The organism is Klebsiella sp. CB_Kp196 (assembly GCF_040061575.1).
Taxonomy (GTDB): Bacteria; Pseudomonadota; Gammaproteobacteria; order Enterobacterales; family Enterobacteriaceae; genus Klebsiella; species Klebsiella michiganensis.
In genome coordinates, this window is record NZ_JBEAFH010000082.1 from 229,973 (window position 1) to 287,280 (window position 57,308).

A 57,308-nucleotide genomic window follows, 5' to 3' on the forward strand; every position below is an offset into this window, starting at 1 on the left:
GCTGTGCGCCTGTCAGGCGCTGGAGTTCCATCGCCCGCTGCGTGCCGCCGTGGGCAGCGAGGCGACGCTGGAGAGAGTGCGTCAGGCGGTGCCGTTCCGGGATAAAGATACGCTGCTCTACCCCGATATACATGCGCTACGCGCCCTGATTAATCAGGGCGAACTCAGCGCGATGCTGCAGGCATTGTGCGAAGAGGAGTGACAACAGGCGCCGCAGGAGGAACCTGCGGCGTGATTAAAGGGGAATCAGCGTGATGCGGGCCAGACGCGCGCCCGGAGAGTCCTGGATAACCAGCGCCACCGCTTCATCCACCAGTAGACTGTCGTAATGTTCCAGTAAATAGCGTTGGTCGCCGATGCTCACCCGCAACGCGGGCCCGGCATTAAACAATATCCGCAGTCCGCCCTGATGCGACCACGTCCCCGCCCCGCACCAGCTCACCGTCGCCCGCAGAGCGGCTTCCCGGTAAATCACATTAAAATCCAGCAGCGGGCCGCCGACAATCTCACAGGATACGCCGCTCGCGCCGTTAAACCCCAGCGCCTGGAAAGGCGCAATCAATGCGCTGCGCTGCCCATCGATTGTCAGGTACATCCCGCTGCCTTCCAGCACGCTGATATTGCGCAGGTAGCCGGGAAATGCGGAGAACGGACCAGGCTGGCGAATGGTCGCCAGGGATATACGCCAGTCATATTCCCCCGCTTCCGGATAGCGGGCCACTTCGCGCGTCACGCCCTGGCCGTTTTTCCAGGGCATTTCCGTATACAACCCGGCAGGGAGCAGACGGATCATTTGCGCATGCTCCCTTCCAGGCGGTAACGCGGACCGGGATAGACCAGGCGCACGCTGGTGACGATTTTCTTCTCCTGACGGCCGGTCCACGTCCGACGATTGACCAGCAGACAAGGCGTATGTTCATCAATTTCCAGGTAAACACACTCGGCCCGCGTGACGTTGACCGCTTCAATAACGTGTTCGCCTTCAACAATCGGCGCAATTGAGGAGAGATAGGCGTTCGGCGTGATACGTGTAAAATCCTGCTGCAGGTAGTCCGGCACAACCTGCATATTCACCAGTCGGTCTTCCAGCATAACCGGTACGCCATTTTCATAATGGCAAATCAGCGAATGGTACAGACCGCAACCCTGCTGCATGCCAAAGCTGAACGCCTGCTGGGCATCGGCTTCGATTTCCGTCAGTCTGAAGACTCTGGCGTGGTGGCGATGGCCACGGCTGGCGATTTCGTCAGCGATATTGTTAATGTCCAGCAGCGCCGACTGGCCGCGAATTTCGGCGACAAAAGTACCGACCCCCTGCATCCGCACCAGCAAGCCCTCCGCGGTCAGCTCTCGCAACGCGCGGTTAATCGTCATTCTGCTATAGCCAAACAGCGTGACCAGCTCGCTTTCAGAAGGAACACGATAATTCGCGGGCCATGCCCCGCTGTGGATCTTGGTTTTGATCATGGCCTTTACCCTTTCATAAAAGGGGGCGGGATGTTCAAGTAACTCATCCATGGAATCCGAATTTGACAGGTCGTTACGCGCCATTAACCATTCCTCATATGCTGACGTTGTCAGTTTACTCTATGACCTGTTAGATGTATATATATGTACATGTATATACATTAGCACTGATAATAAGGTGGTAAAATGGCAGTCTGGTTGGCAGAAAAAGCGCTGTTGCCTGATGGCTGGGCAAATAATGTCGGCATAACCGTGTCCGAAGAAGGCATCATAACCGCGCTGGAAAAGAACGCAGCGCCGAATCCGCAGGCGACGCGCATCAAAGGGGTCGTCGTGCCGGGTATGCCGAACCTGCACTCCCATGCCTTCCAGCGGGCGATGGCCGGGTTAACGGAGGTGGCGGGAAATCCGTCGGATAGCTTCTGGACCTGGCGGGATCTGATGTACAGGCTGGTAGATAAAATTACGCCAGAACAGCTGGAAACCATCGCCAGCTATCTGTACATCGAAATGCTCAAAGCCGGGTACACCTCGGTCGCCGAATTCCACTATCTGCATCACAGCAGCAGCGGCGCGCCTTATGAAGAGCGGACGGAATTAGCGCTGCGTATCGCCAGCGCGGCGAAACATACCGGCATCGGCCTGACGCTGCTGCCCGTCCTGTACAGTTACGCCGGGTTTGGCGCGCAGCCGCCCTCCGTTGGACAGCGCCGCTTTATCAACGATAGCGACAGCTATCTGACAATGTACGAGTCGCTCACATCGCGGCTGGCCGGCGAGCCAATGCAGCGTACCGGTCTGTGCTTCCACTCATTACGGGCCGTTACGCCGGAGCAGATTGGCGCCATTCTGGCCTGCCATCCTGGCCAGCAGCCGATTCATATTCATATTGCTGAACAGCAAAAAGAGGTGGATGACTGCCTGGCCTGGTCCGGCGAGCGCCCGGTGGAGTGGCTGTACAACCATCTCCCCGTGGATTCGCGCTGGTGCCTGATCCACGCCACTCATCTGACGCCTCCGGAAACGATGAAGATCGCCACATCCGGTGCGGTGGCCGGCCTGTGCCTGACCACCGAAGCCAATCTCGGCGATGGCATATTCCCTGGCCCACAATATCTGGAGCATAACGGCGTCTGGGGAATTGGTTCCGACAGCCACATTAGCGTCAGCGTCAGCGAGGATTTACGCTGGTTCGAATACGGGCAGCGCCTGATAGCCCAGCGCCGCAACCGGCTCATCGTCCCAGGCGAGCCTCACGTCGGCAACGTTCTGTATCAAGGGGCGCTACGAGGCGGCGCCAGAGCGCTGGGCCAAAACATTGGCCAGCTAAGCGTAGGATATCGGGCCGATCTGGTCGTATTGGATAGCCAGAATCCCTTTATCGCCAGCGCAGAAGACCAGATGCTGCTCAACCGCTGGATCTTCGCCTGCTCATCTAATCCCATTACCGCGGTGATGACTGGCGGACGCTGGGTGATTGAGGATGGGCATCACCATAAAGAAGAATCTGTCTCTCAGGCATTTATTCAGGTGATGAAAGATCTTGCAGCCTGATATCGAAAAAAGCGGTTCACCGACGGTGAACCGCTTTGTTTTCGGAGGTATTCAAAGTAAAAGCCTCAGGCGATTCACTGAATCCAATAAGCCAGCCCCGCGGCGAAGAGCATTGAAAGCAGGACCGATGCCAGGCCAGGCAGCAGAAAAGGGTGATCGATAATATGTCGGCCCAGTCTGGTGGAGCCGGTATCATCCAGCTCTACCGCCGCCAGCAGCGTCGGATAGTTTGGCAGAATAAAAAGAGAAGCCGTTGCCGGGAAGCAGGCAACCAAAATAGCCGGGGCAACGCCCATACTCAGCGCGGCGGGGAATAAAATTTTTGTGGAGGCCGCCTGAGAATACAAGAAGCATGAGGCCGCCATAATAATAATGGCCAGCATCATGGGCGAATCCAGCAAGTGTGACGAGACCGCGCTTTGCAACCACTGTTGATTACTGTCCATAAAGGTTGAACCCAGCCAGGCGACGCCGAGAATACAGATGCAGGAGGTCATCCCGGTTTTAAATACCGAGCCGGACGGGACCTTGTGTACGTTAACCCGGCAGCACACCACAATCAGCAGCGCAACCCCCATCATCACCCCTACCCGCGCCTGTCCGCTGCTCATGACCGGATGGGCAATCAGCCCGAGTTTCGGACTGGTGACAATCGCATAAACCAGCACCACAACCAGCCCGACGATAAAAATCAGCACCGAACGACCGGCGCAGGGCGGGATCGCCCGCGCAGTCCTTGCCTGCACCTGAACCGGATTGTCATTGAGCCGATCCTGCTGGCGGATCCTGTCCCAGCACAGGTAAAAAACGGAGGTGACCAGCAGCGCCAGAAAGGTGGACGGGATTGATACCGCAATAAGCTCAATATAGCCCCAGCCAGAATGACCCTTTTCCAGAATCCCCGAGAAGAAAATCACCGCCGCAGAAATGGGCGACGCCACAATGCCCAGCAAAGAGGCGCCGACCGAAAGAGCAAGCGCCCGGGTGGGTTTTATATTGTTCTCTTTCGCCACGCCGACAATAACCGGCATACAGGCAAAAGAGACCTGCCCGGTGCTGGCCATCATGGTTAATAGCCAGGTGGAAAGCGGCGCGGTGATGACTAACAATCGCGGATAGCGGCGCAGCAGGCGCTCGGTGAGGTCAACAAGGTATTCAATACCGCCGGCCTCCTGCATGGCGGCAATCGCCACGATCACCACCATGATAAATACGATAACCAGCATCGGCATATCACCCGGCGTGGCGCCGAGCGCGCTGAGGACAATCACGCCGGCGCCGCCGGCAAACCCCACGCCGATCCCCCCGACCCGCATGCCGATGTACAGAAACAGCAGCACCACCAGAAACTGAACCAATATCATACATTGCCTCCACGGCTCCCTGTCCGGCATTAACCCTTTACATGATTAAATGGCCTGCAAGTCCTGGCCGCCGGGCAAACGCGCTCTCACCCTGTTTTTGGATACAAAACGATAACTTATCGCGCTACCGCGGCATCGCTGCGCACGCTATTTATCAGGCATCCGATCTGCTCAATCTCGACTTCCACCCTGTCCCCGGGCTGCATAAAGAGCGGCGGGGTACGTTTTTTTCCGATACCTCCGGGCGTGCCGGTCAGAATGACATCCCCCGGAGAGAGCGCGCTGAAGGTGCTGATATACGCAATGAGTTCGGCAATTGAATACAACATGCTGCCCGTATTATCCTGCTGCACCGTCTGGCCATTCAGTCGGGTGGTAATATTCAGATTTTGCGGGTCGGGGATAGCGTCCGCGGTCACCAGCCAGGGGCCGAAGCCGCCCGTCGCTGGCCAGTTTTTGCCGCCGGTAAAGCAGGCATGCTGCCAGTCGCGCACGGAGCCATCCATATAGCAGCTGTAGCCGGCAACATAATGCAGCGCCTCCTGCTCTGGTATATTGCGTCCTCCACGGCCCATCACCAGCGCCATTTCGCCTTCATAGTCAAACTCATTGCTGCGTTCCGGCTTGAGGAGCGGTGCCAGATGCCCGGTCTGTGAATCCGCAAAGCGGATGAATAGCACTGGGTTAGAGGGCTTCTCGTCACCAGCAGCGTTTTTATCGCGATAATTCACGCCAGCGCAGATAATTTTTTTCGGTTCAGTAATGACCGGCAGGAAAGCGATCTCGTCGAAAGAATAGTTCGCCTGTTTCGCAGACGGCGGCAGAGTATCAACAAGATGAAGATGCGGTATAAATTCCAGCAAGCTGCCATATTGAGGAAACCGCGCCTGCAGATCGATGACGCCGTCAGCGGTCGCCAGGCCATATTTGTTTTTATCATTAACGCGAAAGCTTAATAGTTTCATAAATCACCCAGCAATATACAGAGGTGAAAGCCCCGACGTTATGATGAAGAGCAGCAAAAAATACCGGGGCGAAGTAACCGATGATCCGCAATACAGTAAGCGATATCTCTGCATTGCGGATTAACAACAGACGCAGAATAAATTAACCGACGCGGCCCAGCTCAGCGGCGCGCATGGCGTCGTGGATCTCTTTTTCAGCGCCATTTTCGAGCGGCAGCAGCGGAGAGCGAACGGTGGCATGTTCAAGGATCCCGCGCGCAACCAGAGCATGTTTAAGGGCCACGGTACCTTCCATGTGCGAACCGCGGTGGTAGACGCTTTTGGTCACCGGCAGCAGTCGGTCGTGCAGCTCACGCGCTTTAACGTAATCGCCCGCTTTACCCGCCTTAATCATTTCAATTAACGGCTCAGGCGCGATATTGCCGTAGCCGACCAGGAAGCCATCCACATCAAAGGCGGTATGCAGCAGATATTCATCGTGGCAGCTTAAGATTTGCAGATCCGGACGCTCGCGGCGAATAACCGGAATTTCGGTATCCCAGCGGCGCATATTACGTACGCCATTCTTCATGGCAAATACGCCCGGCTGCGCGGAGATATCCAGCAGCGTTTTCAGGTTGTAGGTGGCTTTAGTGACATCCGGATACTGGAAAAGAATCAGCGGCAGGCCGCTTTCTTCGTACACCACGCGGTAGCGATCCTGAGGCGCGCCATCCTGATAGCCAAAGCGCAGCCAGCCGTGGGAAGGATAGAGCAAACCGGCGGATGCGCCGGCGGCAACGGCGCGCTTCGCCTCCAGCGCAGCCACTTCCGTCCCTTCCCCGGTGATGCCGGCAATAATCGGAAGCTTATCATCCACGGACTTCACAAACGCGCGGATCACATTCGCCTGCTCTTCCTGGGTTAGAAAAGTCCCCTCCCCTGCGTGTCCCAGCACCACCAGACCTTTCACCCCGTCGATGCTGCCCAGCCAGCTGCCGAGGCGCTGAATGGCATCATAGTCTACGCGTCCATCGCGAGTGAAGGGTGTAACCGGAGCCGGAGTCAAACCTCTCAGATCGATGTTAATCATAAATATCCCCTTGATGAGTAAGCATTTGTTTACGGTTAAGCGATTCTTTGAAACGGAAGTGAAATCGTTTCTGCAATCGTTTTCACGACGTTGACATTGAACCTCAAAAATAAAACCGTCAACGCCATGTTGGTTAAAAATGCAACGCAGATCACAAACTAAACCGCGATCTGCATCCGGGATGAGATCCGTTATACAAAATTCAACCCTCCCCGCTTTCTCCTGGAAAGTCGGGGGAGGATCGCAGGGGGATTATTTACGTGGAGACGCGGTAGACTTACGGGGAATAAGGGAAGGCGTGGTAATCCGAATATTATTATTTATCTCTGGATTCAATAACATATCAACCGCATTGCTGGCGATATGCTCCAGCGGCGTTCTGACCGAGGTCAGCGCCACGGGCAGTCTGCTCACCAGGGGAATATCATTGTAGCCGACCAGGGAGAGATCTTCGCCAATCACCAGCCCCTGCTGGTGCGCGGCCGCGAGGACGCCGATCGCCAGCTCGTCATTGACGGCAAATAGCGCGCTCGGGCGATGAGGCTGGCTGAGAATTTTCATTCCCTGCTGCTCCCCCGAGGCGATATTAAAATCTGAATGACAGCACCATTCCGCTTCGATCCTGAGCCCGGCTTCCTGCATTGCCCGCTCAAAACCCTTACGCCGGTTGCGCGCGTTGGAGGCAAAATCAGGGCCGCCAATCAGGCCAATATCGCGGTGGCCTAAATCAATCAGGTGTCGGGTAGCCAGATAGCCGCCAAGCTCATCGTCCCCGACCGATGAGGGGCTAAAACCGTCGGTACGCAGCGCCAGAACGTGGGGCACATCCCGTTCACGCAGGGTTTGCGGCAAAGGATCGTCCAGCCGGCAGGTGGACATGATCAACCCATCCACGCGACGATCCAGCAGCGATTCCACGGCGTTTTTCTCCTGATCCTTGCTATCACCGCAGGTCGCAACGATCGCGAAATAGCCTCGCCTGGCCGCCGCCCTGGCTATCTCTTCGAAAAGCATCGCCGTAACGGCATCGGTCAGCCTCGGCACCAGGACGCCAAGCGTTCCGGTATCGCCCCGGCGCAGGCTGGAAGCAACATAGTCCCGACGGTAGCCCAGCTCACGGGCCACCTGGCGAATTTTCTCTGCCGAGGCGCTGCGTGAAGTGGGTAACCGTTCATCGAGTACGCGCGAAACGGTCGAGACGCTCACGCCCGCAGCGCGAGCAACATCCCGCATTGTCGCCAGCTTTTTTTCCGGCAAATCGTTCAGTTCACTTTCTTGATCCATCTGCTGCTCCAACTCATCAATGCGGGTAAAAATCCGTGTTGCCCGTTCAACGGATACCATCGTGCAAACCGTGGGGTTAAAGGATCTTACGTCAAACCTCGCCCGGACAAAAGGAATGGTGCTTCACTTTGCCGGGTTCATTCGGCTGGTCGTTAATTCACATTTCTTATCCATTTTGCTTTGCATTCGCCGCTTCGCCTTTTTGCGCGTGAGTTTTTTCAGATTGTGAACTGCTCGACATTTATACAACAGGCGTAATTGACTTAGCGGCGAATCCAGCAAAGGATTAGCTGCAAGTGAAATCGATTGCAGTAACGTTATCATAAACACATCAGGACAGCATTATATGCAGCACGTCGATGAATAAGGGTTCGTTGCCCTGTGGTTATTCAGAACCTTACGTGTATGCCCCAGACAACGTTTAACAGGGTAATACTATGTCAACTCAGGCCATTGCTTCAGATTACGCCGTTGCCAGCGGAACGGCGTCCACGCCAGACGCGCTGCTGGCAAGGCTGGAACGCCTCCCCATCACCCGACGGCTGAAAGCGATCCGCGTTATCGTCGGCTTATCGACGTTTTTCGATGCCTATACCATTATTGCAATCGCATTTGCGCTCCCCCAGCTTACCCAGGAGTGGGGTCTCACGCCGACGTTTGTCGGTCTTATTATTGCGGCCAGCTACGTGGGCCAGCTGTGCGGCGCCCTGTTTTTCGGCTCGCTGGCGGAAAAAATAGGCCGTATCGGCGTATTGCGTATCACCATCATCATGTTCGTACTCATGGATGTGGCCTGCCTTTTTGCCTGGAACGGCTGGTCAATTCTTGTTATTCGCTTTTTACAGGGGGTGGGTATCGGTGCGGAAGTCCCCGTTGCCAGCGCCTATATCAATGAATTTGTCGGTGCCAAAAAGCGCGGGCGTTTCTTTTTGTTGTATGAAGTGATTTTCCCTATCGGCATGATGTTTGCCGGATTGGTGGGGTATTTTCTGGTGCCCATCTATGGCTGGAAGGTCATGTTTTTAATTGGCTTAGTCCCCTCCGCGCTGACCGTTCCCCTGCGCTGGCTGATGCCGGAATCACCGCGCTGGTTGACAGCAAAAGGGAGGCTGAAGGAAGCGGACAGCATCGTATCGACGCTGGAATCAGAGGTCATCAGGCGCGGGATGACGTTGCCCGAACCGGAAATAAAAGCCCCCGCGGTGCAAAAAGCGGCTCCGGAAGGGGTTAAAGCCCTCTTTGGCGGTATCTATAAATCCCGCACCTTTATGCTCTGGGGACTGTGGCTGACGGTTTATAGCGTCAACAACGGAATGATCACCTGGTTTCCAACCCTCTACAAAACCTGGTTTAACCTCTCCCTCGATACCAGTCTGGCCTACGGCTGGATCACCTCTTCCTGCGGCGTCGTGGCTTCGGTGATCTGCGCCTTGATGATCGACCGCGTCGGGCGCAAGCGCTGGTACACATGGGCCTTTTTACTGGCCGTCGTTCCGCTGATTACGCTCTCCGTTCTGGGCGCGAAATCCGCCGTTGAAATTCTGATTCTGGGCAGCCTGACCTACGCCATTCTGCAGACCATCGCTTTCTCGCTTTATCTGTACGCGGCAGAGCTTTACCCCACCCGACTGCGCGCTATCGGCACCGCGTATTCCAGCGCATGGCTCCGGGCGGGGTCATCCATCGGCCCACTGATGGTCGGTTTTATCGTCAGCGGCTTCGGGATCCGCTTTGTGTTTATCACTTTCGCGGTCATTGCGCTGATTGGTGGCTTAATTACCTGGCTTTTTGCCATTGAAACCAAAGGAAAATCGTTAGAAGAGCTGTCGCCATAGACGGCTGTGGCTCCAGGAAACACGGAGCCACCTCTGACGGGAGGTCGGCGCAGCCGGCTGATTCAGCTGCGCCTTACCGGGAATTATTCATAGACCTGGATCATTAACAGGCGGTAAAAACATGAACAAACTCATCCACAGCGGCACGATGCTGCTGGCTTTACTACACCCTTTACAGACGCTGGCCAACGAGACGCTTTTTTCTCCCACCGCAAAAAACATGACCGGAGAATGGGGAGGCGTGCGTACGGATCTGCGCCGTCATGGTTATGATTTTACGCTGGAATATAGCGCAATGACGGCCACGAATATCTCCGGCGGTTACGATCGCGATAAAACCCTGCGCTACAGCGACCAGTATATTCTCGGCGTAAATATGGATCTGGAAAAGATTTTAGGTATTCACGACGGTGAATTTAAAGCGTCGGTGAATAATCGTAACGGGCGAGATCTGACTCAGGATCGCCTTCAGGATCCGCGCGCGCCGGTAATAGGGTCCGGTGTTCAGAGCAACTACGGTCGGGGGCAAACATGGCACGCGACGCAGTTTTGGTTCAAAAAAACCGGGTGGGATAAAAAGCTGGATCTCAAGGTGGGCCTGATGCCGCCGGGAGAGGATTTTGATAACAACGGCTGCTTTTTTCAAAACCTGTCGCTGTGCGGCTCTTTAGCCGGCCACGGCAGCGGCGTCTGGTATAACACCCCCATAGGCCAGTGGGGCGGCCGTATTAAATACAGCCCTGCCCCGGCGCTTTACGTCCAGGCCGGCGCGTTTCAGTACAATCCTGCCTACGCCACCCGCCACGGAAGCTTCCAGCTGGATGGTACCGGGCATCTGGGGTACATGTACCTTTTTGAACTGGGATATCGACCTACTCTCGGCGCGGCAAAACTCCCCGGCATCTGGAAACTCGGGGGATGGTATAACACGGCGGACGCCAATGATGTGCTGGATGATGACAATGGCGATCCCTATGTGCTCACGCACCAGGACGCCCGGCGACACGACGGCCGCTACGGAGGTTATCTCTATATCGTCCAGCAGCTGACCTACTCGAGCAGCCAGCGCCAACGTGGCCTTAGCCTTTTCGGGCATCTGGCAATGAATGATAAAGATACGGCGACAATGGACTATCAGATTCAGGCCGGCGCCATTTATCAAGGCCCTTTCGCCAGCCGTCCGCAGGACTTTATCAGCTTCGGCGTCAGTAAAATGCACGCCAACGACAGAGTCGCCCGTCGGGCGCAGCTCCTGAACCAGATGCGGGGGATCGATGATTATGATAACCCTCTGTATGTTCCGGTTCGCAGAGCCGAGTATGCCGCAGAGCTGCATTATAGCTTTCGCGCGACGCCATGGCTGACCGTGCGCCCTAACCTGCAGCTGCTCGTTCATCCGGGAGGAAGCGAAGAGATTAAAAACGCCTGGGTGCTCGGCAATCAGGTGACCGTCAAATTCTGATAAAACGGACCGCTACCGTCAGGTCTGACCCAGTGCGTGTGATCATTACCCATGGGCGCCCTTTCCTGCGGTTCTGAACCCCCCTGATCCCGGCATAGCCTTCCTGCTATGCCGGGTATTTCAACTACCGCTTGATTAACGCAAATACGCCCCAGCCAAAGTATTCGCGCGTATAAGTCGTATGGCGTTTTGGCGCCATCGTCAGCTCCGCCCGGACTTCTGGCACAAACTCATCATCGGTGTTTTCCTCTAACCAACGGCGCATGGTGAGCCATTTCGCCGCTTCGTAGCGGTCCCAACCTTCCTGGTCCGCCAGCACCATTTCGACGAGGTCATAGCCAAGCGCATCGTAAGAGGAGACCAGATCGGCAAGCGTCAGAAAGTCGGCGAGCGAAGAGGCGCCACAGGCCTGTGCTATCTCTTCCGTTGCCGGTACCTGGCGCCAGTACGGTTCGCCGATCAGCAGCATACCGCCGGGCTTGAGGCTTTTGCTCAGCAGCTCGATAGTCCCGGCGACGCCGCCGGCGATCCAGGTCGCGCCCACGCAGGCGGCGATGTCGCATTTTTCCTCGGCCACATAACCGGCGGCGTCCTGGTGAATAAACGTCACGCGGTCGGCAACGCCGAGCTCTTCTGCCCGCAGCTTAGCCTGCTCGCTGAACAGCGCGCTCATGTCGACGCCGATGCCGCGAATGCCGTGATCGCGCGCCCAGGTACAGAGCATCTCCCCCGACCCGCTGCCAAGATCGAGTATCCGGGTTCCGGCCTTCATTCGCAGCACCCGGCCAAGGGCGGCGTATTTTTCCGGCGTAAACGGGTTATGGATGCGATGAGCGCTTTCACTAATGGTGAAAATACGTGGGATATCCAATGGTTGAATTCCTTTTATGGGTTTTGCGGAAAGAGAATCGGGAACGTTTTTTTCGGCCAGCAGCGCGTACAGCTTGCCGGTAAAGGTTTCGCTGACCGGCCATTCCGCCTCATCCGGGCGAGTAATGGTGGTCAAACCCGCCGTGCGCAGCAGGTCGAGATAAGCATCATCATGCCAGGCGGTCATCCGGCTGCCGAAGCGCGTCACCTTGCCGCTCTCTTCAATCGCCATAAACCGCGTGGAGCTGGTTTGCGCCGCCGGATCCCAGGCGTGCTCCGTCAGCAGCAGGTGCGGAACATCAAGAAACAGCCCCTGCGGACAGCGCTGCCAGCCGGGATCGGCCATTCCCTGACGTTTAACTTCAGCATAGGTATGAACCTCGATGAGCAGCTTTCCCCACGGAACCTGCCACTGCGCGCAGCGATGAACCAGCGAGCGGGCCTCAGCCGCGCTGAACACGTTCAGTTCACCGAAGGTCATCATAATGAAATCAAACTGGGTTTCCGGCGCGTACTCGCGAACGTCCTGCTGGTGATAGGTAATATCCAGCCCGGCCGCCTGCGCCTGCTGCCGGGCCCAGGCGATCGACGCCGGCGAAAAATCCACGCCCGTACAGTAAAAGCCGCGCTCCGCCAGCAGGCGGGTGTAAAAGCCCGGCCCGCAGCCGAGGTCCAGAATGCGCGCGCCGGCGGGTAGCTGTCCGGCAATCCACGCGACCTGTTGTTCGATAACCGCCCGCCTGCGGCTGGCCCAGTCGTGCTCCTGCGACAGATGGTTCTCCAGCATACGCTGGCTAAAAGCCGGTTCATCCCAGGGGATTTTGCGCTCCCGGGATGACAACGCGATATGCCTGGAACCTGTAATAATCGTGCCAATAGTCATCATCATCTCCTTATTGATTACTCGCACCAGTGCTCGGGTTTCATTAACGCCCGGGCGCACTGTATCTGGCCCGTTCGTCCCAGCGGCTGAGACGAAATCGGCTGCAGCATCCAGCAGGCTTTATGCGCCTCGGGAATCGGATAAGGCGCCGGATAGCCTTTATCTCCCGCGCATGGCTCAAACCCGTGCCTGGGGTAGTAAGCGGCGTGGCCCAGAACAAATACCATCTGGCTTCCCATTGCTTTCAACTGCTCAATGCCGTGCCGGATAAGCTCTCCGCCAACGCCCGCGCCCTGGTATTCCGGCACCACCGCCAGGGGAGCAAGGATGTGCATCATCGGCGAGTCCGGCTCCCCTTTGAACGTCGCCCGGGTGAAAAAAATATGCCCAACCGCCTCTCCGTTATGCCTGGCCAGCAGCGATAGCGTCGGGCAGGCGCTCTCATCGTTGAGCAAATCGGCCACCAGCCTGGCCTCTTTGCTGTAGCCGAAAGCCCGGGTTTCGACGTCGAGAATGTCATCGGTATCGCCTTCAGAGGCGACATGAAAAGTGAAGCTGTGGTTTGTCATCAGAGGCTCCTTAGCGATTGTCCAGCTGTGCGCGGACGTTATTCAGCCCGGTGGTATTGATGCGGTAGGGCTGTCCGTTGACGGACTTAATCAGCTTTTTGGTTTTGAGTTTTTTGAAAACGGCGAGCGTGCAGTCGCTGAGCAGGAGCCCTTCGCGGCTGTAGCATTCAACAGAGGTGACGCGGCCTGATGCATCGCGGATGTGCGCGATCCGGCCACCTTTAGCGAGAACGTGTAAGGTACGTTGTTCCTGACGGGATAGATTCATACTGAAGAAACCTGTTAATCATCATGCGTAAAAACGAGCCAACACCCGCAGGTGTTCGCGTAAGGTTTAAGCGCAGCGATAACCAGTCCGGCCTGAAAAGGTCGGGAAGCTGATTATCTGATGATGACATTCTCCAGCATCAAAGCCTCGGTGAGAGTTGAAAAGGTATTTACCAGCGGAATGATAACACGTAGTTTTTATATGGAAATCGTAATAATCAAAAAGTGTGATCTGCTGCGAGTCCGTACGCGCTCCGGCCAGCATCAATGACCGCCTCCGTTCTTCTGGTCGATAGGTTTGGCACATTGGTTAACCATTTCGCAACACGACGCTACCCGCCGCGCACTGACCCTATGCCCATGAAGAATTCCACTTCCCCGGTTCTGAGTAATCTCTTGAAGTACATGAAAAATGCTTAACACTAACGCCAGCAGAATCAGCCCGCGCCCCGTGGCGGTTTATCAATGCCGCCCTGTTTAACGTTTCCTCCCCTCCGCGCATCTCCGTCACATTTTGGTTTACCAATTTACCATTCATGGTTGACATGTTCGACCAATTGGAGGAATTTATACGCCATATCGTCTGGTTTCCCCTCCGTTACGATGGTTGACCGGAACCGACGCTACCATCAAAGCAGCGGCCTGAAGCAGGTCAATAACGTGAAAGAGGTTAAGCATGGAACAGACATGGCGCTGGTATGGCCCTAACGATCCGGTCACTTTAGCTGACGTCCGTCAGGCGGGCGCGACCGGAGTGGTTACCGCCCTGCACCATATTCCGAACGGTGAAGTGTGGACGGTTGACGAAATCCTCAAGCGTAAAGCCATCGTGGAAGCCGCCGGGCTGGTATGGTCGGTGGTCGAAAGCGTACCGATTCACGAAGAGATCAAAACCCATACCGGCAACTACGCCAAGTGGATCGCTAACTACCAGCAGAGCCTGCGCAATCTGGCCCAATGCGGCATCCGTACCGTGTGCTACAACTTTATGCCGGTCCTCGACTGGACCCGTACCGACCTGGAATACGTCCTGCCGGATGGCTCCAAAGCCCTGCGTTTCGATCAAATTGAATTCGCCGCCTTTGAACTGCATATCCTCAAGCGTCCGGGCGCGGAAGCGGACTACACCGCCGAAGAGGTCGCTCAGGCGAATCAGCGTTTCGCCGCCATGAGCGATGAAGATAAAGCGCGCCTGACCCGCAACATTATCGCCGGTCTGCCGGGCGCGGAAGAGGGATATACCCTCGACCAGTTCCGCCAGCACCTTGCCACCTATAAAGATATTGATAAAGCCGCGCTGCGCGAGAATTTCGCCGTCTTCCTGAAAGCGATTATCCCCGTCGCCGAAGAGGTTGGCGTACGTATGGCGGTACACCCGGACGATCCGCCGCGCCCGATTCTCGGCCTGCCGCGTATCGTCTCGACCATTGAAGATATGCAGTGGATGGTCGACACGGTGAACAGCATGGCTAACGGCTTTACCATGTGCACCGGCTCCTACGGGGTCCGCGCCGACAACGATCTGGTGGATATGATTAAGCAGTTCGGCCCGCGCATTTACTTCACCCATCTGCGCTCTACGCTGCGCGAAGAGAACCCGAAAACGTTCCACGAAGCCGCTCACCTGCACGGCGACGTGGACATGTACGAAGTGGTGAAAGCGATTGTTGAAGAAGAGTACCGCCGTAAAGCGGAAGGCAAAGAGGATCTTATCCCTATGCGTCCTGACCACGGCCACCAGATGCTCGACGATCTGAAAAAGAAAACCAACCCCGGCTATTCCGCGATTGGTCGCCTGAAAGGGCTGGCTGAAGTTCGCGGCGTCGAGCTGGCGATTCAGCGCGCTTTTTTTAGCCGCTAATTCCTGACTGGCGGGGCCGACGTCCCGCCTTTACCTCTTCGGCCGCCTTTTGCGGCCCACTCTGGAGTTTGCTATGACTGCAACCATTGCCGACAGCAACCTGCCGGTGACGCGCCCCGCGTGGGATCGTTCTCGCCTGGAATCCCGCATCGTTCACCTGGGCTGCGGCGCATTTCACCGCGCGCATCAGGCGCTTTATACCCATCATCTGCTGGAAACCAGCGACAGCGACTGGGGCATCTGCGAAGTCAACCTGATGCCGGGCAACGATCGCGTTCTGATTGAACAGCTGAAAAATCAGCAGCTGCTCTACACGGTGGCGGAAAAAGGCGCTGACAGCACCGCGCTGAAAATTATCGGTTCGATGAAAGAGGCGCTGCATCCGGAAATCGACGGCTGTGACGGCATTCTGCGCGCCATGACGCGTCCGCACACGGCAATCGTCTCCCTGACGGTCACTGAAAAAGGCTACTGCACCGATGCGGCCAGCGGCCAGCTCGATCTCAACAACCCGCTGATTCAACACGACCTCGCCAACCCGACGACGCCGAAATCCGCCATAGGCTATATCGTCGAAGCGCTGCGCCTGCGCCGTGAGCAGGGGCTTGAGGCCTTTACGGTGATGTCCTGCGATAACGTCCGCGAGAATGGCCACGTGGCGAAAGTGGCGGTGCTTGGCCTGGCCCAGGCGCGCGACCCGCTGCTGGCGGCGTGGATTGAAGCCCATGCCACCTTCCCGTGCACCATGGTTGACCGCATCGTACCCGCGGCGACGCCGGAAACGCTGCAGGAGATTGCCGACCAGCTTGGGGTCTACGATCCGTGCGCCATCGCCTGCGAACCGTTCCGCCAGTGGGTGATTGAAGATAGCTTCGTCAGCGGCCGCCCGGCGTGGGATAAAGTCGGCGCGCAGTTTGTTGAAGACGTCGTGCCGTTTGAAATGATGAAGCTGCGGATGCTCAACGGCAGCCACTCCTTCCTGGCGTATCTTGGCTATCTCGGCGGCTATGAAACCATCGCCGATACCATGACCAACCCGGCCTATCGCGAAGCGGCTTTCGCCCTGATGATGCAGGAGCAGGCGCCGACGCTCTTCATGCCGGAAGGCACCGATCTCCAGGCCTACGCCACGCTGCTGATTGCCCGTTTCAGCAACCCGTCGCTGCGCCATCGTACCTGGCAGATCGCCATGGACGGTAGCCAGAAGCTGCCGCAGCGCCTGCTGGATCCCATCCGTCTGCATCTGCAAAACGGCAGCAGCTGGCGCCATCTGGCGCTCGGCGTGGCGGGCTGGATGCGCTATACCCAGGGCATCGACGAGCGGGGGCAGCCTATTGATGTCGTCGACCCGCTGCTGGCGGAGATCCAACAGATCAACCAGCGTTTTCAGGGTGCAGAACGCGTCGCCGCGCTGCTGGCGTTAAGCGGAATTTTTGCCCACGATCTGCCGGACAATAGCGATTTTATTGCGGCGGTGACGCAGGCTTACCACGCGCTGTGCGAACGCGGCGCCCGCGAGTGCGTTGCGGCGCTCGGCGGCGGCCTGTAACGCTCTGTCCTGCCATGGGTCAACTGCACACCAATGTGGTTGACCCGTTTTCCCACTCTCCGCGCACGGGGAGGTGCCAACCCCCTGGCCAGATGCTATAGTCAGCCACCGGGCTATCGCATCTCACAACATAACATCATGAAATCACAAACTTCTCAGCACAGACCCTATCAGGAAGTCGGCGCGTTGATCCGCAATCTGATCGTCCAGACGCCCTATAACCCCGGCGATCGCTTACCGCCGGAACGTGAAATCGCCGAGATGCTGGACGTGACCCGCACCGTGGTCCGCGAGGCGCTGATCATGCTGGAGATTAAAGGGCTGGTCGAAGTGCGCCGCGGCGCCGGGATCTACGTGCTCGATAACGCCGTCGGAGAAGGCGCGGCGGAGAGCGCGGACATCAATCATTGCAATGATGCCGGTCCGTTTGAACTGCTGCAGGCCCGCCAGCTGCTGGAGAGCAATATCGCCGAATTTGCCGCCCTGCAGGCAACCCGGGAAGATATCATCAAAATGCGCCAGGCTTTGCAGCTGGAAGAGCGCGAGTTGGCCAGCAGCGCGCCGGGCGGCTCCGAAAGCGGCGATATGCAGTTTCATCTGGCCATTGCCGAAGCGACCCACAACAGTATGCTGGTCGAGCTGTTCAGGCAGTCATGGCAGTGGCGGGAAAATAACCCCATGTGGATCCAGCTGCACCGCCATCTCGGCGATACCCACTACCGTCAGGAGTGGCTGGTGGATCACAAACGGATCCTCGCCGCCTTAATCAAAAAAGACGCCCGGGCGGCCAAGCTTGCCATGTGGCAGCATCTGGAAAACGTCAAACGCCGCCTGCTGGAGTTCTCCAACGTCGATGATATCTACTTCGACGGCTACCTGTTCGACTCCTGGCCGCTGGACAACGCTGACGCCTGATCCCTGCCGCTGGCGCACGGATAGCGGCCGTCCGCGCGCCTTCTGTGCCGCAGCGCAAAAGTTGATAATGATTCTCATCTTTATTGTCGCCCTGCCCGCGCAGTGATAAGGTGACGTCATCCGATGACGCCCTCTCCGGTGCCGAAAACCGCATGAACAAGACAACTACGCAGAACGAACCCGCCCGCCAGGCGCTGAGGAAAACCTTCTCCGTCAGCGAGTTTATGGCGTTTGGTGAACGATACGGTATCGACTACCGCTTCCCGCAGCTGCTGCAAAAGCCGGAGCCTCCGCACGCCAGCCCGGTGCTGCGGGGAGAAGTGGAAGAGTTGACCCTGCCCTGCGGCATGTGCGTCACCCATTCTGATGTTCACGTATTGCAGCCTTATGAGACCACCTCCCGCCACAGTAGCCCGCTCTATATGTTGGTGGTGCTGGAAGGCTGCGTCGCGCTGACCCTCAACGGGGAGCAGCACCTGGTGCGTTCCGGGATGGCCTTCACCTCGCGCCTTAGCGAACATCAGGCCATGCGCGCCCGCCACGATGCCGACAGCCGGCTCCGTACGCTCTCCCTCGGACTCTACCCGGACGGCACCTGGCGCGATGGCCTGCTCGATTCATTGATGCGCGAGTGGGAAAGGTGCCAGACGCCAACGCTTATCTGGCAGATACCGGGTTTTCTGCTGAGCGGACTGCAGTACGCGCAGCAGAGCGCGCTGAGTCGCGTGTCCCGACAGCTGATGCTGGAAGGGCTTATCCTGCAGCTGTTCGGCCATGGGCTGAGCGTCTGTCAGGATGAAAGCGCGAAGCACGTCGCCCCGGCGGGCGGCGAACAGCAGCGGCTGGAGAGAGTTCGCCGCCTGCTGGAGCAGGCGCCGGAAAACGACTACACCCTCAATGAGCTGGCCCAGCGGGCGGCGATGAGCTCCAGCAGCTTGCGCAGTAAGTTTCGCCAGGCCTACGGCTGTTCGGTTTTTGACTACCTGCGCGATTGCCGCCTGGCGCGGGCAAGAAGCTATCTGCTGGAGGGCTATAGCGTGCAGCAGGCGGCCTGGATGTCGGGCTACCAGCACGCCACCAACTTCTCTACCGCTTTTCGTCGGCGCTACGGCATCTCGCCCTGCGATGTGCAAAAGCCGGGCTAATCCATTTTTCCCCTTTTTGCGAAAAATAGTCAGCGGCTTTGGCAGCGCGCATACGTATCCTGGCATTGCGCATAGCTATAGACAGCATCAAAAAGGTAATAATTCTTATTAACAATTAGAAATGCCTTTGGAGATGTTCATGTTTGCGAAAACTCGCCTGGCGCTACTGGTAGGATGGGTGACCGGCGGCGTCGCCTTCCCGCTGCTGGCCCAGGAAACAACAAAAAACGAAACCATCGTGGTCACTTCGCAGATGCAGAGCGGCGCGACCAAAATTGCCACCCCGGATATAGAGACCCCGCAATCGGTGTCTATTATCACGCGCGAGCAGTTTGAAGAACAGGGCGCGATCAGCGTCCGCCAGGCCGTGAGCTATACCCCCGGGGTATACAGCAACCAGATTGGTGCCTCCAACCGCTTTGACTATATCGTCCTGCGCGGCTTCTCCGACGGCAGCCTGGATAACGTCTATCTCGACGGCCTGAAAATGATGGGCGATACCAACTCGCACAGCTCGCTGGTGGTCGATCCGTGGTTCCTGGAAAATATCGAAGTGGTGCGCGGCCCGGCCTCAGTGCTGTACGGCCGCTCTTCGCCCGGCGGCATCGTCGCCCTCACCTCGCGTAAACCCTCATTCGATCCCGGCGGGGAAATTAAGCTGTTTGCCGGGAATAACAACCAGCGCGGGGCGGCGTTTGACGTTACCGGGGCGCTGGACGATAACGATCGCGTGGCGGCGCGCTTAAGCGGCATGACCCGCTATGCAGACTCGCAGTTTGATACCTTAAAAGAGCAGCGCTACGCGATTATGCCCAGCCTGACCTGGCGCATCACCGACCAGACGCGCCTTGATTTAATGGCCTATCTGCATCGCGACCCGGAGGGCGGCAGCCACTCGGGCCTCCCCTATGAAGGTACCGTGGTGCCGCACTACGGCAAGAAAATCGCTAACACCTTCTTCGAGGGAGAAGATGACTACGACAAGTACGATCGCCGCGAAAATATGGTCGGCTACAACTTCGAGCATCTGTTTGATAACGGCTGGTCGGTGCGGCAGAAGCTGCGCTACCTGCATACCAAAGTCGAGCTGAATCAGGTTTATGCCGCGGGCTGGCTGAACGAAACCGAGCTGAACCGCGGCTATTCCGGCTCGGACGAAAAGATGAACGCCATCACCCTCGATAACCAGCTCGACGGCAGCGTCGATACCTGGGCCGTTAACCATCGCCTGCTGATAGGGATCGACTATCAGGACCGCAGCAACGACACCACCGGCTATTATGGCGCATTCCCGGCCATCGACGCCTTTAATCCGGTCTACGGCGCGAAGCCGGATTACATCACCATGTACAGCCGCGAGAAGCACAAGCTGCGCCAGACCGGCTACTATTTACAGGATCAAATGTCCTGGGAGCGCTGGCGTTTGACCCTCGGCGGGCGCTACGACCAGGTCAGCGTCTCCAACATCGATAAGCTTAATCAAACGCGCAGCGATCTGGATAAGAACAACTTCAGCACCCGCGCCGCGCTGCTGTATCTGTTCGATAACGGGTTTGCCCCGTACATCAGCTACTCCACCGCCTTTACGCCCACCAGCTTCGCCGACGAAAACGGCAACGTGCTGGATCCGATGAAAGGCAAGCAGTGGGAAGCCGGGCTGAAGTATGAGCCGGAAGGAATGAACAGCCAGTTCAGCGCCTCGGTATTCCGCATCAATCAGACCAATATCGCCACCAAAGAAGAGCCGACCGATCCGTATCGTTCGATTGGTGAAATTGAGTCGAAAGGGGTGGAGCTGGAGGCGATAAGCCAGCTAACGGATAGCTTCCGCCTGCAGGCCGCCTATACCTACACCGACATTCGCTATAAGAAAAGCAGCCCGGAAGAGCAAGGCAAGCGTGCCGTTTACGCACCGCGCAATCAGGCCAGCGCCTGGCTGAGCTATGATGTGAAAAGCGGCCCGCTGGATGGCCTGACGCTGGGTTCCGGCGTGCGCTACGTCAACGGCATTACCAGCGACCGCCTGAATACGCACACTCTGCCGTCCTATACGCTGGTGGATATGGCGATCGGCTATGACCTGTCGAAGGTGGGAATTAAAGGCCTCAGCGCCCAGCTGAACGTGAATAACCTGACCGACAAGAGCTACGTTGCCGCCTGTAACTCGCTCTCTTACTGCTACTTTGGCGCAGAGCGCAGTATCGTCGGCAGCGTCTCCTGGAAGTTCTGATCGCGCTAAAAAAGCCCGGAGTGTTGCGCTCCGGGCTGCGGGTTACTCTTCCGCTTTATGGGCCCACGCGGGCATGGCCGTTAAGTAGCGCATCGCCCGCTTGCGCGCTTCCGCGGGGCCGACCTTCTGCCAGGAATCGAGGAACTCGGCCAGGCCGGAGACGGCGTCCTCCCAGGATTTAAGCTTCCCCTCGCTATCGCAGCACCAGGCGCAGTACTCTTCGCTTGCGCTTTTCGCCTCCCCGGCGGACATTGGCATTCCACAGGCCTGACAAAACCGTTCTTGCTGTGACATAGAGCGCTCCTTTCTTGCGGATTGAGCATAAAAAATACCGCGTTTTTCGTCCAATAACGTCCTGCCAGCTCAAATAACCGTAAATTACCCGTGGTTATTATAGCCACAGCCTGGCTTGTGCCCGGCTTCCTGAACGCGTTCGACTACACTAAACAGGGACAGATGTTTGATGCCGCTGCGTCTGCCGGGAGCTTCTATAAACGGCAGGCCCAGCCGAGCCGGACGCATTCACTGCTAAAACAGTTTACGACAGGACGCAACCATGCAACTTAACGACCCTACCCTTTTTCGCCAGCAGGCGTTGATTAACGGACGCTGGCGCGACGCCAGCAGCAAAGAGACCCTCGCGGTCACGAACCCCGCCAACGGCCAGCAGCTGGGCAGCGTGCCCAAAATGGGCGCCGCAGAAACCCGCGAGGCTATCGATGCCGCCGCCGGCGCGCTGCCCGCATGGCGCGCCCTTACCGCCAAAGAACGCTCCGCTATCCTGCGCCGCTGGTTTGAGCTGATGATGGAGCATCAGGACGATTTGGCGCGCCTGATGACGCTGGAACAGGGTAAACCGCTGGCGGAAGCAAAAGGTGAAATCAGCTACGCCGCCTCCTTTATCGAGTGGTTTGCCGAAGAGGGCAAGCGCATCTACGGCGATACCATTCCCGGCCATCAGGCCGACAAGCGGCTGCTGGTGATTAAACAACCGATTGGCGTAACCGCCGCTATCACCCCGTGGAATTTTCCCTCGGCGATGATCACCCGCAAGGCGGGCCCGGCGCTGGCCGCAGGCTGCACGATGGTGCTCAAGCCCGCCAGCCAGACCCCGTTCTCCGCGCTGGCGCTGGCGGAGCTCGCCAACCGCGCCGGGATCCCCGAGGGCGTGTTTAACGTGGTCACCGGTTCGGCCAGCGAAGTCGGCAATGAGCTCACCGGTAACCCGCTGGTGCGCAAACTCTCGTTTACCGGCTCGACGGAAATTGGCCGCCAGCTGATGGAACAGTGCGCGAAAGATATCAAGAAGGTCTCGCTGGAGCTCGGCGGCAACGCGCCGTTTATCGTTTTTGATGACGCCGATCTGGATAAAGCCGTCGAAGGCGCGCTGGCCTCCAAGTTTCGCAACGCCGGGCAGACCTGCGTCTGCGCCAACCGCCTGTATGTCCAGGATGGCGTCTACGATCGTTTCGCCGAAAAGCTTCAGCAGGCGGTGAGTAAGCTGCAAATCGGCGATGGCCTGCAGCCGAACGTCACCATCGGGCCGCTGATTGACGAGAAAGCAATCGCCAAAGTACAGGAGCATATCGCCGATGCGCTGGGCAAAGGCGCGCGGATAGTAACCGGCGGGAAAGTTCATGAGCTCGGCGGAAACTTCTTTCAGCCAACGATTCTGGTGGACGTCCCCGGTGATGCCAAAGTGGCGAAAGAAGAGACCTTTGGCCCCCTCGCCCCGCTATTCCGCTTTAAAGATGAAGCGGATGTTATTGCTCAGGCCAACGACACAGAATTCGGCCTGGCGGCCTATTTCTACGCTCGCGATCTGAGCCGCGTCTTTCGCGTCGGCGAAGCGCTGGAGTACGGCATTATCGGGATTAACACCGGCCTGATCTCCACCGAGGTCGCCCCGTTCGGCGGCGTGAAATCTTCCGGTCTCGGCCGCGAAGGGTCGAAGTATGGCATAGAGGATTACTTAGAAATCAAATACATGTGCATTGGGATTTAGCCAATAAACGCGCCAGCCCCGCTGGCGCGAATTTTTTAACGCTCAAGTGTGGATCGGCCAGGAAATGTAGTCATGACGGCCGTTCGTTTGCCACCCGGGTCTCTCCGCCCCTATTTAATCGTAACCGCCATTTTTATGCTTCAGGCAATGATAAAAATATTATTGCCCGTCAGGAAAAGTTATCTCCTCTCAGTCCGGGGCAGGTTCGACATAAGATTAATCGTAGGCTACAATAATCAACGCCGAGCTAAAGCTTAATTTTTGAATAGATTCATAGACATAAATTCAGCTTTAAAGAAGGACAGGACATCATTTTATTGACTATAAAACGAGCAAAAAGATGACGGATAGCACCATTAAAATTTACAACGCCCGCTATAGTAAGCTGATGAAGCTACTGGATTTTATTGCCGTCAACTTGTTCATTTTCGCTTATTTAAAATACTTTTTCGTCGAACCCTCAACGGCCTCTCTGTTCCTGGGCATAATATATTCACTGATATTTATCAGAGCCAATGAACACTTTCAGCTATATTCTGGTCAGTTTAAAGGCCAGTATTTAAAAAAATTAACTAAATTGTTTTTCAGCGTCAGTATAAGCGGCTTGTTATCATTTTTATTGTTTGTAAGCGCCGAATTATTACTGAACAATCACGCCAGCACAAACGCGGTGCGATTAGCTGAAATTATTGTGCTGTGCTCGATTGCCATATTTATTAGTATGTTTCTGATTCGCGTTATCTCCAGCCGCTATTTTTTCAAATCCAGACTCAAGGTGGCTATTTTAGGCATAACGCCAGCCGGGCTGGCCATCGAGCAGGCGCTGTTTAAGGAGTATACCCACGACGGGATTGACATCACCTTCTTTGAGGACCGCGCCGTGCAGCGCGACAGTCGCCTGCTCAGCATTGAGAAAAAAGGCAATTCACGAGACCTGCTGGCGCTGGCGAAAGCCGGAGAAATCGATGAAGTCTATATTGCCCTGCCGATGGTCGCCCAGCAGCGTATTCGTCAGTTCTTGAATGAATTTTCCGACACCACCGTAGATGTGTTTCTGGTACCGGACCTCTTTTCCTACAGCTCACATATTTCTCAGCTGCGGATGTTTGGCAATATTCAGACGATCAGCATTTTTACCTCGCCGTTTGAAGGCGAAGGCGCGGTACTCAAGCGTATCGAAGATATCGTGCTTGGCGCTTTTTTTACCCTGGTCAGCCTGCCGGTCATGCTGGCGGTGGCGATCGGAATTAAGCTGACTTCGCCGGGCCCGGTGCTGTTTAAACAAAACCGTTACGGCCTGAACGGTAAACAGATCCCCGTCTGGAAGTTCAGAACCATGCGCGTGATGGAAAACAGCGCGGTAGTGACCCAGGCAACGCGTAACGATCCGCGCATTACCCGCTTCGGCGCCTTTTTACGTAAAACCTCACTTGATGAACTGCCGCAGTTTTTTAACGTGCTGCAGGGAACCATGTCGATAGTGGGCCCACGCCCTCACGCGGTCGCGCATAATGAGCAGTATCGCGTGCTGGTGGAAAATTACATGATCCGCCATAAAGTGAAGCCCGGCATTACCGGGCTGGCGCAAATACACGGTTTTCGCGGCGAAACCGACACGATTGATAAAATGGAAAAACGCATTCAGTACGATCTGGAATATATTCAGTCGTGGTCGCTGCTGCTGGACATTAAAATTGTGTTTTTAACGTTTTTCCGCGGATTTGTGGGGAAGAATGCGTTCTGAACTCACTTTCCTCGCAGGTTTGCTGGCGATGCCTTACGCATGGGCTGACCTGCAGGCAAAACCACATACCGGTGTGGCTGGCATCGATTTCGAGAGCCAGGTGGGTTATGACGTCGGTTACAATGACAACGTGACCTGGCAACGCTACGGCGGGAATGAAATCGGCTCCGCTTATCAAGGCGTTAAGCCGATTTTCAAAGCCATCGGCGAGCGCTACGAGGACCGCTATTTATTGATGTACTCCGGCGATTACCGCCGCTACGCCAGCGATAGCGCAGATAACCGCGACAACCATTTTTTTATGTTTAACGGCAAGTGGCGCTTCGGCAGCATGCACGGGCTGTCGTTGGATCTCGATGAAACGTTCGGCCATGAAGAGCGCGGCCGCGATACCACCGAGGGGTTTCTCCCCGAGCAGTTTAAAGAGTTTGGCATTAATAAGCCCATCGCCACGCGCTTCTTTAACAGTGAACTGCGCTATAGCTACGGGGCGCCGGAAGGCCGCGGTAAAGCAGAAGTTGCGCTAATGCATAAGCAGCTGCGCTTTCGCAATCTCGACAGCATTGAGGACGCCAGCGCCGACTTTCATTATTACATGCACGATCAGGAGTGGCATGAAAACAGCGTGGTCGCCGAGCTTTTTGATCAAAAAGCCAAAACGCTGCGCTATCGCTACAGTTTTATTACCAACCAGCGTCGCTATGAGCTCAACCCGTTAAAAGACAGTAATGAATATTACCTGCTGGTCGGCATGAAAAATCGTCTTTCCGGCAAGACCGAGATCCACGGCAACGTCGCCTGGCTGTATAAAGATTTTATCCATAATCCCGACTCGCAGGGGTTCAACGGCCTGAACTGGGATATTAACGCCGACTGGAAACCACTTGAACAGATAAAGCTCAACTTACATAGTTCACAACGAATAAAAGATCCCACCGACTCCGGCGGCTATATTCTGGTATCAAATTTCGGTCTGGGCTATGAGCACCACTGGCTGGTCGACAGGTTCTCCACTCTGGTTGATTACTCTTATATTACAGAGGATTACAAACACCAGACCAACGGACGCAAAGATCGATCAAACCTCGTTTCGCTCACCTTCAACTACGACTACCGTCCATCCGTTAATTTTCAGCTGAAGCTGCAATGGAACACGATGCATTCTAATAAAGAAAAAGATGCCTTTTATATTGGCCCGGACTATGACCATGAGGTCGAGCGCACGCTGGGCTACAACGACTCGGCCATTATTTTTATGACGCAGGTACAAATATGATCCTTAGCTATGGAAAACGGGCGGTGATTTCTCTTCTGGCGCTATGGCTGGCGGGCTGTTCGGCGCCGCCGCAGACAATCCGAACGCCGCCGGATGCCGTTTATCATCTGGACCAGGGAGATGAGATCAATATCGCGGTTTCCGGCGAACAGGATCTCACTATGCGCGTAAAAATCGATAATAGCGGCAGCGTTGATTATCCTTATATAGGCTCCCTGATGCTGAAAGGGAAAACGCCTGAACAGGTCGGCAACGAAATTGCCGATAAGCTGCGCGGTAACTATCTGCAGGCGCCAATGGTGACCGTAAGCATTGCCGAATACCGTAAAATTTATCTGTTAGGCGAAGTCAAAAAACCGGACGGTTACGCCTGGGAACCGGGCTTAACCGCTGAAAAAGCCATTGCGCTGGCCGGCGGGTTTACCGATCGCGCCGATCGCCATGACATCCGCATTCGTCAGTTTCGCAGCGGTAAACTGCTGGAAAACGTCGCCGCCGACTCCGCCGTACAGGCCGGAGATACCATCATCATTGGCATGAGTTTCTTCTGATATGGCTATTTCATTAGTTGAAAATGGAAAGAAGAAAGAAGGCTTTATCGACTTCACGCCTTATTTCAACAAAATTAAGCACAAGCTGATCTGGTGCCTGGTAGTGGTGGTGGTGGCTGCCGCGGCGTCGTGGATCCTGACGCGCTTTATGTCATCCAGCTATACCGCAACCGCGACGGTGCTGTTTAAAGCGCAGTCGCAGGATGTTACCCCCCTGCCGCGGCTGGAAAACTATGATTCCACCCGCAGCGATTACTATGAAACCAAATACGCGCTGATGGGCTCCCGCGTCGTGCTGGAAGCCGCGGTAAAAGCGCTAAAGCTGGATCGGGACCCGGAATTTAACGGCGGGGACAATCTTGATGAGGCCGCACGGGTCAATAATGCGCTGCGCGCCCTGCAAAAAAACCTGACCATCTCCGGCGTGCGCACCACGCAGCTAGTATCCGTTTCGATGGAGGCGAAATCGCCGCAAAAAGCCGCCGATATCGCCAACGGCGTGGCGCAGGCGTTTATCGATTACAGCCTGGCGCAGAAGCAGAAAATCTTACTTCAGGCCCAGGGCTGGAACGAGAAAATGATGGACGATCTGCGCGATAAGCTCGATCGCCAGAAAGCCGACATCGATGATTTTCTCAAACAAAACGGCCTGCTGACCTTTCGCAGCATGGATGGCTACGAGACCGAGCGCCTGGGGATCGTGATTAACCATCTGGCCGACGCCACCCAGCGCCGTCTGAAAGCGCAAACGGTGTGGGACAAAGTGCGCCGTCAGCAGGGAAAAGCGCCGGAAGCCATCATCTCGCTGCCGGAAATTTCCGGTCATCCGCAGATTCAGGATCTGCGGATCGCGCTGATCCAGACGCGGCGTAACTTATCGGAAGCGGCGAAACACTATGGCCCTAAGCATCCGAAATATCTTCAGGCTCAGGCCCAGCTGCAGGTCGTCAACGGGCAGATAGGCCAGGTATTGGGGGAACTGCTTAACGGCTTACGCCAGCAGTATCAGATTGCGCTGGACGATGAACAGCACTATCAGAAGATGCTCGACGATCAGAAAGCCGACTTCCAGGCGCTGGGCGCCAAGCGCGATAAATACAACACCATGATGACCGCGCTGAACAAAACCGAAGAGCTGTATAAATCGCTGTATCAGCGGGCGAATGAGCAGAAGCTCTCCGAGAGCTTTTCGGTTCCCGATGAAGTGATCTACGATGCCGCCGTGCCGCCAAATCTTCCTTCTAAACCGCAGCGCGGTCTGCTTATCGTGATGGCGACCCTGATGGCGCTGGCGCTGTACATCATGTACCTGATAGTCAGCACCGCGCTCGACAAAACGGTGAACAGCATCAGCGAACTTAAAGCCAAAACGGGCCTTGATGCCAGCGGTGAGTTTCCGCTGTTGCCTCAGGCGAACAGCGCGAAGCTGACGTTCCAGAACCTGCTGTATGCCGATATGCTCCACAGCCTGCGCCTGGCGCTGCTCGGCCAGAATACTCATAGCGGGACGATACTGGTGACCTCGGCGCAGGCAGATGCCGGCAGCAGCCTGATTGCCGAAATGCTGGCGTGGTCCGCCGCTAAGTCAGGCAAAACCTTGCTCATCGATGTAGATTATCTGGCAAGCGCGGGGCTCTCCGCGCGCTATCCTCAGCATAAAACAGGGTTCAGCGAGCGTCTTGATGGCCGCAGCGCCGCGTCCCAGGCGGTGGCCCCCCTTTCCGAGACGCTGGATTTTATGCCGCGAGGCGAACTCAGCGACTCAGCCCTGCTGCTGCTCACTTCTGAACGGCTCCCGGCGCTGCTGACGACGCTGCGGCAGACCTACGATTATCTGATTATTGATGCGCCATCGCTCGGGCTGGCCCAGGACGCCCTGCTGCTGGCGCCGCACGTCGATATCAGCCTGCTGGTGGTCAACGCAGGCGAGCAGGCGTCGCGCATCCGCGACGCGCAACATCGTCTGCAAGCCGCCGCGCCAGCGCCTGTCGCCACCATGCTTAACCGGGTGCAAGAAGAGAACCTGGAGACGCAGGAGGGCAAACGCCTGCCCGAGCGCGGCATGGGCGAACTGATTTCACCGAAGTAGCGATTATGAACTTAATTAAGAGTATTTCTTCAATCGCCAGCTCCTCGGTCCTCTCGCAGGCGATCGGCGCTTTTTCCGTATGGCTGATTTCCCATCGCTACGGCATGGCGGAAGTCGGGCACTATGCGATGATCTACAGCAACGTGCTGATTGGCGCGCAGGTTTGCACCTTTGCGTCGCAGCTGCTGATCCCGCGCCAGGAAGAGCATGAGCTGGGGCAGAACGTGGTGTTTTGCCTGCTGCAAAGCCTGCTTCTGGCGCTGCCGTGGGCGGTCATCACCGGACTGATATTCCATCTCAATATCGCGTTTCTCTACCTGCTCACCTTCGGCTATGCGCTGGTTTTGATCGCCGAGAACCTCTCGCTGCGCGGCGGTAACTATCAGTTCCTCACCTTCCAGCGTATCGCCGTGTCGCTGGTGGTGGCGATAGCTCTGCTGGCGATGCCGAATACCACGCTGTTCTATATTGCCTGGATGGCGGGCATTTTGCTGCTGCTCGGCCTCTGCCTGCTGCGTTTGTTTCGCTTCAGTACCCTGACGCCGGCGCACTTTTCACCACGGGCGAACGGCCTTTTTGCGCGCCAGCACTGGCAGCACCTCAGCCGCGTCGGCAGCGCGGAAGTGCTGGCGATGGCCAGCAATAACCTGCCTACGATGTTGATAAATATCTGGTTTTCACCGCTGGTCGCCGGCTATTTCTCGGTGGTGAGCCGCTTCTGTTTATCACCGGTGATGATTGTCGGTAACGCGGTGCGCAACTCCATCTTTTCAAAATGGTCGATGGATTTTCGCAACGGCACCTTTAACTATCCGGAGTACAAAAAGATTCGCCTGATGCTGATGGCCGCGGCGCTGATCTGTATCCTTGGGATCTGGATTTTCTATCCGCTGGTCATGCGCCTGGGCTTCAGTCAGGAGTGGCTCAATTCCATTCCGACCTCACGCTATATGCTGCCCTATCTGTTCGCCGCGCTGGCCGTCAGTCCGCTGACCGTTATTGAGCTTATCTTTGGTTCTAAACGCTATTTTTTACGCATTCAGATCGAGCAGCTGCTGATTATTATCGTCGCTTTTATCGCGCTGCCTGAATTGGGCCAGCGCTATGAGATAGCCCTCCTGACGTTCTCCGTGCTGACCAGCATTCGCTATCTGTTCATCCTGCTGAAAATGAACAAACGGGCGCTACAGCTCTCCCGGCAGGAGCAGAAAATATGCAGCTAAACACTGGTCGCTATCTGGAGGTATTCGCGCTGACGACCATCGTCTTCTGCGGCACGATTCAGTATTTCACCGGCGTGGCAGCCGTGCTGTGGCTCCCCTTTTTCATGGTGCTGGTGATGGTGGTCCTGCTGATGATGCAAAGCCGGCCGCAGCCGCTGGCGCTTAGCACGCGCGAGAAGGTGGTGCTGGCGCTGTATCTGACGTTTATCATCCTCAGCCTCTGCGCCACGGTTTTACAATCCGGCATCGTTACCGCCATCGTCGGCTTCAAAAATGAACTGGCCCTGTCGCTGGTGATGTTTTGCATGCTGCTCGGCATGTTTCGCGAGTCGCAGCTGCACCGCCTGACCCGGCTATTTTACTGGCTGTTCTACGTCCAGTTCCCGCTGGCTATCTATCAGGTGCTGGTGGTGGTGCCAAAACGCGTGGCTTTGCGCGGCGAGGATGAAAAGTGGGATTCGGTGGTCGGCACGTTTGGCGGCGACCCGATGGGCGGCGGCAATACCGCGGCCATGGGGATGTTCTGCCTGCTGATTATGCTGCTGAAGGTGTCCGAATTTAAGCACGGTATCTGCTCGTTCAAGTCGATGGCGGCGCATATCGTGCTGGCCTTTTTCCTCTGCGTGGTGGGCGAGGTAAAATTCGTGATTCTGCTGTCGCCTTTCTTACTGGCGCTGCTGTGGATCATGCCCGCTTACGTCAGCGGCATCAGCAAAGTCACCCTGCGCTCGTTGATGATTATCGCCGCCGGAATGGTGGTGCTAATTTTTGCCGCTATCACCATTCTGGCGTCCAATTACTCGTCGGCCTTCGGCGGGGACCCGACCAAAAGCGCGCTCTCGGTATTTATCGATTCCCTCGGCTATATCTTTGATACCAATTACATTATGGAAAGCGGCGAGCTCGGCCGGTTTACCACTATTTTCTTCTGGCTCCAGCATAACGAGCTTTTTGGCCCCGGCGGGATGCTGTTTGGCTACGGTCTGAACGCCACCAACAGCGGCAGTACCGTCTCCCCCGGCTATATTGGCGCCTGGTATCATCTGATACTCGACTCCACCGCGCTGAGCATGATGCTGTGGGAAGTCGGTATTATCGGCGTGATCTTATTTATCGCCATGATTGCCGCTATTCTCATCGGCATGCGGCCCAAAGAGACCTTTTCCCGCTACGATCTCAAACGGGAAGATTTACAGCTGCTCAGCTCCGCGCCTGCGTTTTACGTCTTTGCCATTGGCTGTTTGCTCAGCCTTCCCTACAGCCAGATCCTGATGATCATTCCCATGCTACAGTTTTTATTATGGCTGGCCCTCGGGGCGCTTATTGTCATTCATCGTTCCGTCCGTCTGAACTCCGGTACCCAATATGAATAAAACGCCATCAATTACCGTCAGCATTAAGACCCTCAACGAAGCGCAGGGTATTGAAAAAACGATCGACAGCGTCCGCAAGCAATTGCAGCCTTACCCGCATCAGATTATCGTCGCCGATAGCCTGTCCACCGACAATACCCGCGAGCTGGCCGTCGCCAAAGACGCGATGGTGGTTTGCCTCGATAACGCGAAAGATCGATGCTGCGGTGTGGGCCATCAGCTGGGCTGGTTATTCAGCGAAGGGGACTATCTGCTGCTGCTGGACGGCGATATGGAGCTGGAGCCGGGTTTTCTCGACACCGCCGTGGCGTTTCTTGAAACGCATCCCGAATATGCGGGCGTGGCGGGCAGCGTCGAGATGGATGACGCCGCTAACTATGAGTTTAAATCGCGCAAGCAGCGTCTGCATCTTATCTATCCGCAGGGCGATACCGATCATCTTGGCGGCGGCGGCCTTTACCGCCGTTCGGCAATCGAGAAAATTGGCTATCTGACCAATCTTAACCTTCACGGTTATGAAGAAGCCGAATTGGGGATCCGTTTACAGGCCGCGGGCTATAAACTCCACCGCCTCGCCGCGCCCTATTTTAGCCATGCGTCCTATACTATGCCGACATTTAAAATGTTGACCTATCGCTGGAAGAACGGTTTTTTATGGGCGCCGGGTGAGCTATTACGCAACTGCTGGGGGAAAAAGCATTTCCCCGCCGCGCTTAAGATTGTTCGCAACGAACTGATATTCACGCTGTATATCCTGGTATTGATTATTTGCCTCCTGTCGTTCAATCCCGGTGTGATTATTATCGCCCTGCTTCCGCTGCTGGCGTTTATCGCGCTGAAGGCGATTAAAAATAAGTCGCTGCGGGACGGCCTCCAGAGCGTGATCAACTTATCGTTATTTTCCGCAGGTATGGTGCGAGGCCTGCTTAACTCCGTTCGCGATCCGCTGAAACAACCCGCCGTGACCGTCTCCAACCCAAAACATATCCAGACAGAACATGAAAATATTATTCGTTAATAAATTCTTTTTTATTAAGGGCGGAGCGGAAACCGTTTTTTTCCAGGAGCGAGACGCCATGCTGCAAGCGGGCTATCAGGTTGTCGACTTCAGCATGCAGCATGCGGAAAATAAGCCTTCGCCCTGGGAAAGCTTCTTCGTACATAACGTGGATTATCATCAAAGCCACGGGCTGACGGGCAAGCTCAAAGCGGGCATCGACTTTATCTACAACGCTGAGGCCTGCAATAAACTCAACACCCTGCTGCTGGAGCAGCGCCCGGATATTGTGCACTTTCATAATATCTACCACCAGCTGACGCCCGCCTTGATTGGCGTCGCTAAGCGCTTTGGCTGCAAAACCGTACTGACGGCGCACGATTATAAAATCGTCTGCCCATCGTACACCATGCTACGCGATGGCCACGTCTGCGATGACTGTCTTACCGGTTCGGTGAGCAATGCCTTTCGCCATCGTTGCCAGCAGGGCGATACCTTTAAAAGCCTGCTGCTCTCGCTTGAGGCCTACTGGCAAAAGTTCGCGCAAAATTACGCCATGCTCGATTGCATTATCGCTCCCAGCGAATTTATGCGTCAGACGCTGCTGCGTAAATTACCCAGATCGCGGATCGATGTGATCGTCAACGGTATTGATGCCAGCACCACGATCCCGGGCGATACGGCGGGGGATTATTTCCTCTATATCGGCCGCTTGAGCCGTGAGAAAGGCGTGGCCACCCTGGCGCTGGCGCAGCAAAAAATGCAGCAGTCCATGCCGCTGAAAATCGTCGGCGATGGCCCTCTCGGCAGCGACCTGCGCGCCCGCTTTAGCGGTCCGGAATTTCTCGGCTATATGCGCCACGGAGACGCGCTCAACGCGTTGATTCGCGGCGCGCGGGCGGTGATCGTCCCTTCCGAATATTATGAAAACTGCTCGATGTCGGTGCTGGAGGCCATGGCGTTCGGTCGCCCCGTCGTCGGCGGCAATATCGGCGGCATTCCGGAGCAAATTCGCGATGGCATTGATGGCTATCTGGTGGAACCCGGGGATGCCGACGCGCTGGCGCGCATCATGGATAGCCTGGCCGCCAATCCGCAGCAGGCGCGTGAAATGGGCATCAACGCACGCCAGCGTTTAGAGGAGAAATACGATCTCGCCCGGCATATGCAGGTTCTGCAGGAACTCTATCAGCAGCTCGTGGGGGAAACGAAATGAAGCTCAAAGTGACGGTGCTTGGCACCCGCGGTATTCCGAACGTCCAGGGCGGCGTTGAGACCCACTGCCAGAATCTTTATCCGGAAATCTATCACCAGAATCACGCCGATATCTGCGTCATTGCCCGCTCACCGTACGTGGACTATCGCCATAGCGAATATAAAGGCGTGCGGTTGAAAAGCCTGTGGGCGCCCAAAAGCCGTAAATTCGAAGCCATTATTCACTCTACGCTGGCCGCCTTCACTACCCTCTTTGACGGCTCAAATGTGGTTCACGTTCACGCGGTCGGCCCTGGCCTGGTGGTCCCGCTGCTGCGCCTGCTCGGCAAGCGCGTCGTTTTTACCCACCACGGGCCGGACTACGATCGCCAGAAGTGGGGCAAAATGGCGAAAGAGATGCTGCGCCTCGGTGAGAAATGGGCGGTGAAATATGCCAACGAGGTTATTGTTATCTCGGAAGTGATTAATACGCTGATTAAGACCAAACACGGCCGTACCAACGCTAACGTGATCTATAACGGCGTGCGCCAACCGCAGCTTCCCGCCGAAGAGACGCGACGGGCCACGCTGAATCAGTATTCGCTGGAAGCCGGACAATACGTTGTCGCCGTCGCCCGTTTTGTGGAAGAAAAAGGGCTGCACGATCTGCTTGCCGCCTACAAAGCCTCGAACTGTTCGCTGCCGCTGGTGCTAATTGGCGATGCCGACCATCCCGATGAGTACAGCGAGCGGCTGAAGAAGCAGGCGGCCGAAACCCCGGGAGCGATCATGACCGGTTTTATTAGCGGCGATCCGCTGCACACTTTGTTCTCACAGGCCGGGCTTTTTGTTCTACCGTCTTATCACGAAGGGCTGCCCATTGCCCTGCTGGAAGCCATGTCCTGGTCACTGCCGGTTATCGTCAGCGATATCCCGGCCAACCTCGAGATTGGCCTGCCTGCCGAGGTCTATTTTCCGACGGGCAATGTCGCCGCGCTGGCGCAAAAGCTCCAGTCCTGGCGCGGCGAGGAGACCGCGGATTACAGCCAACTGATGCCTAAATACCGCTGGCCGGACATTGCGGCAAAAACCGCTCAGGTCTATCAGCGTTTAATGAATAAGAGTCAACCGTGACTAAATCAACATCCGACCTGGTCGTCGAGCGCTTTTATTCCGCGCTTGACCCGGAAACAGAAACCTCACTCACGCCGGAACAAAAGCGCGGTATTGAACAGGCGCTGGTGAGATCGAGCCTGGCCTCGCGCCATCGCATCGATTTTCGCCATAGTTTTCCTTTTCTGCATCGCCGCTATTTCGTGGTCTTTTTATGCGGCCGCGATCTGCGCAAAATTCCGCGAGAGAGTACGCTGCTCGGGCGTATATTCTCCACCCTGGCGATTACCATCGCCGTGCTGTTCGCCATTCTTGCGGTGCTGCTGGCGCTCTATATGCTGAAATCCGCGCTGGGTATCGATGTGTTTAAAAACTTCCACGTCGGTATCTGGACGTGGTTTGTGAACCTCCACGATAAAGTGAATTAACGATGAGCTCTTATTCGCTGCGCCGCGCCGCGCGCCTTGTGGCGCTACTGCTAGCCGGAGTCATACCCTCAGCGGCAGTGCTGGCTGAACGCACGGTTATCACCCCGCCGGCCTTTACCGGTCTGTTGACGAACCCAGGGATCGGCGTGGCCAGTTTCCACGATGGTTATGGTCAGAAACCCTCTCTGAAAGAGTATCCGGACACCGGGTTTGAATACGATCGCTTTTACTGGAGCGATCTGGAGCCTGAAGAAGGCGTCTATGATTTTGCGCCGATCGATCGTGCTTTCAGCGTCGCCGCCCAGCATCAGCCGGCGATGAACGTCGGATTGCGTTTCATGGCGCTCGATGAACCGCAATCGGGCTCGAAAATCCCCGCCTGGCTTATCAAAAAAGGCATTCAGGGACAATGGGTCGAAAATGGCAAAACCTTTGTGCCGGACCTCAGCGATCCGACCTTTATCGCCTATGCGCAAAAGCTGCTTAACGCCCTCGGCGCGCGTTATGACGGCAATCCGAACCTCGCGTTTGTCGATATCGGCATGGTGGGTTCGTGGGGGGAATGGCACAACTCCAATTTCACTGACGTTGCGCCGTTGCTGGAAAAGTACGCTCCGGAGCAGCTCAATCGCTACGTTGATATGCACTTCAGCAGCTTCCCGAAAACGCCCAAAATCATGTTAATCAGCGGCGGTAATTCGCTGGCCTGGGCCAGCCAAAAAGGCGCGGGGTGGCGCGCGGATTGCTGGGGAGACTGGCATAACTTTTCCGCAGAGTGGAGCCATATGCGCGATGATTATCCTCAACGCCTGGCCGCGGCGCAGACGGCGTGGTCCGGGTTTAATGATAGCTGGCAGCACGCCCCCGTTAGCCTGGAAATTTGCGGTTATATGGCGGAGTGGGAAAGCGTGCAGCACTACACCCGCGAAGAGGTCCAGGCAAGCTTCGACTGGGCATTAGCGCAGCACGCCAGTACCCTGAATCTGAAATCGCGTCCGGTACCGGCAGCGTATCGCGATATCGTTGATAGCGCGTTATTGCGAATCGGCTACCGCTACCGGGTGGGTCAGATGGAATGGGATACGCCCGTACGCAGCGGCATGCCGCTTACGCTAAACGTCACCTGGCGTAACGACGGCGTCGCGCCAGCCTATCTCCCGTACCTTGTGCAATGGCGGATAGTCAATGACGCCGGAACGACCGTTACGCAAATCAAAACGGCGGATGACGTTCGCCAGTGGCTGCCCGGCGATCATCACAGCAGCGCTACGCTGCCGCTGCCTGCCGGACTCCCGGGCGGCCAATATCGCCTGGAAGCGGCCCTGACCAATTATCAGGGCCAGCCGCGTATTCAACTCGCTAACGAAGGTAAAACCGGTGATGGATGGTATTCACTGGCTTCGTTTAACCTTAAGGAATAACCATGTTTGAGGCTATCAGGCTGGTCGCCCGGGAAATCAAATCCTGCGGCGGCATAAAAGCGAAAATCGCGGTTCTGCTTTATCGTCTGGCGACGCTCTATCGCAGCCGTAATCCTCTGTGGAAGATCTGCGGGATCCCCTTCGTTATTCTCAATATCGTGATTAACGAGTGTTTATTTTGCATTGAGCTGCCGTGGCGAGCGCGCATTGGCTATGGGCTGAAGCTGTATCATCCGCACTGCATCGTGATTAATCGGGGAACGGTCATCGGCCAGAACTGCACCCTGCGCCAGGGCGTCACGATTGGCAGCGTGACCGACAGTCAGGGTCGTGAGGGCGACAGCCCGCGCATCGGCGATAACGTCGAATTTGGCGCCCACGCCGTGGTGATTGGCGCGGTCACGCTGGGCGACAACGTCAAGGTTGGGGCAGGCACGGTGGTGACCAAAGATCTGGCCGCAGGAATGATTGCCGTCGGTCAACCCTGTCGGATATTAAACGGTATTTAGCGCGGGTTTGCCTGGGAAGGAAACCCGCGCTGGTCGAAACGCGGGTTTTATTGCGAGCAGGATGACAGCCGCCGACCGGAACTCAGGCTCTCAGCTTAACCGGTTCGCTAAAATCATCGGCGGGCTCCAGCTTAAGACTGAACGTCGCCAGCAACGCTTCGGCTCGTTCGTGAAAACCACGTAGCGTCTTTTCAAGCTTTTCAGTGACTTCAGGATCGTCAATCGCGACCGGACGCCAGACGCCCTCTTTGTCGAACAATCCAAACTGATAGCTATAGGTGAAGCGCGATTCCTGCGCTTCCATCTCCATCCACCATCCCCAGAACTCGCGTTTTTCAGGCGCTGGTTTTACGTTGACGCAAACAGCCAGGCAATCGAAAAAGAAGCGGTTGTCTTCACATTGCTCCTCACGGATGTAAGGGCCAAGCGCCGTGAATTTCTTAATCAGCTTACTCTTCAGGTGTCCACTCGGTAACGTCATTGCGATCTCCTTTAGTGATGCCATGACGTTACCAAATCGATAGAATTTAGCAATATATTAACTAAATCTATGGCTAATCCAGCGGGCGATCTGCCGCAGCGCGTGATCGAAATTGCGATAGACCGGATTGAACGGGATCTCCAACAGCTTGCCGTCGGATGATGATGAAGTAATCAGCCGCGACTCCTCCTCCGGGCTGAACGGATCGTCTTTCCAGAAGCCTGAGAGCATCGGCGTGGGGCAGCGGCGTCCCAGCAGCCCCTGAACCTTCAGGGAATAGCGGTTAAGCTCAACGCGCAGCGCGTCGTCGGAAGCGTCATGCATCCCCAGCCGCGAAGCCAGAACGTCAAGATACATCTCCGGCACCCGCCCCTGATGCAGCGGGTCCACCAGCAGGCCGTGTACCACCGGCCCCAGGCAGGCCACCGCCTTCAGGCGCTGGGACTCAAGATAGCCCAGCCGCACGGCGATATTCGCGCCGAAACGGAAACCAAAGGCGGCCACGCGGGTATGATCGATCCAGGGCACATTAGCCAGATGCTGCAGCACATACTGGTGCAGCAGACTGGTATCCTGGGTCAGCTTGCATTTTGAGGAGAAACCGATGGAGGGCATATCCACGGTCAGCATAGCGATACCCAACGGCGCAAAATAGTTTTCATACAGGTTGTAATAGTCGGTCTGTAGCGCGTCAAGCCCGCCGCACATCAGTACCGTCGGGAACGGCCCATCGCCTGGCGGCATATGCAGGAAACCGGTGATCGGCGCGGCGCCGGGGATAGAGAACTCCAGCTCTCGCAGCTTGCCGGGCAAGCGCTGAGCGGCTTCTTCATAAGCCCGGTATGCCAGCACCTGCGCCTGTTCCGCCAGCTCATCGCCCTTGATGTGCGGATAGGCGGCAATGCTGTAAAGGTTTGCCGCATGGAGCCAGTGACGACCGCTCACGAGCAGATTCTCTTCCTGACCGGCCTTCTGCTGCCAGTCCATCGCCTGTTTGGCCCATTCAAAGATCCAGTTGCCGCCGCGATAGCCAACGACCGTATCGTAAAGCTCCGGGTCGGTTCGCTCGGCATCGCTCATGACGATGCGCGCCTGCACGTCGAGGATTTCCTGCGGCGTCACGCCACGCCAGATCCACATCAGGCGGTTAATCAATCGATACCAGTGATCAACGTGATTACCGCTGAGCGCAGACTGGATCGGTTGCTGCGCTCCGGTATTAAACCGACGCACCAGCGTGGAGGTTTCCGGATGTTTGAATCGGGGTTTAAACAGCGTTTCGCTAAGGTTAGCCTGGGACATGTGCAGCCTCCATCATGTTGCCACTGAAGCTATTGTAACCTGCGCAAGGGTAAAAAAAACCACGCCCGGCAAAACCGGGCGTGGTAATTAGCATTTATGCTGGAAATTAACGACCTGCGATAGGCGGTACGAACACCACGCCCATATCCCACGGCTGTTCAATCCAGGTATCCTGGGGAATATCAACAACATAATCATCAACCAGCGGGCGACCGGCCGGTTTTGCGAAGATAGTGACAAAATGTGCTTTCGGATACATTTCGCGGATGGCTACGGCGGTACCGCCGGTGTCGACGAGGTCATCGATCACGATAAAGCCTTCGCCATCGCCTTCCGCACGTTTCAGCACGGTCAGTTCACGCTGATTATCGTGGTCATAGCTTGAGATGCAAACGGTATCAACATGACGAATACCCAGTTCACGCGCCAGTAGTGCTCCCGGTACCAGACCGCCGCGGCTAACGGCAATAATGCCTTTCCACTGTTCAACCGGCAGCAGGCGAGTGGCCAGCTTGCGGGCGTGAATCTGCAACATGTCCCAGGTGACGACGTATTTTTCGCTCATGTGAAGTGTCCCAGCCTGTGTAATACGGCTTAAATAATGTTCGAGGGGGAAAATGGTTGCGCGAGATTATAGAGATCTGACGCGCTAAAAACCAGCGTTAAGCGGCCACGACGACTCTTTTTACGTGGTTTACACTACCAGAGTACACGGAAAGTGGTATTCTCAACCCCATCGCGCAAGCCCGGGCTTGTAGTGTATTTGATTGCTAACCCCTCGATCTGCAAACGACTTTTGCAGGTGATTGTAAGGAGACTTATCGTGTCTGAACTGTCTCAATTATCCCCGCAGCCGCTGTGGGATATTTTTGCCAAAATCTGCTCTATTCCTCACCCCTCCTATCACGAAGAACAGCTCGCTGAGCACATCATGGGCTGGGCAAAAGAAAAAGGCTTACACGCGGAACGCGACCAGGTTGGCAACATTCTGATTCGTAAAGGCGCGACTGCCGGTATGGAAAACCGCAAACCGGTTGTGCTGCAGGCGCACCTCGATATGGTGCCGCAGAAAAACAACGATACCGTTCATGACTTCGCTAAGGACCCGATTCAGCCGTACATCGACGGCGAGTGGGTCAAAGCGCGCGGCACCACCCTGGGCGCCGACAACGGTATTGGCATGGCTTCCGCGCTGGCGGTACTGGCTGACGACAACGTGGTTCACGGCCCGCTGGAAGTGCTGCTGACCATGACGGAAGAAGCCGGTATGGACGGCGCGTTTGGCCTGCAGGCCAACTGGCTGCAGGCGGATATCCTGATCAACACCGACTCCGAAGAAGAAGGTGAGATTTACATGGGCTGCGCGGGGGGTATCGACTTCACCTCTGACCTGGCGCTGACCCGTGAAGCCGTTCCGGCCGGTTTCCAGAGCTTTAAGCTGACCCTTAAAGGACTCAAAGGCGGCCACTCCGGCGGCGAGATCCATGTTGGTTTAGGTAATGCCAACAAGCTGCTGGCACGCTTCCTCGCAGGCCATGCTGAAGAGCTGGATCTGCGCCTGGTCGATTTCAACGGCGGCACCCTGCGCAACGCGATCCCGCGTGAAGCGTTCGCGACAGTCGCCGTGGCCGCGGATAAAGCGGACGCGCTGAAAGCGCTGGCTAATGAGTACCAGGCGATCCTGAAAAACGAGCTGGCGGCCAAAGAGAAAAACCTGACTGTGCTGCTGGAGTCGGTTGCTAACGAGCAGCCTGCGCTGACGGCCCAATCTCGTGATACCTTTGTGCGTCTGCTGAACGCCACGCCAAACGGCGTCATCCGCAACTCTGATGTGGCAAAAGGCGTGGTGGAAACCTCGCTGAACGTCGGCGTGGTGACCATGACCGGCGACAACGTGCAGATTCACTGCCTGATTCGCTCGCTGATCGACAGCGGCAAAGATTATGTCGTGAGCATGCTGGATTCGCTGGGCAAGCTGGCCGGTGCGAAAACCGAAGCGAAAGGCGCCTACCCGGGCTGGCAGCCGGACGCCAACTCGCCGGTGATGCATCTGGTGCGTGAAACCTATCAGCGTCTGTTCAACAAGACGCCGAACATCCAGATTATCCACGCGGGCCTGGAGTGCGGGCTGTTCAAAAAACCGTATCCGGATATGGACATGGTTTCTATCGGGCCAACCATCACCGGTCCTCACTCCCCGGATGAGCAGGTTCATATCGAAAGCGTGGGCCAGTACTGGACGCTGTTGACTGAACTGCTGAAATCCATTCCGGCGAAGTAAGACAACACAGGCCCACTCCGCAGAGAGTGGGCCTTTTCTTTATAAAATGACCGAGCGAAAGCACGCCGTGCCGATTGTGGTAACCGCATCCGGGCATACCTGTCACGCGCTGTATGTGGGGTCGATTTGCCGCCGCATCAAATAATTAAGAAATTGTTCACCCCGCGCCGTCACTTCCTGTGGCTGCATAACGGTGAAGCCGTGACGCGCAAAAAAGGGCTTTGCCGTAATACTGGCCTCTACCGTATAAACGCGCTCAGGAAGCTGCCTCAATAGCGTATTGAGCAGCGCGCTGGCGACGCCCTGGCGGCTATAGTCGGGAGAGACAAATAGTAAATCGATATAGTCATCCACGGCGGTAATAAACCCGACCGGCGAGGCATCATTTATTGCCACCAGTACGCGTGACGCCGCGAGTTTTTGCCGCCAGCGGGCTTCATCAACCTGCGCCCAGGCGGCAATTTGCCGGGGGGAATAGTCAGCGCTGGCGGTCTCTTTAACGGCGCGTAAAAATAGTGCGCATAGCGCCGGAAAATCCCCCTCTTCGTACATTCTTATCGTTAACATCGTTACAATCCCAAAACGAGTTGCCGCTCCAGCTGCGGATCAAGCAGCGTCACGTGCAGCCCCACCAGCCTGACTCCCCGACCTCCGCGCCGCTCGTGCCAGGCTTTATGCGCGGTAGAAATCAAATCATCTTTATTCAGCCGGGGCCAGACATGTTCCTGGGTGGTGAGCTGAAAATCATTAAACTTCAGCTTGACCCCCTGACGGGCAATCAGCAAATCCGGTTTAACCTTCGCCAGTCGCCGTTCCAGCTCCGGGTAGAGGTTCTCAATAATCGATTCACACTCCGCCCATTCGTGGATATCTTCTATCAGGGTTCGTTCAACGCCCACCGATTTGCGCTGGCGCTCGCTGCTGATTTCTCGTTCATCAATCCCCTGGCTGCGCTCCCACAGTATCCGCCCAAATTTACCAAAGCGCTTGAGCAGCATCGCCAGATCGCTGTTCTGCACATCTTCACAGGTCCTCAGCCCCATGCTCTCGAGCTTCGCGGCGGAAACCTTGCCGACCCCCGGGATCTTCGATAGCGGCAACGTTTTGACAAACTCCGCGACCTGATGCGGCGCAATAACAAACTGACCGTTGGGTTTATTCAGATCCGAGGCGATTTTTGCGAGAAATTTTACCGGCGCAATTCCTGCGGAGGCGGTCAAATTTAGCTCTTGATGGATGGTCTCGCGGATCTCCTGCGCCATCAGCGTCGCTGACCCCTGACAATGAACGCTGTCGCTAACGTCGAGATAGGCTTCGTCCAGCGATAATGGTTCGATTAACGAGGTATAGCGGGAAAAAATCTCCCGGATATGGTTCGACGCCTCTTTATAGGCGTCAAAGCGGCCGGGAAGCAGCGTCAGGTGGGGGCAAAGTTTGAGCGCGGTGGCGGTTGGCATGGCGCTGCGCACGCCGAATTTACGCGCCGGATAGTTAGCCGTACTGATAACACCGCGCTGCACCCGACTGCCGCCAATGGCAATAGGGATGTCGCGCAGTGCCGGGTTGTCACGCATTTCCACCGCCGCGAAGAAGCAGTCCATATCAACGTGGATGATTTTACGCATAGCCAAACCTTAGACTGTACATGCATACAGTATAGCAAAATACGGCGAAATTTAATCTTTTTAAATCCACTATCCTGAAAAACGTGCTACAACATAAAAATGCAATAAATATAAGTTACTTTTCATATAGTTATATGAGCATATAAGGTGAATGCAATCATGAAGTCAATACTTACTGCGCTTGGTTTGCTTATTGCCAGCAGCGCCTGCGCCGCGCCGCAGCTCATTGCCCATCGGGGAGGCACCGGCGATGCGCCGGAAAATACCCTTCCGGCGATAAAACTTGCGCTGGAGAATAAGGCCGAGGCGATTTGGATAACGGTACAGTTAAGCCAGGATGGCGTTCCGGTCTTATATCGCCCGAGCGATCTGTCCGCGCTGACTGACCATACGGGGAAAATCTCAAGCTTCAGCGCTGCCGAGCTGACTCGTATGGACGCGGGATGGACATGGGGCGGTGAAACTCACCCTTGGCGCGGTAAAAACGCAACCATTCCAACGCTGCAATCGGTACTGGAACAGTGGCCGCAGACCTTCTTTTACATCGATATCAAATCACCTGATGCAGATCCGGCCATCATGGCGGCGCGTCTTAGCGAAGTACTGCAAAAGACCAATAGCCTCTCGCGCGTACGGGTGTATTCAACGGAAGACCGCTATATCGCGGCGCTGCCAGCATCTATCCCCCATTTCGTCAGCCGGGGCGAAACGCGAACGAAGCTGGCTAATATTTCGCTTAGCCACCAGTGCCAGCCAACTGCGGCGTCGGGCAATGAATACTGGTACGGTCTGGAGCTGAAACGCAAGGTAGAAATAGTGGAGAAGTTCACGCTGGGCGAAGGCGTATCGCCAGCCACGCTCACCTGGGATAAAGAAGCTATGGATTGTTTCCGCTCACAGGGCAAAGCCCATATTGTCTTCTTCGGCATTAATAGTGCCGATGATTTTCGTACCGCAAGCGAGCTTGGCGCCGACGGCGTGATGGTAGACTCGCCGGCGAAAGCGAAAACCTGGTAAATCAAAAAAGGCCGCACGGTGCGGCCTGCTGATTATAGGATGCGATCCTGCTTGCGCTGCGCTTCGCGAGCCAGGCGTTTTTTGCGCGCATCGCAGGGCTCAGGACAGTCGCAGACCTTTTCCATACCCAGCGATGAGATCCCGCCGCAGCTGCCCTGAATACTTTTGCGCTTGATCAGATAACCAAGCGACATTCCCAGGATAACCAGCGCGAAAATCACGAAGGTCGCGACAAATACCGTCAGCATCATCAGCCTCCAAAATCGTCCAGCATGATGTTTTCATCCTCAACGCCGAGATCTTTAAGCATTTTAATGACCGCGGCGTTCATCACCGGCGGCCCGCACATGTAGAATTCACAATCTTCCGGCGCCGGGTGATCGCGCAGATAGTTTTCATACAGAACGTTATGAATAAAGCCGGTATGGCCGGTCCAGTTATCTTCCGGCTGCGGATCGGAGAGCGCCACGTGGAAGGTAAAATTCGGGTTTTCCCGCGCCAGCTGCTCGAATTCGTCATCATAGAACATTTCTCGCAGAGAGCGCGCACCGTACCAGAAGCTGATTTTACGTTTGCTGTGCAGCCGCTTAAGCTGGTCGAAAATATGCGAGCGCATCGGCGCCATCCCCGCTCCGCCGCCGATAAAGACCATCTCAGCATCCGTTTCTTTGGCAAAAAATTCCCCAAACGGCCCGGAAATCGTCACTTTATCGCCCGGCTTCAGCGACCAGATATAGGAGGACATGATCCCCGGAGGCGCATCAGGTACCTGCGGCGGCGGCGTTGCGATACGCACGTTGAGCATGATGATACCCTTCTCTTCCGGATAGTTAGCCATGGAGTAGGCGCGTAGCGTTGGCTCTTTCACGTCAGAGACGTAGCGGAAAAGGTTAAATTTATCCCAGTCGCCGCGATACTCGTCCGGAACGTCAAAATCGGCATAGGCAACCTTGTGCGAGGGGCATTCGATCTGAATATACCCGCCGGCCCGGAACGGAACCGCGTCACCGTCCGGCACGCGCAGCTTCAGCTCCTTGATAAAAGTGGCTTTGTTATCGTTCGAGATAACTTCACACTCCCACTTCTTAACGCCAAAAATCTCCTCCGGCAGCTCAATTTTCATGTTCTGCTTCACCGCGACCTGGCAGGCCAGACGGCAGCCCTCTCTCGCCTCACGCTTGGTGATATGAGACAGTTCGGTAGGCAGAATATCACCGCCGCCCTCTTTCACCGTCACCCGGCACTGGCCGCAGGAGCCGCCGCCGCCGCAGGCGGATGAAACGAAGATACCGTTGCTGGAGAGCGTATTCAGCAGCTTGTCGCCGGCCGGAGTACGAATTTGTTTATCCGCTTCGTTATTGATTTCAATGACCACGTCGCCCGCATTCACTAATTTCGAACGCGCGGCCAGTATCAGCCCCGATAGTACCAGGACGATCAGCGTGAACATCACTACGCCAAGAATTATTTCCATACTTTCCGCCCTTATAGCTGCACACCGGAGAATGACATAAAGCCCAGCGCCATCAGACCCGTGGTAATAAAGGTGATCCCTAACCCGCGCAGACCCGCAGGCACGTTTGCGTATTTCATTTTTTCACGAATGCCCGCCATCGCCACAATTGCCAGCAGCCAGCCGATGCCGGAGCCAAAGCCGTAAACGATGGATTCGGTGAAGTTATAGTCACGCTGCACCATGAAGGAGACGCCGCCAAAGATCGCACAGTTGACGGCGATCAGCGGCAGGAAGATCCCCAGCGCGTTATAGAGCGTCGGGAAGTACTTATCGAGGATCATCTCCAGGATTTGCACCAGCGCGGCAATCACGCCAATAAAGGTGATAAAGTTCAGAAAGCTTAAGTCGACGCCTTCAACCAGCGCACCGTCGCGCAGCACCAGGTTATACACCAGATTATTGATCGGCACCGCCAGCCCAAGTACGACCGTTACCGCCACGCCGAGTCCGAAAGCGGTCGAGACCTTTTTCGATACCGCGAGGAAAGTACACATCCCAAGAAAGAAGGCCAGAGCCATATTTTCAACAAACACGGCGCGAACAAACAGGCTAATATAATGAGCCATAATCGGTTACTCCTTTTCCTGCTGTTCAGGCTTCCAGCTGCGCACCGCCCAAATCAACAAACCGATAATGAAGAACGCACTGGGCGCCAGAAGAAACAGACCATTTGGCTGGTACCAGCCGCCGTTCTGCACCGTTTCCAGCACGGTAATACCGAATAGCTTACCACTGCCGATCAGCTCTCTCAGGAAACCGACGATGATTAGGATCGCCCCGTATCCCAGACCGTTGCCAATACCGTCCATAAAGCTCGCCAGCGGCGGCGACTTCATGGCATAGGCTTCGGCGCGCCCCATCACGATACAGTTAGTGATGATCAAACCGACGAAAACCGAAAGCTGTTTTGAGATCTCATAGGCAAACGCGCGTAGCACCTGATCGACGACGATAACCAACGAAGCGATAATCGCCATCTGTACAATGATGCGCACGCTATTCGGAATGTGGTGGCGAATCATGGAGATAAACATGCTGGAGAATGCCGTAACCAGCGTCACCGCAATGGTCATTACAAAAGCGGTCTCCAGCTTGGTGGTCACCGCCAGCGCGGAGCAGACGCCCAGTACCTGCAGGGTGATAGGGTTATTAGCGATAAGCGGCCCCACCAGCACGCGCTTCATTTCTTTCATGTCGCCCAAATCAGCCATTATTCAGCTCCCCTTCTCGCACCTTTTGCAGGAATGGGCCAAAGCCCAGTTTGCCCATCCAGAAATCAAAGCTATGCTGCACGCCGTTTGACGTCAGCGTTGCGCCCGACAGGCCATCAACGGCGTGCAGGTCGCCAGGACGCGCGCCGCCTTTGACGATTCTCAGCGCAGGCATCCCTTTATCATCAAGCACCTGTTTACCGACGAACTGCTGGCGCCAGTTGGGGTTTTCAATTTCCCCGCCCAGCCCCGGCGTCTCACCGTGATCGTAATAGGTGATCCCTTTGACCGTGCGGCCATCGGTTTCCAGCGCAACAAAAGCGTACATCACCGACCACAGGCCGTTACCGTAAATCGGCAGTACCACTTCCTGAATCTGCTGCTTTTCATCGCGCACCAGGTAAATTTCGGCAATATTACTGCGGCGTTTGATACCGGCAGGATCCTGGCTCGCCTCCAGCTGTAGGCTCTGCTGAGGGTCTTTCAGGGCCTGTGCCTGATTAAACTTGCCCGGATCTTTATCCAGCAGCTCACCGCTGGCTAAATCGACTAAACGCGGAGAGATATGGGCCTTAAAAATGTCAGCCACTTCATCTGCGCTCATTCCCTGCTTCATCAGACCGGCAACCGCCAGGATATTGCGCTGTTTATCGAGAGCGCGCTGCTCCTGCTGGCGTGATTTTAGCCCCACGGCAGAACCGGCGACCACAATTGAGCAGACCAGACAAAGCACCAGCACCACCAGCAGCGTTTTGCCGATGCTATCGTTACTTTTATTCTCAGCCACGCGATTTCCTCCGCTTAATATTGGCCCGCACCACCAGGTAATCAAACAGCGGCGCGAAGAGGTTGGCGAAGAGGATCGCCAGCATCATCCCTTCCGGATAGGCCGGGTTGACCACGCGGATCAGGACGCACATCACGCCGATCAGCAGGCCGTAGCTCCATTTACCTTTATCCGTAAACGACGCGGACACCGGGTCCGTCGCCATAAACATCATGCCGAAGGCAAAACCGCCGAGCACCAGATGCCAGTACCACGGCATGGCAAACATCGGGTTGGTATCAGAGCCTATAAAGTTAAACAGCGTCGCGGTGGCCACCATGCCGATGAAAACCCCTGCGACAATGCGCCACGAGGCCACGCGACCAAAAATGATGATGGCGCCGCCGATGAGAATCATCAGCGTCGAGACTTCGCCAATCGACCCCGGGATATTGCCGAGGAAGGCGTCCATCCAGCTTACCGGCTGACCGGTAGAGACGTTAACCAGAGATTCACCGCCGCCGCTTGCCCACTGGGATAACGGCGTCGCGCCGGAGAAACCATCCGCCGCAGTCCATACCAGGTCGCCGGAAATTTGCGCCGGCCAGGCAAAGAATAAAAACGCGCGCCCCGCCAGGGCCGGGTTGAGAAAGTTACGCCCGGTTCCGCCAAAAATCTCCTTGGCCATGACGACGCCGAAGGTGATCCCGCACGCGGCCTGCCATAGCGGCAGCGATGGCGGCACAATCAGCGCGAACAGAATTGACGTCACGAAGAAGCCTTCGTTTATTTCGTGCTTGCGCACGATAGCAAACAAGACTTCCCAGAACCCGCCGACAAGAAACACGGTGATGTAGATAGGCAGGAAAAATACCGCCCCCAGGGTCATCATACTGAGCCAACCGGCGTCAGCGGTGAAGTTCACCCCCAACCACTGCGCGATGCTGTAGTGCCAGTTCCCGGCGATAACCTGCTGCAGCTGCTCAGCGCCGTATAATTTATGCAGTGCCGGAATGGTCTGCAGGCCAACGTTATACATTCCCCAGAACATCGCCGGGAAAACGGCGAACCACACCAGAATCATCATCCGCTTGAGATCGATGGCGTCTCTGACGTGCGCCGCGCCGCGCGTGACCTGCCCGGGGGTGTAGAACAGCGTCGCCGTCGCTTCAAACAGCGGATAGTATTTTTCCAGCTTGCCGCCGTGCGTAAAGTGCGGCTCAATTTTGTCAAACAGTTGCTTTAAGCCCATCACTTATCCTTCCTGCTCTATCTGGGTTAACACGCTGCGCAATGCCGGGCCATATTCGTACTTGCCGGGACATACGTAGGTGCAAAGCGCCAGGTCTTCTTCATCCAGTTCCAGACAGCCCAGCGCCTGCGCGCTGTCGGTATCCCCCGCCAGCAAATCACGCAGCAGCATGGTGGGCAGAATATCCAGCGGCATCACTCGCTCATAGTTGCCAATCGGCACCATAGCCCGCTCGCCGCCGTTGGTATCCGTCGAGAAATTAAATAGCTTACGCTTCATAAAATGGCCGAGCGTGGTACGGGTGATGGAAAATTTATCTTTCCCCGGCATTACCCAGCCGAACAGCTCTTTCTCACGCCCCTCTTTTACGACGCTTATCTGTAAATGAAAGCGGCCAAGAAAAGCATGGGGCCCTTGAGCGTGCGTTCCGCTGAGGACTGAACCAGAAATAACGCGGTTTTCATCATCCAGAAGTTCACCTGCCAGCAGTTCATCAAGGCTGGCGCCAGAGCAGGTCTTTAATAAACGAGGCTCTTTCACCTGCGGGCCGCCGAGCGCAACAATGCGTTCGCTAGACAACTCCCCTTCAAGGAACAATTTGCCAACGGCGATAACGTCCTGATAGTTAAGATGCCAGACCTGCTTTTTCAGGCTAACCGGCTCGAGAAAATGGATGTGGGTCCCGACCAGCCCGGCCGGATGCGGCCCGGCAAACTGGTTGAAGGTCACCTGGCCCACGGGATGCCCGCCAAGCTTGCCACCGCTGGCCTGGCAGACGTGGACCTTACCGTCGGTCAACCGCGTCAACAGGGTTAAGCCCGCGTCAAAAGCCTCGCGCTGGGCCAGAATGATTGGCTGAGGGTCTGCCGCCAGTGGATTCGTATCTATGGCAGTGACAAATATGGCCGCTGGAACGCTGCCCGGCGCAGGTATTTTGCTGAAAGGGCGGGTGCGAAACGCCGTCCACATCCCCGACTCCACCAGCTGCTGCTGCACGGCCTCGCGCGTCAACGCGGCAAGATCGGCTAATTCATAGCGGGGAAAGTGAACAGCATCATCGCCATCTACGTCAATAACGACCGATTGCAGAACCCGCCGTTCGCCGCGATGAATGGCGCTGATGGTTCCACTCGCAGGGGCAGTAAATCGCACGCCAGGATTTCTTTTATCTTCGAACAGAAGCTGACCTTTTTGTACCCGGTCGCCTTCACGCACCGCCATTGAGGGGCGCATACCGATGTACTCTTCACCCAACAGCGCAACGCGCTTGACCGCAGTCTTCGAAGAAATCTGCTGTGATGGCATGCCAGCTATGGGCAAATTCAGCCCTTTCGTGATTTTAATCATATCGTTAGCAGGTATCCGTTACGTAAACCCCGGCATCAGGCCGAGGCCAGCATAATTAATGGAAAATAAGAGGAAGAAAGGAACATCGTAGTCCTGGTGATTCACAAGACGGGAGAGAAGCATCCTTTCTTACCCTGAGTATTTAGCGGAGCAAGTGTAACATTTCGTGAGCAGCGCCTGTAGACAAACTGCCATTAAGTCGTTCTAAAATGCGAGCTATTACGCAAAGTTCTGACTGCGCTTTACCTGAATATTCGCTATAACGGAAAACTAAAACGTAAACGTGGCACGTCGTGCTTGCGAAAAAATGCCGTGATGCTAATGTGAGCGCTCTAAAACCAGAAAACTCTGATTTCGGGTCTCTCTTGCCGTCCTGGCAATGTGGTTATTTGTTTTATCAAGGAACAAGTAGTATGCGCAAAATCGCATTATTTATTGCGATGCTTCTGTTGCCGTGCGTTTCATTCGCAGGGCTACTTAGCAGTAACAGCTCGACAACGCCGATGAGCAAAGAGTATAAGCAGCAGCTCATGGGTTCGCCGGTCTACATTGAGATCTTCAAAGAAGAGCGCATGCTCGATCTTTACGTCAAGATGGGCGAAACCTACCAGCTTCTCGACAGCTACCGGATCTGTAACTACTCCGGCGGGCTCGGTCCAAAGCAGCGCCAGGGCGATTTCAAGAGTCCCGAAGGTTTCTATAACGTTTCCCGCAATCAGCTAAAACCCGACAGCCGTTTCTACAAAGCGATCAATATCGGTTTCCCGAACGCCTACGACCGCGCGCATGGCTATGAAGGAAAGTATCTGATGATTCACGGTGCCTGCGTATCCGTTGGCTGTTACGCCATGACCGATACCGGTATTGATGAAATCTTCCAGTTCGTCACCGGCGCGTTAGTCTTCGGCCAGCCCAACGTTCAGGTGAGCATTTATCCTTTCCGCATGACCGACGCCAACATGGCGCGTCACAAATTTTCCTACTTCGCGGATTTCTGGCAGCAGCTGAAACCCGGGTACGACTACTTCCGGCAGACGCATAAGCCGCCGGTGGTTTCGGTAGCCAATGGCCGCTACGTGGTGAGCAAACCGCTCAGCCACGAAGTTGTGCAGCCGCAGCTCGCGTCAAACTACTCGGTCCCCGAGGCAAAATAACGCCCACTCGCCTGGCATAATTTTATTCCAGGTTTCGTTGCCGGTAAGCGGCTGAGTGGCGATAACGGAGACCACATCATTCGGTGTGGTCTCGCGTTGAAAGTCAATTTCTACGTCCTGATCCAGCAGCGTCGCTACGCCAAACGGCGCCCTTCGCGTAATCCAGTATAAATTCGTCGAGCAAAACGCCATCACGTAGCGCCCATCGGAGAGCAGCATGTTAAACACGCCTTTTTCACGCAGCGCTCCGGCAAGCGTGGCGATAAATCTGAATACCTCAACCATATCGCCCGGCATTTCCGGATAGCGCTCGGTGATGCTGTGCAGCAGCCAGCAGAAGGCCTTTTCGCTGTCGGTCTCCCCGATAGGGTGCAGACTTCCCGTCTCGAGGCTCTCATACCCCTCCAGTTGACCGTTATGGGCGTAGGTCCAGTTGCGCCCCCATAGCTCCCGGGTAAAGGGGTGAGTGTTTTCCAGCGCAACGATACCTCGGTTGGCCTGGCGAATATGGGCGATGACCGAGCAGGACTTGATAGGATATTCCTGCACCAGCTTTGCTATGGGCGACTGGAAGCTAGGCTGCGGATCTTTAAATGTGCGACAGCCCTTACCTTCATAAAACGTAATGCCCCAGCCGTCTTTATGTGGCCCGGTTCCGCCACCGCGCTGCACCAGCCCGGTGAAACTGAAGCAAATATCTGTGGGCACATTCGCGCTCATCCCGAGCAATTCGCACATAGATCACCTCATACCACTTACTGAAACATAAAAGGCGTTATTGGTGCAGCCAGTTTGGACACGGCCAGCGCGCAGAAACCGGAGCGTACTTCATGTACGTGAGGATCTTGAGCACTGCCCGGGTTCAAAATGGCTAACAAAATAGCCTTTTAAGCTTTAACCATCTCTTTTTCGATCAGCATAATCAGGATATGAATCACTTTAATATGGATTTCCTGAATACGGTCGGCGTAGCCAAAATGCGGTACGCGAATTTCTACATCCGCTGACCCCGCCATTTTACCGCCATCTTTCCCGGTCAGAGTAATCACTTTCATCCCCTGGGCGCGGGCGGCTTCAATCGCTTTGATAACATTACCTGAATTACCGGAAGTAGAGATCCCCAGTAATACGTCGCCTGCACGACCCACTGATTCTACATAGCGAGAGAAAACATATTCATAGCCGAAATCATTGCTGACGCAAGAGAGATGGCTCACGTCGGAAATCGCAATGGCCGGATAGCCGGGGCGATTTTCACGATAGCGCCCGGTCAGTTCTTCCGCAAAATGCATCGCATCGCAGTGCGAACCGCCGTTACCGCAGGAAAGGACTTTGCCGCCAGCTTTAAAGCTATCCGCCAGCAGCACCGCAGCACGCTGAATCGCGTGAATGTTGGCTTCGTCCTGCAGAAAGTTAGCCAGCGTTTCAGCGGCTTCATTCAGTTCGTTACGAATAAGATCCTGGTACATGAGGATAATCCTTCAGTATTTGTGGGATAACCCAGGCAGTTTACCGGATAGCCGACGCAGCGAGAAGCAGCACGCAATGCAATCCCCTGTGCTTTTGATTTTATGTGCCGCATTTCCGTACAACAATGTGAGCAAGGTTGTAATTATTTTGTAAACACATTGCTAAAACAAATTACATCCACTACAACCATATCATCACAAGTGGTCAGACCTCCTACAAGACAGGGAGCATTTCTCTATGATGATTTTGAGTATTGTTGCAACCGTTGTTTTACTCGGTGCGCTCTTCTATCACCGAATCAATCTGCTGCTGAGCAGCGCGATTTTGCTTGTCTGGACCGCCGCACTCGGCGCTGCGGGGCTGTGGAATATCTGGCTGCTGATTCCGCTGGCGATCGTTTTACTGCCGTTTAACCTTGCGCCGATGCGTAAATCCATGATTTCAGTCCCGGCGTTCCGCGCTTTCCGTAAGGTCATGCCGCCGATGTCGCGCACCGAGAAAGAAGCGATTGACGCTGGCACAACCTGGTGGGAAGGCGATCTGTTCCGCGGTAACCCCGACTGGCAGAAACTGCATAACTATCCGCAGCCGCACCTCACCGCTGAAGAACAAGCCTTTATTGACGGCCCGGTCGAAGAAGCCTGCCGTATGGCGAACGACTTCGAAATTACCCACGAGATGGCCGATCTGCCGCCGGAGCTGTGGGCCTATCTGAAAGAGCATCGCTTCTTCGCGATGATCATTAAGAAAGAGTACGGCGGGCTGGAATTCTCCGCCTACGCGCAGGCTCGCGTACTGCAAAAGCTATCGGGCGTCTCCGGGATCCTGGCGATTACCGTCGGCGTGCCGAACTCATTAGGCCCGGGCGAGCTGCTGCAGCATTACGGTACAGAAGAACAGAAAAACCACTATTTGCCGCGCCTGGCTCGCGGCCAGGAGATCCCGTGCTTCGCGCTGACCAGCCCGGAAGCGGGTTCAGATGCCGGCGCCATTCCGGATACCGGCGTCGTCTGCATGGGCGAATGGCAGGGCCAGCAGGTGCTGGGTATGCGCCTGACCTGGAACAAACGCTATATCACCCTTGCGCCTATCGCCACCGTACTGGGGCTGGCGTTTAAACTCTCCGATCCAGACCGCCTGCTGGGTGGAGAAGAGGAGCTGGGCATCACCTGCGCGCTCATCCCCACCAGCACCCCCGGCGTTGAAATCGGGCGTCGCCATTTCCCGCTGAACGTTCCGTTCCAGAACGGCCCGACCCAGGGGAAAGATATTTTCGTTCCTATCGATTACATTATTGGCGGCCCGTCGATGGCCGGCCAGGGCTGGCGGATGCTGGTTGAGTGTTTATCCGTGGGACGCGGCATCACCCTGCCGTCAAACGCTACCGGCGGCCTGAAATCCGTCGCCATGGCTACCGGCGCCTACGCGCACATTCGCCGCCAGTTCAAAATCTCTATCGGTAAAATGGAAGGGATCGAAGAACCGCTGGCGCGTATCGCAGGCAACGCCTACGTAATGGATGCCGCCGCCTCGCTGATTACCTACGGCATTATGCTTGGCGAAAAACCAGCGGTACTGTCGGCAATTGTGAAGTATCACTGTACTCACCGTGGTCAGCGTTCCATTATTGACGCAATGGATATTACCGGCGGTAAGGGCATTATGCTCGGCACCGGAAACTTCCTGGCGCGGGCCTATCAGGGCGCGCCGATCGCCATCACCGTTGAAGGGGCGAATATCCTGACCCGCAGCATGATGATCTTCGGCCAGGGTGCGATTCGTTGCCATCCGTACGTGCTGGATGAAATGGCGGCCGCGCAGAATAACGACGTTAACGCTTTCGATAAGCTGCTGTTTAAACACATCGGGCACGTGGGCAGCAATAAGGTACGCAGTTTCTGGCTGGGCCTGACCCGCGGTCTCACCAGCAGCTCGCCGACCCGCGATGCCACTCGTCGCTACTATCAACATATGAACCGACTGAGCGCCAACCTGGCTCTGCTGTCCGATGTCTCAATGGCGGTACTGGGCGGTAGTCTGAAGCGTCGTGAAAGAATTTCTGCGCGTCTGGGAGATGTGCTGAGCCAGCTCTACCTGGCGTCGGCGGTCCTGAAACGCTATGACGATGAGGGGCGTAACGAAGCGGACTTACCGCTGGTTCACTGGGGGGTGCAGGATGCGCTGTATCAGGCCGAGCAGTCGATTGACGATCTGTTGGTGAACTTCCCGAATCGTCTGGTCGCTGGGGCGCTTCGCGTGGCAATCTTCCCGACCGGACGTCATTACCTGGCGCCTTCAGACAAGCTGGATCATAAGGTAGCGAAAATCCTGCAGGTTCCGAGCGCGACGCGTTCGCGTATCGGCCGCGGTCAGTATCTGACGCCGAGCGAGCATAATCCGGTTGGCCTGCTGGAAGAAGCGCTGCTTGATGTTATGGCAGCAGACCCTATCCACCAGCGCCTGTGCAAAGAGCTGGGCAAGAATCTGTCGTTTACGCGTCTTGATGAACTGGCCCGCAACGCGCTGGCAAAAGGGTTAATCAATCAGGACGAGGCGGACATCCTGGTCCGTGCGGAAACCAGCCGACTGCGCAGCATTAACGTCGACGATTTCGCCCCGGATGAACTGGCGACCCGCCCGGTAAAGCTGCCGGAAAAAGTGCGCAAGATCGAAGCGGCTTAAAAACAAAAAAATAAACTCATCACGATCGAGGCGGGGACTTCCCCGCCTCTCTTTTTTCTGACAATTCAGCGGAAGGTATTTCCAGGGCTGTCATTCTTTTACAAAATATTCCCTGAGCCGTCCATCGGCTGATATGGTGTTAAAGTCATTATAATTCCTCTCATCATACTGGAGTTCACCACCGTGCCCGGACTGAAAATTACCCTTTTACAACAACCGCTGGTGTGGATGGACGGTCCCGCCAACCTGCGCCATTTCGATCGTCAACTGGAAGGGATTACCGGGCGTGACCTCATTGTTTTACCCGAAATGTTCACCACCGGTTTCGCGATGGAAGCAGCAAAACAGTCGCTGTCGCAAGAGGAAGTGGTAGCCTGGATGGAGGCTAAAGCCGACCAAACCAACGCGCTGATTGCCGGTAGCGCCGCGCTGCAAACGGACCGTGGTCCGGTTAACCGCTTCTTGCTGGTTGAGCCCGGCGGTAAAATCCATTTCTATGACAAACGCCACCTGTTTCGCATGGCGGATGAACATCATCATTACGCAGCGGGTAACGAGCGGGTCATTTTTGCCTGGCGCGGCTGGAGAATTCTGCCGCTGGTATGCTACGACCTGCGCTTCCCCGTGTGGTCACGCAACCATAACGACTACGATTTAGCGCTGTATGTTGCCAACTGGCCCGCCCCGCGCTCAATGCACTGGCAGTCGCTGCTGGTCGCCAGAGCTATCGAAAATCAGGCTTATGTTGCCGGATGCAATCGCGTCGGCACCGATGGCAACGGGCACCATTACCGGGGCGATAGCCGGATAATCACGCCGCAGGGTGAGATTATCGCGACGGCCGAACCGCATCAGGCGACTCGCCTGGATGCTGAGCTTTCGCTGACGTCGCTAAAAGAGTATCGCGAGAAGTTTCCGGCCTGGCAGGACGCTGACCCCTTCACGCTCAGCTAAAGCCAGCCTGGCAGGGGAGCCCAGGCTCCCTTTTTATATCTCAAACCAGCGCTATCCCGCCCGCTCGCCGCAGGGCCCTGCAGGTAAACGCCCGCCGCGCGGAACAAGAATATGAATGCTATTAACGCCAGGCTCGCGGACAAACGTTGTCAGACCGGCGCAACGGATGGCTGGCGAAGACGGGGAAGAGAATGTGTTCTGCAGGCTAAAACGACGAAAGCCTGAATCATTGCTGATTCAGGCTTTCTGAATAGTGGCGGAACGGACGGGACTCGAACCCGCGACCCCCTGCGTGACAGGCAGGTATTCTAACCGACTGAACTACCGCTCCACTTACTGTTCCCTTGGGAACGAGGCGAATATTACGGATTCCCCTCTACTCCGTCAACGCTTTTTCTTCATTTTTGAATCGCTTGCTGCAAAAATCACCCAACAGACTATTTTTAGCGCGTTTATGGGTAAATCAGGCCCGCCACAGGCAGCTTCCGCCTTTCTTTTGCACCAGATCGAGCCGCGACTCGTGGTTCATCAGCTCTTCATCAGAGGCGTAAACCACCCGTAATTTGCTGGCGGCGCGCACAACGCGTTGAATGCCCATTTCTCCGGCCTGCTGCTGCCCTTCCCCTTCCATTGAGAAAGCCATCGTCGTCTGGCCACCGGTCATCATCAGATAAACGTCGGCCAGAATCTGGGCATCGAGCAACGCCCCGTGCAGCGTTCGCTTGCTGTTGTCTATTTCATAACGTGAACAGAGGGCATCAAGGCTGTTACGCTTGCCCGGGAACATTTTACGCGCCAGGGCCAGGCTATCGGTCACCTTACAAAAGGTATCCGTCTTCGGAATGCCGCGATTTAGCTTAGCAAATTCATAGTCCATAAAGCCGATATCGAACGATGCGTTATGGATGACCAGCTCCGCGCCGCGGATATAGTCGAGAAACTCATCGACCACATCACCAAACGCGGGCTTATCCATCAGGAATTCGTCCGCAATACCGTGGACGCCAAACGCTTCAGGATCCACCAGCCGGTCCG

Annotated in this window: 52 protein-coding genes, 1 tRNA gene and 1 pseudogene (2 of these 54 running past the window's edge); 27 read left to right on the forward strand and 27 right to left on the reverse strand. The window is 55.9% G+C overall.

Going from position 1 to position 57,308, the window contains the following annotated elements; translation table 11 throughout:
* Nucleotides 1-202: the 3' portion of an aromatic amino acid ammonia-lyase gene (locus tag ABLU87_RS29115; RefSeq protein WP_064358626.1), read on the forward strand. 1,331 nt of this gene lie to the left of the window's left edge; the window shows 202 of its 1,533 coding nt (coding positions 1,332-1,533); its start codon lies off the left edge, out of view; it ends in the stop codon at nt 200-202.
* A 33-nt stretch (nt 203-235) separates the two neighbouring features.
* On the opposite strand, the gene ABLU87_RS29120 is transcribed toward ABLU87_RS29115, so the two are convergent.
* Nucleotides 236-793 (reverse strand): HutD family protein, encoded by a 558-nt coding sequence (locus tag ABLU87_RS29120; protein WP_122117063.1) that lies wholly within the window; start codon nt 791-793, stop codon nt 236-238.
* Nucleotides 790-1,551: a histidine utilization repressor gene (hutC, locus tag ABLU87_RS29125; protein WP_004848014.1), complete on the reverse strand. Its 762-nt coding sequence runs from the start codon at nt 1,549-1,551 to the stop codon at nt 790-792. Before hutC ends, ABLU87_RS29120 begins: the two co-directional genes overlap by 4 nt.
* Nucleotides 1,552-1,653: 102 nt before the next feature.
* On the opposite strand from hutC, the gene ABLU87_RS29130 reads away from it, so the two are divergent.
* Nucleotides 1,654-3,021, forward strand: coding sequence for a formimidoylglutamate deiminase (locus ABLU87_RS29130; protein ID WP_064358625.1), 1,368 nt, complete (start codon nt 1,654-1,656; stop codon nt 3,019-3,021).
* A 74-nt stretch (nt 3,022-3,095) separates the two neighbouring features.
* On the opposite strand, the gene ABLU87_RS29135 is transcribed toward ABLU87_RS29130, so the two are convergent.
* The 4 genes from ABLU87_RS29135 to ABLU87_RS29150 all read right to left on the reverse strand — a co-directional run bounded on the left by ABLU87_RS29135 (nt 3,096) and on the right by ABLU87_RS29150 (nt 7,706).
* Nucleotides 3,096-4,385: an anaerobic C4-dicarboxylate transporter family protein gene (locus ABLU87_RS29135; RefSeq protein WP_004848008.1), complete on the reverse strand. Its 1,290-nt coding sequence runs from the start codon at nt 4,383-4,385 to the stop codon at nt 3,096-3,098.
* A gap of 116 nt (nt 4,386-4,501) precedes the next feature.
* Nucleotides 4,502-5,350, reverse strand: a complete 849-nt coding sequence (locus ABLU87_RS29140; protein WP_102803745.1) for a fumarylacetoacetate hydrolase family protein — start codon at nt 5,348-5,350, stop codon at nt 4,502-4,504.
* 142 nt (nt 5,351-5,492) lie between these two features.
* The gene (locus ABLU87_RS29145) at nt 5,493-6,422 is read right to left on the reverse strand and encodes a dihydrodipicolinate synthase family protein (protein ID WP_004848004.1); all 930 of its coding nucleotides are present in this window, start codon (nt 6,420-6,422) and stop codon (nt 5,493-5,495) included.
* Between the two features lie 252 nt (nt 6,423-6,674).
* Complete coding sequence (locus ABLU87_RS29150) at nt 6,675-7,706, reverse strand: LacI family DNA-binding transcriptional regulator (RefSeq protein ID WP_025107245.1); 1,032 nt, start codon at nt 7,704-7,706, stop codon at nt 6,675-6,677.
* Between the two features lie 437 nt (nt 7,707-8,143).
* Here ABLU87_RS29150 and ABLU87_RS29155 point away from each other — a divergent pair, with 437 nt between their 5' ends.
* On the forward strand, nt 8,144-9,541 hold the full coding sequence (locus tag ABLU87_RS29155) for an MFS transporter (RefSeq protein WP_122117579.1): 1,398 nt from the start codon (nt 8,144-8,146) through the stop codon (nt 9,539-9,541).
* Nucleotides 9,542-9,662: 121 nt separating this feature from the next.
* Nucleotides 9,663-11,003, forward strand: coding sequence for a carbohydrate porin (locus ABLU87_RS29160; RefSeq protein WP_122117580.1), 1,341 nt, complete (start codon nt 9,663-9,665; stop codon nt 11,001-11,003).
* A 124-nt stretch (nt 11,004-11,127) separates the two neighbouring features.
* On the opposite strand, the gene ABLU87_RS29165 is transcribed toward ABLU87_RS29160, so the two are convergent.
* From ABLU87_RS29165 to ABLU87_RS29180, 4 genes and pseudogenes are all read right to left on the reverse strand, one after another.
* Nucleotides 11,128-11,874: a class I SAM-dependent methyltransferase gene (locus ABLU87_RS29165; RefSeq protein ID WP_227633892.1), complete on the reverse strand. Its 747-nt coding sequence runs from the start codon at nt 11,872-11,874 to the stop codon at nt 11,128-11,130.
* Nucleotides 11,875-12,252: 378 nt separating this feature from the next.
* A pseudogene (locus tag ABLU87_RS29170) lies at nt 12,253-12,762 on the reverse strand (class I SAM-dependent methyltransferase); the annotation flags it as partial.
* Nucleotides 12,763-12,773: 11 nt separating this feature from the next.
* Entirely contained in the window at nt 12,774-13,325 is a 552-nt protein-coding gene (locus ABLU87_RS29175) for an N-acetyltransferase (protein ID WP_122117582.1), read from the reverse strand.
* Nucleotides 13,326-13,335: 10 nt separating this feature from the next.
* On the reverse strand, nt 13,336-13,593 hold the full coding sequence (locus ABLU87_RS29180) for a YjhX family toxin (protein WP_004110819.1): 258 nt from the start codon (nt 13,591-13,593) through the stop codon (nt 13,336-13,338).
* A gap of 675 nt (nt 13,594-14,268) precedes the next feature.
* On the opposite strand from ABLU87_RS29180, the gene uxuA reads away from it, so the two are divergent.
* The 5 genes from uxuA (at nt 14,269) to foxA (ending at nt 21,292) form a co-directional block, all read left to right on the forward strand.
* On the forward strand, nt 14,269-15,453 hold the full coding sequence (gene uxuA, locus ABLU87_RS29185) for a mannonate dehydratase (RefSeq protein WP_122117583.1): 1,185 nt from the start codon (nt 14,269-14,271) through the stop codon (nt 15,451-15,453).
* 73 nt (nt 15,454-15,526) lie between these two features.
* On the forward strand, nt 15,527-17,002 hold the full coding sequence (locus ABLU87_RS29190; protein ID WP_064407195.1) for a fructuronate reductase: 1,476 nt from the start codon (nt 15,527-15,529) through the stop codon (nt 17,000-17,002).
* A 138-nt stretch (nt 17,003-17,140) separates the two neighbouring features.
* On the forward strand, nt 17,141-17,917 hold the full coding sequence (uxuR, locus tag ABLU87_RS29195; protein ID WP_004847986.1) for a Uxu operon transcriptional regulator: 777 nt from the start codon (nt 17,141-17,143) through the stop codon (nt 17,915-17,917).
* 152 nt (nt 17,918-18,069) lie between these two features.
* Nucleotides 18,070-19,062, forward strand: coding sequence for an AraC family transcriptional regulator (locus ABLU87_RS29200; RefSeq protein WP_102803741.1), 993 nt, complete (start codon nt 18,070-18,072; stop codon nt 19,060-19,062).
* Nucleotides 19,063-19,183: 121 nt separating this feature from the next.
* Nucleotides 19,184-21,292, forward strand: a complete 2,109-nt coding sequence (gene foxA, locus ABLU87_RS29205) for a ferrioxamine B receptor FoxA (protein ID WP_086073898.1) — start codon at nt 19,184-19,186, stop codon at nt 21,290-21,292.
* Nucleotides 21,293-21,334: 42 nt separating this feature from the next.
* On the opposite strand, the gene ABLU87_RS29210 is transcribed toward foxA, so the two are convergent.
* Complete coding sequence (locus ABLU87_RS29210) at nt 21,335-21,586, reverse strand: zinc ribbon domain-containing protein (protein WP_025107253.1); 252 nt, start codon at nt 21,584-21,586, stop codon at nt 21,335-21,337.
* A gap of 262 nt (nt 21,587-21,848) precedes the next feature.
* On the opposite strand from ABLU87_RS29210, the gene gabD reads away from it, so the two are divergent.
* The 13 genes from gabD (at nt 21,849) to ABLU87_RS29275 (ending at nt 37,215) form a co-directional block, all read left to right on the forward strand.
* Complete coding sequence (gabD, locus tag ABLU87_RS29215) at nt 21,849-23,297, forward strand: NADP-dependent succinate-semialdehyde dehydrogenase (RefSeq protein ID WP_014228049.1); 1,449 nt, start codon at nt 21,849-21,851, stop codon at nt 23,295-23,297.
* A gap of 340 nt (nt 23,298-23,637) precedes the next feature.
* Nucleotides 23,638-25,041, forward strand: coding sequence for an undecaprenyl-phosphate glucose phosphotransferase (locus tag ABLU87_RS29220; protein WP_014228048.1), 1,404 nt, complete (start codon nt 23,638-23,640; stop codon nt 25,039-25,041).
* Nucleotides 25,031-26,317 carry an outer membrane beta-barrel protein gene (locus ABLU87_RS29225; protein ID WP_049070941.1) on the forward strand — a complete coding sequence of 429 codons (1,287 nt, stop codon included), beginning with the start codon at nt 25,031-25,033 and terminating at the stop codon, nt 26,315-26,317. Before ABLU87_RS29220 ends, ABLU87_RS29225 begins: the two co-directional genes overlap by 11 nt.
* The gene (locus ABLU87_RS29230) at nt 26,314-26,868 is read left to right on the forward strand and encodes a polysaccharide biosynthesis/export family protein (RefSeq protein WP_004847971.1); all 555 of its coding nucleotides are present in this window, start codon (nt 26,314-26,316) and stop codon (nt 26,866-26,868) included. Before ABLU87_RS29225 ends, ABLU87_RS29230 begins: the two co-directional genes overlap by 4 nt.
* 1 nt (nt 26,869) lies before the next feature.
* Nucleotides 26,870-28,957, forward strand: a complete 2,088-nt coding sequence (locus tag ABLU87_RS29235; RefSeq protein ID WP_122117421.1) for a polysaccharide biosynthesis tyrosine autokinase — start codon at nt 26,870-26,872, stop codon at nt 28,955-28,957.
* A gap of 5 nt (nt 28,958-28,962) precedes the next feature.
* Nucleotides 28,963-30,180: a capsular biosynthesis protein gene (locus tag ABLU87_RS29240; RefSeq protein WP_049084241.1), complete on the forward strand. Its 1,218-nt coding sequence runs from the start codon at nt 28,963-28,965 to the stop codon at nt 30,178-30,180.
* Nucleotides 30,171-31,553, forward strand: coding sequence for a capsular biosynthesis protein (locus ABLU87_RS29245; protein ID WP_122117420.1), 1,383 nt, complete (start codon nt 30,171-30,173; stop codon nt 31,551-31,553). Before ABLU87_RS29240 ends, ABLU87_RS29245 begins: the two co-directional genes overlap by 10 nt.
* Complete coding sequence (locus ABLU87_RS29250; protein ID WP_048261290.1) at nt 31,546-32,571, forward strand: glycosyltransferase; 1,026 nt, start codon at nt 31,546-31,548, stop codon at nt 32,569-32,571. The genes ABLU87_RS29245 and ABLU87_RS29250 overlap by 8 nt, the downstream gene beginning before the upstream one ends.
* Complete coding sequence (locus tag ABLU87_RS29255) at nt 32,552-33,766, forward strand: glycosyltransferase family 4 protein (protein ID WP_122117419.1); 1,215 nt, start codon at nt 32,552-32,554, stop codon at nt 33,764-33,766. Before ABLU87_RS29250 ends, ABLU87_RS29255 begins: the two co-directional genes overlap by 20 nt.
* Nucleotides 33,763-34,878 (forward strand): glycosyltransferase family 4 protein, encoded by a 1,116-nt coding sequence (locus ABLU87_RS29260; RefSeq protein ID WP_122117418.1) that lies wholly within the window; start codon nt 33,763-33,765, stop codon nt 34,876-34,878. The genes ABLU87_RS29255 and ABLU87_RS29260 overlap by 4 nt, the downstream gene beginning before the upstream one ends.
* Nucleotides 34,875-35,285, forward strand: coding sequence for a hypothetical protein (locus ABLU87_RS29265; RefSeq protein ID WP_014228040.1), 411 nt, complete (start codon nt 34,875-34,877; stop codon nt 35,283-35,285). Before ABLU87_RS29260 ends, ABLU87_RS29265 begins: the two co-directional genes overlap by 4 nt.
* A 2-nt stretch (nt 35,286-35,287) precedes the next feature.
* Nucleotides 35,288-36,706 (forward strand): DUF4832 domain-containing protein, encoded by a 1,419-nt coding sequence (locus ABLU87_RS29270; protein ID WP_122117417.1) that lies wholly within the window; start codon nt 35,288-35,290, stop codon nt 36,704-36,706.
* Nucleotides 36,707-36,708: 2 nt separating this feature from the next.
* Nucleotides 36,709-37,215 carry a serine acetyltransferase gene (locus tag ABLU87_RS29275; RefSeq protein ID WP_025107263.1) on the forward strand — a complete coding sequence of 169 codons (507 nt, stop codon included), beginning with the start codon at nt 36,709-36,711 and terminating at the stop codon, nt 37,213-37,215.
* A gap of 82 nt (nt 37,216-37,297) precedes the next feature.
* On the opposite strand, the gene crl is transcribed toward ABLU87_RS29275, so the two are convergent.
* From crl to gpt, 3 genes are all read right to left on the reverse strand, one after another.
* Entirely contained in the window at nt 37,298-37,696 is a 399-nt protein-coding gene (gene crl, locus ABLU87_RS29280) for a sigma factor-binding protein Crl (protein ID WP_004847949.1), read from the reverse strand.
* A gap of 57 nt (nt 37,697-37,753) precedes the next feature.
* Nucleotides 37,754-38,998, reverse strand: a complete 1,245-nt coding sequence (gene frsA / locus ABLU87_RS29285; RefSeq protein WP_122117416.1) for an esterase FrsA — start codon at nt 38,996-38,998, stop codon at nt 37,754-37,756.
* Between the two features lie 106 nt (nt 38,999-39,104).
* A complete protein-coding gene (gpt, locus tag ABLU87_RS29290) occupies nt 39,105-39,563 on the reverse strand; it encodes a xanthine phosphoribosyltransferase (protein WP_004129200.1) in 459 nt (152 codons plus the stop codon).
* A gap of 258 nt (nt 39,564-39,821) precedes the next feature.
* Between gpt and pepD the strand changes: the two genes are divergently transcribed.
* The gene (gene pepD / locus ABLU87_RS29295; protein WP_025107264.1) at nt 39,822-41,279 is read left to right on the forward strand and encodes a cytosol nonspecific dipeptidase; all 1,458 of its coding nucleotides are present in this window, start codon (nt 39,822-39,824) and stop codon (nt 41,277-41,279) included.
* Between the two features lie 102 nt (nt 41,280-41,381).
* On the opposite strand, the gene ABLU87_RS29300 is transcribed toward pepD, so the two are convergent.
* Together ABLU87_RS29300 and dinB are read right to left on the reverse strand one after the other, a co-directional pair.
* Complete coding sequence (locus ABLU87_RS29300) at nt 41,382-41,846, reverse strand: GNAT family N-acetyltransferase (RefSeq protein WP_227633889.1); 465 nt, start codon at nt 41,844-41,846, stop codon at nt 41,382-41,384.
* A 2-nt stretch (nt 41,847-41,848) separates the two neighbouring features.
* On the reverse strand, nt 41,849-42,904 hold the full coding sequence (gene dinB, locus ABLU87_RS29305; protein ID WP_196942047.1) for a DNA polymerase IV: 1,056 nt from the start codon (nt 42,902-42,904) through the stop codon (nt 41,849-41,851).
* A 159-nt stretch (nt 42,905-43,063) separates the two neighbouring features.
* Between dinB and ABLU87_RS29310 the strand changes: the two genes are divergently transcribed.
* On the forward strand, nt 43,064-43,921 hold the full coding sequence (locus ABLU87_RS29310; protein ID WP_025107267.1) for a glycerophosphodiester phosphodiesterase family protein: 858 nt from the start codon (nt 43,064-43,066) through the stop codon (nt 43,919-43,921).
* Between the two features lie 32 nt (nt 43,922-43,953).
* Here ABLU87_RS29310 and nqrM read toward each other — a convergent pair whose 3' ends face one another.
* Genes nqrM through ABLU87_RS29345 form a run of 7 tightly spaced genes read right to left on the reverse strand, consistent with a single transcriptional unit; the run spans nt 43,954 to nt 50,013 of the window.
* Nucleotides 43,954-44,169, reverse strand: a complete 216-nt coding sequence (gene nqrM / locus ABLU87_RS29315) for a (Na+)-NQR maturation NqrM (protein WP_004847934.1) — start codon at nt 44,167-44,169, stop codon at nt 43,954-43,956.
* Nucleotides 44,170-44,171: 2 nt separating this feature from the next.
* Nucleotides 44,172-45,395: an NADH:ubiquinone reductase (Na(+)-transporting) subunit F gene (gene nqrF / locus ABLU87_RS29320; protein ID WP_004847931.1), complete on the reverse strand. Its 1,224-nt coding sequence runs from the start codon at nt 45,393-45,395 to the stop codon at nt 44,172-44,174.
* An 11-nt stretch (nt 45,396-45,406) separates the two neighbouring features.
* Nucleotides 45,407-46,003, reverse strand: a complete 597-nt coding sequence (gene nqrE / locus ABLU87_RS29325; RefSeq protein ID WP_004847929.1) for an NADH:ubiquinone reductase (Na(+)-transporting) subunit E — start codon at nt 46,001-46,003, stop codon at nt 45,407-45,409.
* 6 nt (nt 46,004-46,009) lie between these two features.
* Nucleotides 46,010-46,648, reverse strand: a complete 639-nt coding sequence (locus ABLU87_RS29330) for an NADH:ubiquinone reductase (Na(+)-transporting) subunit D (RefSeq protein ID WP_004099162.1) — start codon at nt 46,646-46,648, stop codon at nt 46,010-46,012.
* On the reverse strand, nt 46,641-47,435 hold the full coding sequence (locus tag ABLU87_RS29335) for a Na(+)-translocating NADH-quinone reductase subunit C (protein ID WP_004847924.1): 795 nt from the start codon (nt 47,433-47,435) through the stop codon (nt 46,641-46,643). Before ABLU87_RS29335 ends, ABLU87_RS29330 begins: the two co-directional genes overlap by 8 nt.
* Entirely contained in the window at nt 47,428-48,666 is a 1,239-nt protein-coding gene (locus ABLU87_RS29340; protein WP_025107269.1) for an NADH:ubiquinone reductase (Na(+)-transporting) subunit B, read from the reverse strand. The genes ABLU87_RS29335 and ABLU87_RS29340 overlap by 8 nt, the downstream gene beginning before the upstream one ends.
* 3 nt (nt 48,667-48,669) lie before the next feature.
* Nucleotides 48,670-50,013: a Na(+)-translocating NADH-quinone reductase subunit A gene (locus ABLU87_RS29345; RefSeq protein ID WP_122117427.1), complete on the reverse strand. Its 1,344-nt coding sequence runs from the start codon at nt 50,011-50,013 to the stop codon at nt 48,670-48,672.
* 413 nt (nt 50,014-50,426) lie between these two features.
* On the opposite strand from ABLU87_RS29345, the gene dpaA reads away from it, so the two are divergent.
* Entirely contained in the window at nt 50,427-51,167 is a 741-nt protein-coding gene (gene dpaA / locus ABLU87_RS29350) for a peptidoglycan meso-diaminopimelic acid protein amidase (RefSeq protein ID WP_014228031.1), read from the forward strand.
* On the opposite strand, the gene ABLU87_RS29355 is transcribed toward dpaA, so the two are convergent.
* Nucleotides 51,138-51,905, reverse strand: a complete 768-nt coding sequence (locus ABLU87_RS29355) for a class II glutamine amidotransferase (RefSeq protein ID WP_004847917.1) — start codon at nt 51,903-51,905, stop codon at nt 51,138-51,140. The two genes, dpaA and ABLU87_RS29355, sit on opposite strands and share 30 nt — an antisense overlap.
* 149 nt (nt 51,906-52,054) lie before the next feature.
* Nucleotides 52,055-52,636 (reverse strand): D-sedoheptulose 7-phosphate isomerase, encoded by a 582-nt coding sequence (gene lpcA, locus ABLU87_RS29360; protein WP_004099149.1) that lies wholly within the window; start codon nt 52,634-52,636, stop codon nt 52,055-52,057.
* A gap of 238 nt (nt 52,637-52,874) precedes the next feature.
* Between lpcA and fadE the strand changes: the two genes are divergently transcribed.
* Entirely contained in the window at nt 52,875-55,319 is a 2,445-nt protein-coding gene (gene fadE, locus ABLU87_RS29365; RefSeq protein WP_122117428.1) for an acyl-CoA dehydrogenase FadE, read from the forward strand.
* Nucleotides 55,320-55,502: 183 nt separating this feature from the next.
* A complete protein-coding gene (locus ABLU87_RS29370) occupies nt 55,503-56,273 on the forward strand; it encodes an amidohydrolase (RefSeq protein WP_014837467.1) in 771 nt (256 codons plus the stop codon).
* Between the two features lie 254 nt (nt 56,274-56,527).
* Here ABLU87_RS29370 and ABLU87_RS29375 read toward each other — a convergent pair.
* Together ABLU87_RS29375 and dnaQ are read right to left on the reverse strand one after the other, a co-directional pair.
* A tRNA-Asp gene (locus ABLU87_RS29375) sits at nt 56,528-56,604 on the reverse strand.
* 132 nt (nt 56,605-56,736) lie between these two features.
* Nucleotides 56,737-57,308, reverse strand: the 3' portion of a protein-coding gene (dnaQ, locus tag ABLU87_RS29380; protein ID WP_025108466.1) for a DNA polymerase III subunit epsilon. The gene runs 160 nt beyond the window's last position; 572 of the gene's 732 nt are visible here — the last part of the coding sequence; the start codon falls outside the window, past its right edge; the stop codon is at nt 56,737-56,739.

Excerpts from the sequence above, each read along its gene's own strand:
- ABLU87_RS29120 (WP_122117063.1), bottom strand. The coding sequence starts at position 793 with ATGATCCGTCTGCTCCCTGCCGGGTTGTATACGGAAATGCCCTGGAAA.
- hutC (WP_004848014.1), bottom strand. The coding sequence starts at position 1,551 with ATGGCGCGTAACGACCTGTCAAATTCGGATTCCATGGATGAGTTACTT.
- ABLU87_RS29130 (WP_064358625.1), top strand. The coding sequence starts at position 1,654 with ATGGCAGTCTGGTTGGCAGAAAAAGCGCTGTTGCCTGATGGCTGGGCA.
- ABLU87_RS29135 (WP_004848008.1), bottom strand. The coding sequence starts at position 4,385 with ATGATATTGGTTCAGTTTCTGGTGGTGCTGCTGTTTCTGTACATCGGC.
- ABLU87_RS29140 (WP_102803745.1), bottom strand. The coding sequence starts at position 5,350 with ATGAAACTATTAAGCTTTCGCGTTAATGATAAAAACAAATATGGCCTG.
- ABLU87_RS29145 (WP_004848004.1), bottom strand. The coding sequence starts at position 6,422 with ATGATTAACATCGATCTGAGAGGTTTGACTCCGGCTCCGGTTACACCC.
- ABLU87_RS29150 (WP_025107245.1), bottom strand. The coding sequence starts at position 7,706 with ATGGATCAAGAAAGTGAACTGAACGATTTGCCGGAAAAAAAGCTGGCG.
- ABLU87_RS29155 (WP_122117579.1), top strand. The coding sequence starts at position 8,144 with ATGTCAACTCAGGCCATTGCTTCAGATTACGCCGTTGCCAGCGGAACG.
- ABLU87_RS29160 (WP_122117580.1), top strand. The coding sequence starts at position 9,663 with ATGAACAAACTCATCCACAGCGGCACGATGCTGCTGGCTTTACTACAC.
- ABLU87_RS29175 (WP_122117582.1), bottom strand. The coding sequence starts at position 13,325 with ATGACAAACCACAGCTTCACTTTTCATGTCGCCTCTGAAGGCGATACC.
- ABLU87_RS29180 (WP_004110819.1), bottom strand. The coding sequence starts at position 13,593 with ATGAATCTATCCCGTCAGGAACAACGTACCTTACACGTTCTCGCTAAA.
- uxuA (WP_122117583.1), top strand. The coding sequence starts at position 14,269 with ATGGAACAGACATGGCGCTGGTATGGCCCTAACGATCCGGTCACTTTA.
- ABLU87_RS29190 (WP_064407195.1), top strand. The coding sequence starts at position 15,527 with ATGACTGCAACCATTGCCGACAGCAACCTGCCGGTGACGCGCCCCGCG.
- uxuR (WP_004847986.1), top strand. The coding sequence starts at position 17,141 with ATGAAATCACAAACTTCTCAGCACAGACCCTATCAGGAAGTCGGCGCG.
- ABLU87_RS29200 (WP_102803741.1), top strand. The coding sequence starts at position 18,070 with ATGAACAAGACAACTACGCAGAACGAACCCGCCCGCCAGGCGCTGAGG.
- foxA (WP_086073898.1), top strand. The coding sequence starts at position 19,184 with ATGCCTTTGGAGATGTTCATGTTTGCGAAAACTCGCCTGGCGCTACTG.
- ABLU87_RS29210 (WP_025107253.1), bottom strand. The coding sequence starts at position 21,586 with ATGTCACAGCAAGAACGGTTTTGTCAGGCCTGTGGAATGCCAATGTCC.
- gabD (WP_014228049.1), top strand. The coding sequence starts at position 21,849 with ATGCAACTTAACGACCCTACCCTTTTTCGCCAGCAGGCGTTGATTAAC.
- ABLU87_RS29220 (WP_014228048.1), top strand. The coding sequence starts at position 23,638 with ATGACGGATAGCACCATTAAAATTTACAACGCCCGCTATAGTAAGCTG.
- ABLU87_RS29225 (WP_049070941.1), top strand. The coding sequence starts at position 25,031 with ATGCGTTCTGAACTCACTTTCCTCGCAGGTTTGCTGGCGATGCCTTAC.
- ABLU87_RS29230 (WP_004847971.1), top strand. The coding sequence starts at position 26,314 with ATGATCCTTAGCTATGGAAAACGGGCGGTGATTTCTCTTCTGGCGCTA.
- ABLU87_RS29235 (WP_122117421.1), top strand. The coding sequence starts at position 26,870 with ATGGCTATTTCATTAGTTGAAAATGGAAAGAAGAAAGAAGGCTTTATC.
- ABLU87_RS29240 (WP_049084241.1), top strand. The coding sequence starts at position 28,963 with ATGAACTTAATTAAGAGTATTTCTTCAATCGCCAGCTCCTCGGTCCTC.
- ABLU87_RS29245 (WP_122117420.1), top strand. The coding sequence starts at position 30,171 with ATGCAGCTAAACACTGGTCGCTATCTGGAGGTATTCGCGCTGACGACC.
- ABLU87_RS29250 (WP_048261290.1), top strand. The coding sequence starts at position 31,546 with ATGAATAAAACGCCATCAATTACCGTCAGCATTAAGACCCTCAACGAA.
- ABLU87_RS29255 (WP_122117419.1), top strand. The coding sequence starts at position 32,552 with ATGAAAATATTATTCGTTAATAAATTCTTTTTTATTAAGGGCGGAGCG.
- ABLU87_RS29260 (WP_122117418.1), top strand. The coding sequence starts at position 33,763 with ATGAAGCTCAAAGTGACGGTGCTTGGCACCCGCGGTATTCCGAACGTC.
- ABLU87_RS29270 (WP_122117417.1), top strand. The coding sequence starts at position 35,288 with ATGAGCTCTTATTCGCTGCGCCGCGCCGCGCGCCTTGTGGCGCTACTG.
- ABLU87_RS29275 (WP_025107263.1), top strand. The coding sequence starts at position 36,709 with ATGTTTGAGGCTATCAGGCTGGTCGCCCGGGAAATCAAATCCTGCGGC.
- crl (WP_004847949.1), bottom strand. The coding sequence starts at position 37,696 with ATGACGTTACCGAGTGGACACCTGAAGAGTAAGCTGATTAAGAAATTC.
- frsA (WP_122117416.1), bottom strand. The coding sequence starts at position 38,998 with ATGTCCCAGGCTAACCTTAGCGAAACGCTGTTTAAACCCCGATTCAAA.
- gpt (WP_004129200.1), bottom strand. The coding sequence starts at position 39,563 with ATGAGCGAAAAATACGTCGTCACCTGGGACATGTTGCAGATTCACGCC.
- ABLU87_RS29300 (WP_227633889.1), bottom strand. The coding sequence starts at position 41,846 with ATGTTAACGATAAGAATGTACGAAGAGGGGGATTTTCCGGCGCTATGC.
- dinB (WP_196942047.1), bottom strand. The coding sequence starts at position 42,904 with ATGCGTAAAATCATCCACGTTGATATGGACTGCTTCTTCGCGGCGGTG.
- ABLU87_RS29310 (WP_025107267.1), top strand. The coding sequence starts at position 43,064 with ATGAAGTCAATACTTACTGCGCTTGGTTTGCTTATTGCCAGCAGCGCC.
- nqrM (WP_004847934.1), bottom strand. The coding sequence starts at position 44,169 with ATGCTGACGGTATTTGTCGCGACCTTCGTGATTTTCGCGCTGGTTATC.
- nqrF (WP_004847931.1), bottom strand. The coding sequence starts at position 45,395 with ATGGAAATAATTCTTGGCGTAGTGATGTTCACGCTGATCGTCCTGGTA.
- nqrE (WP_004847929.1), bottom strand. The coding sequence starts at position 46,003 with ATGGCTCATTATATTAGCCTGTTTGTTCGCGCCGTGTTTGTTGAAAAT.
- ABLU87_RS29330 (WP_004099162.1), bottom strand. The coding sequence starts at position 46,648 with ATGGCTGATTTGGGCGACATGAAAGAAATGAAGCGCGTGCTGGTGGGG.
- ABLU87_RS29340 (WP_025107269.1), bottom strand. The coding sequence starts at position 48,666 with ATGGGCTTAAAGCAACTGTTTGACAAAATTGAGCCGCACTTTACGCAC.
- ABLU87_RS29345 (WP_122117427.1), bottom strand. The coding sequence starts at position 50,013 with ATGATTAAAATCACGAAAGGGCTGAATTTGCCCATAGCTGGCATGCCA.
- dpaA (WP_014228031.1), top strand. The coding sequence starts at position 50,427 with ATGCGCAAAATCGCATTATTTATTGCGATGCTTCTGTTGCCGTGCGTT.
- ABLU87_RS29355 (WP_004847917.1), bottom strand. The coding sequence starts at position 51,905 with ATGTGCGAATTGCTCGGGATGAGCGCGAATGTGCCCACAGATATTTGC.
- lpcA (WP_004099149.1), bottom strand. The coding sequence starts at position 52,636 with ATGTACCAGGATCTTATTCGTAACGAACTGAATGAAGCCGCTGAAACG.
- fadE (WP_122117428.1), top strand. The coding sequence starts at position 52,875 with ATGATGATTTTGAGTATTGTTGCAACCGTTGTTTTACTCGGTGCGCTC.